This window comes from Gammaproteobacteria bacterium (assembly GCA_029862005.1).
GTDB lineage: Bacteria > Pseudomonadota > Gammaproteobacteria.
This window is the reverse complement of the sequence record JAOTYD010000025.1, coordinates 1-48,064: the sequence shown is the minus strand read 5'-3', so window position 1 is coordinate 48,064 and position 48,064 is coordinate 1. Positions and strand designations below refer to the sequence as shown.

Annotated in this window: 47 protein-coding genes; 31 read left to right on the top strand and 16 right to left on the bottom strand. The window is 51.4% G+C overall.

The window, feature by feature from the left end; all coding sequences use genetic code 11:
• Positions 1–156 precede the first annotated feature (156 nt).
• The 4 genes from OES20_14345 to OES20_14330 form a co-directional block, all read right to left on the bottom strand.
• On the bottom strand, positions 157–708 hold the full coding sequence (locus OES20_14345) for a hypothetical protein (GenBank protein ID MDH3635877.1): 552 nt from the start codon (positions 706–708) through the stop codon (positions 157–159).
• Positions 709–1,043: 335 nt separating this feature from the next.
• Entirely contained in the window at positions 1,044–1,391 is a 348-nt protein-coding gene (locus tag OES20_14340) for a HEAT repeat domain-containing protein (protein ID MDH3635876.1), read from the bottom strand.
• A gap of 192 nt (positions 1,392–1,583) precedes the next feature.
• Positions 1,584–2,000, bottom strand: a complete 417-nt coding sequence (locus OES20_14335) for a YeeE/YedE thiosulfate transporter family protein (protein MDH3635875.1) — start codon at positions 1,998–2,000, stop codon at positions 1,584–1,586.
• 10 nt (positions 2,001–2,010) lie between these two features.
• Positions 2,011–2,571 (bottom strand): YeeE/YedE family protein, encoded by a 561-nt coding sequence (locus OES20_14330; GenBank protein MDH3635874.1) that lies wholly within the window; start codon positions 2,569–2,571, stop codon positions 2,011–2,013.
• A 603-nt stretch (positions 2,572–3,174) separates the two neighbouring features.
• On the opposite strand from OES20_14330, the gene OES20_14325 reads away from it, so the two are divergent.
• From OES20_14325 to OES20_14295, 7 genes are all read left to right on the top strand, one after another.
• Positions 3,175–4,713: a phosphatidylserine/phosphatidylglycerophosphate/cardiolipin synthase family protein gene (locus OES20_14325; GenBank protein MDH3635873.1), complete on the top strand. Its 1,539-nt coding sequence runs from the start codon at positions 3,175–3,177 to the stop codon at positions 4,711–4,713.
• Positions 4,714–4,770: 57 nt separating this feature from the next.
• Positions 4,771–5,526 (top strand): helix-turn-helix transcriptional regulator, encoded by a 756-nt coding sequence (locus OES20_14320; GenBank protein MDH3635872.1) that lies wholly within the window; start codon positions 4,771–4,773, stop codon positions 5,524–5,526.
• A 43-nt stretch (positions 5,527–5,569) separates the two neighbouring features.
• Entirely contained in the window at positions 5,570–6,313 is a 744-nt protein-coding gene (locus tag OES20_14315) for an endonuclease/exonuclease/phosphatase family protein (GenBank protein ID MDH3635871.1), read from the top strand.
• Between the two features lie 8 nt (positions 6,314–6,321).
• Complete coding sequence (locus tag OES20_14310) at positions 6,322–7,434, top strand: phosphatidylserine/phosphatidylglycerophosphate/cardiolipin synthase family protein (protein ID MDH3635870.1); 1,113 nt, start codon at positions 6,322–6,324, stop codon at positions 7,432–7,434.
• A gap of 198 nt (positions 7,435–7,632) precedes the next feature.
• A complete protein-coding gene (locus tag OES20_14305) occupies positions 7,633–9,030 on the top strand; it encodes a sodium-dependent transporter (protein MDH3635869.1) in 1,398 nt (465 codons plus the stop codon).
• Between the two features lies 1 nt (position 9,031).
• On the top strand, positions 9,032–9,466 hold the full coding sequence (locus OES20_14300) for a type II toxin-antitoxin system RatA family toxin (GenBank protein MDH3635868.1): 435 nt from the start codon (positions 9,032–9,034) through the stop codon (positions 9,464–9,466).
• Positions 9,456–9,776 (top strand): RnfH family protein, encoded by a 321-nt coding sequence (locus OES20_14295; GenBank protein ID MDH3635867.1) that lies wholly within the window; start codon positions 9,456–9,458, stop codon positions 9,774–9,776. The genes OES20_14300 and OES20_14295 overlap by 11 nt, the downstream gene beginning before the upstream one ends.
• On the opposite strand, the gene OES20_14290 is transcribed toward OES20_14295, so the two are convergent.
• On the bottom strand, positions 9,763–10,011 hold the full coding sequence (locus OES20_14290) for an outer membrane protein assembly factor BamE (protein ID MDH3635866.1): 249 nt from the start codon (positions 10,009–10,011) through the stop codon (positions 9,763–9,765). The genes OES20_14295 and OES20_14290 overlap by 14 nt on opposite strands.
• Before the next feature lie 150 nt (positions 10,012–10,161).
• On the opposite strand from OES20_14290, the gene fur reads away from it, so the two are divergent.
• Entirely contained in the window at positions 10,162–10,569 is a 408-nt protein-coding gene (gene fur, locus OES20_14285; protein MDH3635865.1) for a ferric iron uptake transcriptional regulator, read from the top strand.
• A gap of 73 nt (positions 10,570–10,642) precedes the next feature.
• On the opposite strand, the gene recN is transcribed toward fur, so the two are convergent.
• Together recN and OES20_14275 are read right to left on the bottom strand one after the other, a co-directional pair.
• Complete coding sequence (recN, locus tag OES20_14280) at positions 10,643–12,307, bottom strand: DNA repair protein RecN (GenBank protein MDH3635864.1); 1,665 nt, start codon at positions 12,305–12,307, stop codon at positions 10,643–10,645.
• A 40-nt stretch (positions 12,308–12,347) separates the two neighbouring features.
• Positions 12,348–13,217 (bottom strand): NAD(+) kinase, encoded by an 870-nt coding sequence (locus tag OES20_14275; GenBank protein ID MDH3635863.1) that lies wholly within the window; start codon positions 13,215–13,217, stop codon positions 12,348–12,350.
• 113 nt (positions 13,218–13,330) lie between these two features.
• Between OES20_14275 and hrcA the strand changes: the two genes are divergently transcribed.
• The 6 genes from hrcA to OES20_14245 all read left to right on the top strand — a co-directional run bounded on the left by hrcA (position 13,331) and on the right by OES20_14245 (position 20,628).
• Entirely contained in the window at positions 13,331–14,371 is a 1,041-nt protein-coding gene (gene hrcA, locus OES20_14270; protein ID MDH3635862.1) for a heat-inducible transcriptional repressor HrcA, read from the top strand.
• 88 nt (positions 14,372–14,459) lie between these two features.
• Positions 14,460–15,044, top strand: a complete 585-nt coding sequence (gene grpE, locus OES20_14265) for a nucleotide exchange factor GrpE (protein ID MDH3635861.1) — start codon at positions 14,460–14,462, stop codon at positions 15,042–15,044.
• A 93-nt stretch (positions 15,045–15,137) separates the two neighbouring features.
• Positions 15,138–17,072 (top strand): molecular chaperone DnaK, encoded by a 1,935-nt coding sequence (gene dnaK / locus OES20_14260; protein ID MDH3635860.1) that lies wholly within the window; start codon positions 15,138–15,140, stop codon positions 17,070–17,072.
• A 72-nt stretch (positions 17,073–17,144) separates the two neighbouring features.
• Positions 17,145–18,263 (top strand): molecular chaperone DnaJ, encoded by a 1,119-nt coding sequence (gene dnaJ, locus OES20_14255; GenBank protein ID MDH3635859.1) that lies wholly within the window; start codon positions 17,145–17,147, stop codon positions 18,261–18,263.
• A gap of 24 nt (positions 18,264–18,287) precedes the next feature.
• Positions 18,288–19,085 (top strand): 4-hydroxy-tetrahydrodipicolinate reductase, encoded by a 798-nt coding sequence (gene dapB, locus OES20_14250; GenBank protein ID MDH3635858.1) that lies wholly within the window; start codon positions 18,288–18,290, stop codon positions 19,083–19,085.
• 28 nt (positions 19,086–19,113) lie between these two features.
• Positions 19,114–20,628 (top strand): HisA/HisF-related TIM barrel protein, encoded by a 1,515-nt coding sequence (locus OES20_14245; GenBank protein ID MDH3635857.1) that lies wholly within the window; start codon positions 19,114–19,116, stop codon positions 20,626–20,628.
• Between the two features lie 23 nt (positions 20,629–20,651).
• Here OES20_14245 and gorA read toward each other — a convergent pair whose 3' ends face one another.
• Entirely contained in the window at positions 20,652–22,007 is a 1,356-nt protein-coding gene (gorA, locus tag OES20_14240) for a glutathione-disulfide reductase (protein ID MDH3635856.1), read from the bottom strand.
• 101 nt (positions 22,008–22,108) lie between these two features.
• Here gorA and OES20_14235 point away from each other — a divergent pair, with 101 nt between their 5' ends.
• Complete coding sequence (locus OES20_14235; protein ID MDH3635855.1) at positions 22,109–22,579, top strand: DM13 domain-containing protein; 471 nt, start codon at positions 22,109–22,111, stop codon at positions 22,577–22,579.
• 27 nt (positions 22,580–22,606) lie between these two features.
• On the opposite strand, the gene OES20_14230 is transcribed toward OES20_14235, so the two are convergent.
• The gene (locus OES20_14230) at positions 22,607–22,945 is read right to left on the bottom strand and encodes an MGMT family protein (GenBank protein MDH3635854.1); all 339 of its coding nucleotides are present in this window, start codon (positions 22,943–22,945) and stop codon (positions 22,607–22,609) included.
• 274 nt (positions 22,946–23,219) lie between these two features.
• Positions 23,220–26,582 (bottom strand): NAD-glutamate dehydrogenase, encoded by a 3,363-nt coding sequence (locus OES20_14225; protein ID MDH3635853.1) that lies wholly within the window; start codon positions 26,580–26,582, stop codon positions 23,220–23,222.
• Positions 26,583–26,697: 115 nt separating this feature from the next.
• On the opposite strand from OES20_14225, the gene putA reads away from it, so the two are divergent.
• Entirely contained in the window at positions 26,698–30,336 is a 3,639-nt protein-coding gene (gene putA / locus OES20_14220) for a bifunctional proline dehydrogenase/L-glutamate gamma-semialdehyde dehydrogenase PutA (GenBank protein ID MDH3635852.1), read from the top strand.
• Here the strand turns inward: putA and OES20_14215 are convergent.
• Positions 30,333–30,902 carry a zinc ribbon-containing protein gene (locus OES20_14215; protein MDH3635851.1) on the bottom strand — a complete coding sequence of 190 codons (570 nt, stop codon included), beginning with the start codon at positions 30,900–30,902 and terminating at the stop codon, positions 30,333–30,335. The genes putA and OES20_14215 overlap by 4 nt on opposite strands.
• Here OES20_14215 and OES20_14210 point away from each other — a divergent pair.
• Genes OES20_14210 through OES20_14200 form a run of 3 tightly spaced genes read left to right on the top strand, consistent with a single transcriptional unit; the run spans position 30,896 to position 32,992 of the window.
• Positions 30,896–31,387, top strand: a complete 492-nt coding sequence (locus OES20_14210) for a DUF4442 domain-containing protein (GenBank protein ID MDH3635850.1) — start codon at positions 30,896–30,898, stop codon at positions 31,385–31,387. The two genes, OES20_14215 and OES20_14210, sit on opposite strands and share 7 nt — an antisense overlap.
• On the top strand, positions 31,384–32,373 hold the full coding sequence (locus tag OES20_14205; protein ID MDH3635849.1) for a nitronate monooxygenase: 990 nt from the start codon (positions 31,384–31,386) through the stop codon (positions 32,371–32,373). The genes OES20_14210 and OES20_14205 overlap by 4 nt, the downstream gene beginning before the upstream one ends.
• Complete coding sequence (locus OES20_14200) at positions 32,363–32,992, top strand: DsbA family protein (protein MDH3635848.1); 630 nt, start codon at positions 32,363–32,365, stop codon at positions 32,990–32,992. Before OES20_14205 ends, OES20_14200 begins: the two co-directional genes overlap by 11 nt.
• Here the strand turns inward: OES20_14200 and OES20_14195 are convergent.
• The 3 genes from OES20_14195 to queG all read right to left on the bottom strand — a co-directional run bounded on the left by OES20_14195 (position 32,989) and on the right by queG (position 35,920).
• Positions 32,989–33,819 carry an HDOD domain-containing protein gene (locus OES20_14195; GenBank protein ID MDH3635847.1) on the bottom strand — a complete coding sequence of 277 codons (831 nt, stop codon included), beginning with the start codon at positions 33,817–33,819 and terminating at the stop codon, positions 32,989–32,991. The two genes, OES20_14200 and OES20_14195, sit on opposite strands and share 4 nt — an antisense overlap.
• Positions 33,820–33,890: 71 nt before the next feature.
• Complete coding sequence (locus OES20_14190; protein ID MDH3635846.1) at positions 33,891–34,877, bottom strand: folate-binding protein; 987 nt, start codon at positions 34,875–34,877, stop codon at positions 33,891–33,893.
• Entirely contained in the window at positions 34,874–35,920 is a 1,047-nt protein-coding gene (gene queG, locus OES20_14185; protein MDH3635845.1) for a tRNA epoxyqueuosine(34) reductase QueG, read from the bottom strand. Before queG ends, OES20_14190 begins: the two co-directional genes overlap by 4 nt.
• A 97-nt stretch (positions 35,921–36,017) precedes the next feature.
• On the opposite strand from queG, the gene crcB reads away from it, so the two are divergent.
• The 4 genes from crcB to OES20_14165 are packed head-to-tail and all read left to right on the top strand — an operon-like array spanning position 36,018 to position 38,745.
• Complete coding sequence (gene crcB, locus OES20_14180; protein ID MDH3635844.1) at positions 36,018–36,395, top strand: fluoride efflux transporter CrcB; 378 nt, start codon at positions 36,018–36,020, stop codon at positions 36,393–36,395.
• Between the two features lie 2 nt (positions 36,396–36,397).
• Positions 36,398–37,678, top strand: a complete 1,281-nt coding sequence (gene serS, locus OES20_14175) for a serine--tRNA ligase (protein MDH3635843.1) — start codon at positions 36,398–36,400, stop codon at positions 37,676–37,678.
• A gap of 31 nt (positions 37,679–37,709) precedes the next feature.
• A complete protein-coding gene (locus tag OES20_14170; GenBank protein ID MDH3635842.1) occupies positions 37,710–38,240 on the top strand; it encodes a DUF4124 domain-containing protein in 531 nt (176 codons plus the stop codon).
• 16 nt (positions 38,241–38,256) lie between these two features.
• Complete coding sequence (locus OES20_14165; protein ID MDH3635841.1) at positions 38,257–38,745, top strand: OmpH family outer membrane protein; 489 nt, start codon at positions 38,257–38,259, stop codon at positions 38,743–38,745.
• A 45-nt stretch (positions 38,746–38,790) separates the two neighbouring features.
• On the opposite strand, the gene OES20_14160 is transcribed toward OES20_14165, so the two are convergent.
• On the bottom strand, positions 38,791–41,253 hold the full coding sequence (locus OES20_14160) for an Rne/Rng family ribonuclease (GenBank protein MDH3635840.1): 2,463 nt from the start codon (positions 41,251–41,253) through the stop codon (positions 38,791–38,793).
• A 362-nt stretch (positions 41,254–41,615) separates the two neighbouring features.
• On the opposite strand from OES20_14160, the gene OES20_14155 reads away from it, so the two are divergent.
• The gene (locus OES20_14155) at positions 41,616–42,590 is read left to right on the top strand and encodes an RluA family pseudouridine synthase (GenBank protein ID MDH3635839.1); all 975 of its coding nucleotides are present in this window, start codon (positions 41,616–41,618) and stop codon (positions 42,588–42,590) included.
• Positions 42,591–42,603: 13 nt separating this feature from the next.
• Positions 42,604–43,578 (top strand): S49 family peptidase, encoded by a 975-nt coding sequence (locus OES20_14150; GenBank protein MDH3635838.1) that lies wholly within the window; start codon positions 42,604–42,606, stop codon positions 43,576–43,578.
• A 24-nt stretch (positions 43,579–43,602) separates the two neighbouring features.
• Here OES20_14150 and OES20_14145 read toward each other — a convergent pair whose 3' ends face one another.
• Positions 43,603–44,184, bottom strand: a complete 582-nt coding sequence (locus tag OES20_14145; protein MDH3635837.1) for a Maf family nucleotide pyrophosphatase — start codon at positions 44,182–44,184, stop codon at positions 43,603–43,605.
• Positions 44,185–44,394: 210 nt separating this feature from the next.
• On the opposite strand from OES20_14145, the gene OES20_14140 reads away from it, so the two are divergent.
• The 6 genes from OES20_14140 to OES20_14115 all read left to right on the top strand — a co-directional run.
• On the top strand, positions 44,395–44,874 hold the full coding sequence (locus OES20_14140; GenBank protein ID MDH3635836.1) for a YceD family protein: 480 nt from the start codon (positions 44,395–44,397) through the stop codon (positions 44,872–44,874).
• A gap of 19 nt (positions 44,875–44,893) precedes the next feature.
• Positions 44,894–45,088 carry a 50S ribosomal protein L32 gene (gene rpmF / locus OES20_14135; GenBank protein ID MDH3635835.1) on the top strand — a complete coding sequence of 65 codons (195 nt, stop codon included), beginning with the start codon at positions 44,894–44,896 and terminating at the stop codon, positions 45,086–45,088.
• A 67-nt stretch (positions 45,089–45,155) separates the two neighbouring features.
• A complete protein-coding gene (gene plsX, locus OES20_14130; GenBank protein ID MDH3635834.1) occupies positions 45,156–46,187 on the top strand; it encodes a phosphate acyltransferase PlsX in 1,032 nt (343 codons plus the stop codon).
• Positions 46,184–47,152 (top strand): ketoacyl-ACP synthase III, encoded by a 969-nt coding sequence (locus tag OES20_14125; GenBank protein MDH3635833.1) that lies wholly within the window; start codon positions 46,184–46,186, stop codon positions 47,150–47,152. Before plsX ends, OES20_14125 begins: the two co-directional genes overlap by 4 nt.
• A 72-nt stretch (positions 47,153–47,224) precedes the next feature.
• Positions 47,225–47,872, top strand: a complete 648-nt coding sequence (locus OES20_14120) for a response regulator (GenBank protein ID MDH3635832.1) — start codon at positions 47,225–47,227, stop codon at positions 47,870–47,872.
• A 57-nt stretch (positions 47,873–47,929) separates the two neighbouring features.
• Positions 47,930–48,064: uracil-DNA glycosylase (locus tag OES20_14115; GenBank protein ID MDH3635831.1), on the top strand; the 135-nt coding region annotated here is incomplete at its 3' end.

Below are 48,064 nucleotides of genomic sequence, written 5' to 3'. Positions count from 1 at the left end.
ATCATTATGTTGAGGAAAAGCAATAATTGCGTCATTGTTAAAGTGTAAAAATTTTTTACACTTTCCCCTTCTTAATGTAAAGAATCTTTACAGTGTCCGTTCCTGGCCGAAGATTGCCCCACGCTAGGGATTTATGAGAGTCCGCTTACGAGGTCGCTAGAACTGATAAATTGCCTGCTCCAGTAGTTTGAAAGCCTCGCGACCCGTCTTAAATTCGGACTGCGTCTCGAAACCTTCCCGAGCCTTATCCATGCTGAGAGATGGAGCATATTCAAATGCCTGAAATGAGCCAAATCCATCAATAAATGGCTGAAAACTCATCCGAAGAGCCCGAGTCAGCTCATAGTGTTCAGGATTCTTGCGCGCAAACAATTCTAGCTCTATGGCAGCATGGTCGATAATCCTGCGAATTTCCTGACTACTGCTTGGCGTTGGGGGGCCTACAACACTGTCTACTTTTTCCCATTTCTCGAAAAGATCGAGTAACTCAGTTTTTTCTGGGTCAGTCAGCTTATTTTTTGGAACCGCGATTAATTTTTCTGAGAGTTCGACCAAATACGTTTGGCGATCTTGTTCTACATTAAGTCGTGTTGCTTCGGTAGGGCTGCCATCAAATGTTGAATAACCTCCAATTTCTGAAGCGCAACCCGTCAGAAGAAAAAAAATGACTACGAGTACAAGTCTCGGTTTACCTGATCCTCGCTGCACAATTCCCCCGATTTCAAAGCAGTGAAGTGGCAAGAAAGATTAAACACCATTGAGCTGTAAGTCTAGTAATCTGCGGTTATTTACTAAACATTAGAGTACAGATAACTTGAACCCCAATTAGATGCTTCATAGAGATTCTTGGGTGTCTGCTAATGGCCGAAGATTGCCTCCCACCACAACTTTATGAGCGTCCGCTAACGGGAAAACAGACGCTCAGAAATAATTATTCAGCGACGGGAACCGACCCCAACTCGGACTCTCATGCCCGTGCTCAAACCCTCACTTTGCGGGCACTTTGGCCAGGCTGCATGCGTTTGTTAGGTTGCTCCGTTGGATTACAAAAAATCCTCATCTGGATTCTCTTTCTTAAAACATTCTGCGATTTTCATCGCTTCCGAATTTTCGAAGTAAAGTAATGAACTGTAAGCCCAGCTTCGGACTTCGCTGTGATGACTTTTTAACTCCGCTTCTATTAAAGGTATTACTTTGGGATTCTTCGAGTTTCCAACTAGCTCAACAAACTTCGATCTCATATCTGGATCGGTTTCTCGAAGCATCAGTTGTACTAATTCGTCTATGTATTTATCCAGGTAACCCTGGAGCCAATGATAACCATCCTCGTATGTCAATGAATCAGAGCTTCTAAGCATCTCGATACATTCATCAAACTCCAGCGAGTTCATTTGTGTGCCCAGTGACCCTCTCCCCGAAAAGGATACCAATCTGAGTAAAAGATTTCTCGTAAGTTTGCTCCTCCGGTAAACTATTTCAGCGTCTCAATTTGGCCGAAGATTGCCTTCCACCCAGGTTTATTGAGGGTCTCCTTTGAAGAAAGCTGACGCTTAAAATCCAACAGAAAGACAATGAGCCTGGTATCAGTGAGGCAGTTTGTTTCTCACCAAACCATACAACCACGTTCCATGTAAAGCCCCAAGTAATACAATAAAAGCACCGATCGATCCCGCTCCAACAAGTGCAAAAATTGGCCCAGGACATAAACCAATCATCCCCCAGCCAAGACCAAAAATTAATCCTCCCAGCGGAAATCGAGCCTTTCCTTCCGCTTTTTGCGGAATCGTGATGATGGAACCTTCAATCGACTTGATCGACGTAAATCGCTTGATCAACTCAACGCCGACAAATGCGGTTAGAACCGCCGTAATAATCACCCCATACATTTTGAATGACTGGAAATGAAACATTTCCATTATTCGATACCATGAAGCAGCCTCGGATTTGATTAGGGCAAAGCCAAATACGATACCGAGCATTAAATAGGGGATGTATCTCATATTGGACCTCTCAGACGATGAAAGGCGTAATGAAATGTGAAGAAAGCATGCCACCACCGAAAATGCCGATGGCTGCGGTTAGCGATTTTAACTGTAGCGTGGCGAGACCGGTAATAGCGTGCCCCGAGGTACACCCGGAAGCGTAACGGGTTCCAAACCCTACCAGAATGCCACCGATCGCGAGTACGACGAGGTTTCGCAAACCCAAGTCATAAACCTCAGGAGGGTAGAGACCCTCACTGTGAGAGACGCCCCAGCCGGCCATCGTATCCACAGCGGCTGCAGAAAGTTGTACCGGTCCAGGATCAGGAAGTATCACGCCGGCGAAAAATCCACCTAACGCAACACCCAACACAAACGCAATACTCCATCCATATTTCTTCCAGTCGTACCGAAAGAACTGAACGTTTACTTTTTCTGGCTGGGTTATCGCAACGATATGTTCGAGATTTTGCGATATTCCAAACGATTTGCTACCGATGAACAACATTATCGGGACTAGGGAACCAATAATTGGTCCAGCCACATACCAGGGCCAAGGACTACTCAACAGCTCGACTAGATAATTCACGGGAAGACAGCAAATCGTAATTAGAGAATCGCAGTTTAGTTTCACCCTCGGTGATGATAAATATCTATTTATTCGGATGACCTGCCTGAAAGAGATAGAAGATAGATAGCTCTCGGTGCTTTAATTATTCGCAAGTTCGCGATATGAGTGTCTGTTCCTGGCCGTATCGTGAAGCTCATCGAACGAGACTGAGCGTCTCCTTTGGAGAAATCAGATCCCCCGCCAGCAATACTAGGCCTCGGTAACCGTCCCGAAGGAGACACCCGATTGTCTTTTGCACAGCCTGGTAGCACAATTGCAGATTAGGGGTAAAACACTGCTGGTGGATCCGGTGATCCGACCCTTCTCTACACTAAAGTCCCTGTACGGCGTTACCCTGAAACCAGCAGCATAGCGGCCGATATGATTGTACTGCTGTCCGATCCCCTGGCAACCGGCTATCCAAAGTAACAAGTCGCTCTATTTGATCCATTCAGTAGCATCTATCGATACTTTGTCAAAATAAGTGGCAAATTGAAACTATTAGCTACATTCTCTGCAGGATATCAGCAGCGTAGGCGGTGCATCAGGTACCCGAACGCTGGTAATGAAGGAGGGACTGATATGTTGCAATTTCCCGCTTCAATTAGCGTGCTTTGCCGTTGTACAACGATTGCGATTGTCAGTAGCCTGTCGATGGCCTGTTCATCCATGAGCCTAACCGCTTCGGGATCCTCCCAGGACGATAACGAACCGGCTGAATCGAAGATGCACCTGGGATCATTCGGGGAGCCTGATCGACTCGGCAATCCGACCCGTGGATCTTCGGGTTTAGAGAGCGGGGCGGGATTGGTGGGTAAAACACTGCTGGTGGATCCGGTGATCCGACCCTTCTCTACACTAAAGTCCCTGTACGGCGTTACCCTGAAGTCCACTGCTGGTTTCCTCGAAAGAAGGTTTATCGAAAGCGTACGTTTGCCGCTAATCGAGCGCCATCCCGTTCCCGGGTTAGCGGATGCGACGGCCATGGACCTCGTGGCCTGGGAACGCCATCTGGATGAGCTGACGTCCCGCAAATCGTCTTCTGGGCGTATTCGTTTCCTGGTTGACGGCGAGGAGTATTTTTCACGGCTTAGCGCTTCGATCGACGCGGCAGAAAAATCTATTGATATTCGTACTTATATTTTCGACAACGACGACGTGGCTTTACATATGGCAAACATGTTGCGGGCCAGATCCGGCGAGGTTGAAGTCAAAATTCTGGTCGATGGTTTGGCCGACCTGTTTGCTACCCGACTCGACTCGGCAAGTATGCCAGAGAATACGGACCTGCCAGCATCGATGTCTCGTTACCTGGCCCACGGCAGCAAGGTTAAATTTCGCAAGCAATCGAATCCGTGGTTCACGGGAGACCACGCCAAGATAACCGTTATCGACCAGTCCCTGGCCTTCGTTGGAGGCATGAATATCGGCAGGGAGTATCGCTATGACTGGCACGATTTAATGATGGAAGTCGAGGGACCAGTCGTTAGTCAATTGCAGTACGAATTCGACCAGGCCTGGGCGAAATCCGGCTGGATGGGTGATTTTGCCTGGTTGGCAACTGCCTTGAAGGGTCGTGAAATCGACGAATCACCAACGGGATACCCGATCCGCATACTGTCGACCACGATACATGATTCAGAAATTTACCGCGCCCAGGTTGCTGCCATCCGCCACGCCCGCAAACGCATCTACATCGAGAACGCCTATTTTTCCGATGATAAAATATTGTTTGAACTGGCCAGGGCGCGTCGCCGGGGCGTGGACGTGAGGGTAATACTGTCCTCGCAGGGCGACAGTGGCATGATCGATCTCAGTAATCAGAAGGCAATCAACATCATGTTGCGCAACGGAATCCGGGTATACAGCTACCCTGGAATGACCCATGTGAAAGCTGCAGTTTACGATGGCTGGGCCTGCCTGGGTTCAGCCAACTTCGACAAGCTCAGTTTGCAGGTCAACCAGGAGATCAATCTCGGGACTTCCGATCCCACGGCTGTCGCCAGTCTCTTGGAGCGCATTTTTTACCCGGATTTCGCGATTTCTTCCGAGTTATACGAACCGTTACCGATTACCAATCGTCACCACTTTGCTGAGTTTCTCGCCGACGAATTCCTCTAAGGGTTTATTTTAAGGTGGTATTATATTCCGGGCATATTAGCAATCGGAATCGAATCCATGTCGCAGACGAAATCTCTAATTGAAACCTTGAAGCAGGAGTTACGAAAGCAACGCGTTACCTACAAGCGTGTTGCAGAAGTACTCGAACTTTCGGAGACCAGCGTTAAGCGACTGTTTTCTGAAGAAGCTTTTTCAATCAGGCGCCTCGAAAAAATTTGCGAATTGCTGCAGCTTGATATCAGTGATCTGGTGCACCTGATGGAAAAAAATATCGAGCTAACGACACAACTTGCCCTGGATCAGGAAAAAGAACTGGTTTCTGATATAAAAATGCTACTGGTAGCACTATTATTAATGAACAAACTGCGGCTGGACGAAATACTGGACACTTACGATATCTCCGAACCCGAGGGTATAAAATTACTGGCACGGCTGGACCGCATGAAAATGATAGAGCTACAACCCGGTAACCGCGTAAAGTTGATGATTTCACAAAATTTTGAATGGATTCCCGGCGGGCCAATTCAGCGGTTCTTTGAAGACAGGGTCCAGCCGGAATTCCTGAACTCGTCTTTCAATGGAGCAGGCGAATTTCGCGTTTTCATGTCGGGGATGATATCGAGAAACGCTAACAGCGAGCTGATAAAAAAGATTCACCAGCTGGCCCAGGAAATGAGTGACATGAACCAGGCATCAGAATCGTTACCGCTGGAGCAGCGTTTCGGCACCAGTTTGATGATGGCAATCCGACCCTGGGAAATCAGTGTATTTGCAGATCTTCGCCGCTCCCGCGACACACGTGTTTTCCGATAATGAAACTACCAGAAATCCAGGTAGCCAATCGGTAGGCCGATCGATGATAAAGATATTAACCTATAACATCCACAAGGGATTCGATCGATACAACCGCGATTTTGTATTGCACAGAATCAAGGACCACCTGCAAAATGCCGAGGTTGACGTGGTGCTGCTGCAGGAGATACAGGGACGCCACCTGCATCACGAGAGCCAGATTTCGGCATGGCCGGATGTCAGTCAGTTTGAATACCTGGCAGATAATATATGGCCCCATTTCGCCTATGGTAAAAATGCAATTTACCGCAAGGGTCATCACGGAAATGCAATCTTGAGCAAGTTCAAAATTGCCGAGTGGAGCAATTTGAATCTTTCCCGTTTCAAGAGCGCCAGTCGTAGTCTGTTACATGGCACCATCGAATTACCTGACAGCAATGGACCGCTGCACCTGTTATGTGTTCACCTGGACCTGATCGGATTTGAACGCAAACGCCAGCTCCGAGAACTGAAGCGCTACATGGACTCCAGTATCAATGCCGCCGACCCGATCATCCTTGGTGGCGATTTTAACGACTGGCATGGCGGACTCGGCAGAACAGTGGAATCGCGGTTGGGTCTGCAAGAGGCGTTTCGCGAAAAGACCGGTAATTACGCCAAAACCTTCCCCTCCCATTGGCCCATGTTTCGTATGGACAGAATATACTATCGCGGAATCAATTTACTCGATTCGCACTGCATGGAACGGCAACCCTGGAATGAGCTATCGGATCATTTGCCACTCTATGCGTCTTTCGCACCTCAATAACACCGCAAGTGCAACCCGGTAAGAGATTATTCTTCAAACCTGACGAATATTTCGACAATCTCATTCGGGATATCAATCGGGCTCAAGTCGAGATCATTCTCGAGACATACATTTTCAAGCTGGACAATATTGGCAACCGAGTATTATCTGCACTGAATGACGCCGCTGTCCGTGGCGTCAGGTTGCAGCTGTTGATTGATGGGGTTGGATCCTATCGTGATTCGAGCCAGATCGCAGAAAACCTGGGATCGGAAAATAGCGAGGTTCGTGTATTTCACCCGCTTCCCTGGGATTTTCCGGTTTATCGAAGGGCGTTGAAAGCAGAACGCTGGTACTCACAGGTTTTCTACTTTATAGCCTCGATGAATCACCGCGATCACCGTAAACTCTGTCTGATTGACCGTAAAACCGCCTGGCTGGGAAGCTACAATATTACGGCCGATCATGAAAATCTTTCATCTCCGGTAGAAGATGATTACTGGCATGATACCGGGCTGCGGGTGACCGGGTCCGTCGTGCAATTGCTGGCTGCAAATTTTAACCATGTGTGGCACCGCAAGACCGGCAGTATCAGTCAACGATCGCGACATTTTATGGCACGTGATGAAATAAGACGTCGGCGCGAGCCAAGGCTGCACCTGCAGCAGGAGCTCGGGCTATGCTGTCAACGAATATGGGTCACCAACGCCTACTTCAATCCTTCAAACCAGATCCTCAAGATTTTGAAAAGCAAGGCAGAGTCCGGTCTTTCGGTCCAGTTAATCGTACCGAAGCGGTCGGATAGTGTTTTCTTCCCCCTGTTATCACGCAGTTTTTACACGGATCTGCTACAGAGTAATATTCGCGTTTTTGAATATGGCAATCGGGTGTTGCATTCTAAGACTATACTTATTGACAAACAGGTATTGATCGGCAGTACCAACTTGAATTATCGCAGCCTGTTTCATGACCTTGAGCTTGACCTGTTGCTGGACAATGCCCGGCTGGTCGAACAGATGCAGGAAAGATTTTGTAATGATATTGCAGACAGCGTCGAAATTACGCTGGACCAATGGCAACAGCACCCATGGCTTCTCAGACTCCTGGGATGGCTATCCAGGTTTCTGCGTTATTGGATGTAGTATGCCGGCGCGATATCGGGTGGCCCTCTTCAATCCGTATCATGCTGAGCGGCACACTGGCGTAAAAATGTAAAATAACTGGAATAAGTCACCTTAACTATACTCACTAAATTATTGAATTTATTATATTTAATTGTGGAGATGCTGGTAAAAAAATCGATACCGGAATAATTAACGACTCGATACCCAGAGCAAGATATGAGTACCATTGAAAACGGATTTATCTGGCGTTCACGGTCTGCATTTGTCATTGTAGCCGCCGGTGCAACGCTGAGCCTGAATGATCTGCTGACTTTCCCGGTGCTTGCAGGTCAAAACGGTGGTGGTGCTTTCCTGTTACTGTACATACTGTTTCTGTTTGTGCTGGGCCTGCCACTATTAATGACGGAAATGATGTTGGGACGGCTGACCCGTACCGACCCTGCCGCTAGTCTTGGAACGCTATCCGAACAATACAAGGCCTCGGTATACTGGAAACTCGCAGGCCTCAGCTCGATGCTCGCCGCCTTTCTGATCGTTGCCACGTTTAGCGTTATCGCAGGTTGGTCGCTTGCCTACTCGGTCAAATCGATGGTCGGTTTATTCCATGGCGTTACCCTGGAGTCCGCTAAATCCCTGTTCGATGGATTCATTATCGACGGTGAACGTATGACCCTCTGGCATACACTATTCATCATCGGCCTGGTTTTGATATGCGCGCAACCCATCAGGCAGGGCATCGAGCGTATAACACTGATTCTGGTCCCGCTTATGATTTTGCTACTGGTTTCCGGGCTCATGCTTGGTTTTATGTCATCGGGGTTGATCCCCAGTATCCATTACACGCTATATGCCGATTTTTCAGCGATGGATTCGAATACACCTATACTGGCGCTGCAGCGTGCGTTCTACACGCTGGCGCTCGGTATCGGTGTGATGATGGCCTATGGCCGCTACCTGCCCGCAGGTGTTTCGATTGGTTACTCGGCGGCCCTGGTCATTATGGTTGATTTGCTTTTTTCAATATTCACCGGCCTGTCGATAAACGCACTGATGTTATCGGCTGGGCAGCAGCCGGGAATAGACAGCCAGTTTGCCTTCAGGGTAATGCCCGTGATTATGGATCAATTCTCCTACGGAGGTCTCTTCAGTACCCTGTTCTTCGTGCTATTAACCATTGCCGCTCTGACCACGTCTATTGCATTGCTCGAGGCACCGATCACCTATTTGCAACGTATACGTTCGATTACTCGTTTGCGGGCAACGTTGATACTGGGCGTTGGAATCTGGTTGTTCGGCCTGGGTGTCGTACTGGCGCACAGCGTCTGGAACGGGGAGGGTTTTTCATTGGCATTATTTTTTGGCGATGACGCAATCCGGTTAGTAAACAATGCTGGATTTCACGACGTGTTGGTGTTTGTATCAAGCCATTTGATCCAGCCGTTTGTCGCCTTGTTTATTTGCCTGTTCGTCGCCTGGAAAATTCCGCGTGAGGTAAGCCACAAGGAATTCGCACTAGTTCGACACTACAGTTTTGAAATCTGGAACTATCTGGTGCGATACATTGTTCCAGTGCTGTTGCTGGTCGTCATACTGGCAGCTTTTGGAATTATTTGAAGTGCCCAAGATAAATCGCAGTGCCTTGATGCCATATCCTGCTGATTTTATGTATGCGATCGTGAATAATGTCGATAACTACCCTGAGTTCCTACCCTGGTGTAGCGATGTCAAAGTTCATCGGGTAGATGATCGCTCGATGGAGGCTTCGATCCTGATGCGGGGTGTCGGAATGAATCACTGGTTGAAAACCCGCAACTCGATGGAACCCGGTAAATCAATTGAAATGGAACTGGTCGAAGGTCCGCTACGTGAACTCCACGGGTTCTGGTGTTTTACCCCGATTGATCCAGAGGGCTGCAAAATCGAGTTGACACTCGAGTTCAAAATGAAACATGGCCTCGCATCTACGCTGGTTGGTCCCGCTTTCTCGCGTATCGCAAACACGATGGTCGAATCCTTTTGCGATCGAGCCAGGGCGCAGCATGACCGCTAAAACCTCGATTGAAGTCGCCTACGCTACCCCTGAAAAGCAGGTTATTCTCGAACTCGAGATCGAGGCGGGTACCACTGTTCGTGCAGCCGTCAAGCAGTCTGGTATTGATAAGCATTTTCTCGAGATTGACCTGGATAACTGCGAACTGGGGATTTTCAGCAAGGTCGTTGCCCCCGACTACGAACCGGGTGATGGCGATCGCATCGAGATCTACAGACCACTTATTGCCGATCCCAAGGAAATAAGAAGGCAAAGAGCGGCAATGGGCTTAAAAACGAAAAAAGGCGGTGGTGCGATCAACCCGGATTAAGGTTACCCTCGATTTTTGACAACAGGTCATTGCTGAAGGTCAAGGTCATCCGTTTTTTCTCGATTTCGCCATCGTCCCCGGTTTTCAGATAGTAAATATAATGCCATTGATCAGGTTGGTACAGGTCAACGATAGCGGGCGTACCCAGCAAGAATTTAACCTGGTTGCGCGACATGCCGATTTCCAGCTGCTGAACCAGGCTGGCGTCGATCCGGTTACCCTGCGGGATATCCATTCGATACACACAGCCGGAGAATGCTACAATGACGCATCCTCCAATCAGGATTCTTCGAAAAAGTCTAAATTTCATACTGCTGATTGCCGCGAAGGAAGGCGCGATAATACTGCCCCAACCGACATGCTGCAAATACTGTGAGAGCTTTCTATGGAAACAGCCGATATTAAAAATGCAGGTTTAAAGGTTACCTTGCCGCGGATGAAAATTCTCGAATTGCTGGAAAACTCGGCTGATCGACATTTGAAGGCCGAGGACATCTATAAAATGCTACTGGACTCTGGCGAAGAAATAGCACTGGCAACCGTTTATCGAGTCCTGACCCAGTTTGAAACCGCGGGCCTGGTAACCCGTCACCACTTTGATGGTGGTCACGCGGTATTTGAAATCAACGACGGCGAGCACCACGATCACCTGGTTGATATTTCAACCGGCAAGGTCGTAGAGTTTTATGACGAAATTATCGAGCAGCGTCAAAAGGAAATTGCCGACAGGTACGATTTCAAGATAACCGAGCACACCATGGTGCTGTACGGACACTTTCATAAAAATAAGTAAATTGAAAATTTAACCGTCGACGACCGACAGGCTTGAACGAAGGTACCCGGGCACTTTACAACTCCGAATCGCCTCATTCCTGCAGCGCCAGCATTTCACTCGCATGTGCCCGGGTCTGCTCGGTAATGGTCACGCCGCCAAGCATTCGCGCTACTTCCTCAAGTCGTTCTTCGGGGTTCAATGAAAACACCCGGGTCGCAGTTTCGTTTTGTTCGTTAATTTTCGATACCCGGTAATGGTGATGGGCCTGGGATGCAACCTGGGGCAGGTGAGTGACGCAGAATACCTGCCGGTCTCGACCCAGCAAGCGCAGCTTCTTGCCAACTATTTCAGCGACACCTCCGCCCACACCACTATCGACTTCATCGAAAATCAGGGTCGAAATTTTTGAGGACTCGCTCATAATCACCTGTATCGCGAGGCTGATGCGGGAGAGCTCGCCCCCGGAGGCTACCCTGGACAGCGGCCTCGGCGTCTGGCCCGGGTTAGCGCTGACCAGGTAACGAACGCCGTCGAAGCCATGCTTGCCGGGCTCCTGGTGGGGTTCGATGTCAATGATGAATTTGCCGCCCTCCATACCCAGTTGCTGCATAACCTGCGTTACCTGTTCGGAGATACCTACAGCGGTCTGCTGCCGCCTTAACGATAATTCTCCGGCGCTGAACAAATAGTCTTCACGAGCCTTGACCAGCTCGGCCTCAATTTTTTCTGCATCGAAACCGTCGCCCTGCAACAACTCGAGCTCGCGGTTCAGATCGGAACACAACGCCGGCAGCGCGGCGATCTCGACACGATGCTTGCGCGCCAGGTTCTGGATACTGGCTATGCGCTCATTAATCGCTTCCAGGCGTGTCGTGTCGAGTTCGATGCCGGCGCGGTAATTTCGCAGTTCCGAGCTGGCCTCCTGGACCTGGATCAAGGCCGCGCTTATCAATTCATGGATTTCCAACAGCACTTTGTCATTTTCCACAAGCTCGCCCAGTCGCTGCTCACAAAGACTGAGTACGGACTGGATATTCTGCTCATCGTTTTCGTAAAGCAGCCCGAGAATCTGACTCGTTTGTTCGATAATCGTATCGGCGTTCGACAGCCGTCGATACTCGACCTGTAATGCCTCATACTCGTCTTTTGTCAAAGCCAACTGGTTCAACTCCGAGCAATATAAACCCAACAAATCGATACGTTGTTCGCGCTCTCGTGAACCGGACTGGGCTTGTTGTAAACGCTGCTCCAGGGATCTATATATTTCAAATTTCTCACGTACTTCGTCGAGCAGGTTGCGTTCGCCGATAAAAGCATCGAGTAATTGACGTTGCACCGAGGGTACCTGCAGGGATTGATGTTCATGTTGACCGTGAATATCGATCAGCATGTCGCAGAGTGTCCTCAACTGCGCCAGTGTTGCGCTGAATCCGTTGATGAAAGCCTTGCTGCGTCCATTGGCATGAAGCACGCGCCTTATCATGCATTCTCCGTCGGCGTTCATTTCGTTGTTGGCAAGCCAGTTGTCCACCGCCGGCGCGTCATCTAGGTTGAAACTGACGCTTATTTGGGCTCGCTCGCAATCCTGGCGAATAGAATCAGCCTCGGCTCGATCGCCTGCAACCAGCTTGATTGCATCGAGCAAAATCGATTTTCCCGCTCCGGTTTCGCCGGTGAGCGCGCTCATTCCGGAATCGAATTCGAGCTGCAATGAATCAATGATTGCAAAGTTCTCGATTTGAATCGATTCGAGCATCAATCGGGTTCCTGGTCTGCTCTGACGGATCGACAGCGCACTAGTAGTTCGCACTCCAGTAGAGCTTGCCCCGCAGAACCTGAAAATAATCATAATCCTCGGGATGCAGCAACCTTAGCGGTTTGGGATAGCGTGTTATGAGTACGCGGTTATCCTGGTTTACGATCGTGGTCGAATGACCGTCGTAGCTGACCTTTGCCTGCAACGAATCCTGCCCCAGGCGAACTTCGATGGATTGATCTGCGGGCAACACGATGGGACGATTACTGAGCGTATGCGGACATATCGGCACAATTGCCAGCGTGTTGAGAGAGGGGTGCATAATCGGGCCACCGCCGGAAAGGGCATAGGCGGTAGAACCGGTCGGAGTGGTTACGATAACCCCATCGGAACGCTGGATATGGATCAGGGCGCCACCGCTTGAAATTTCATACTCGATCATGCTGGATGATTCGTAGCTGTGCAGAATGATGTCGTTGAGGGCGTAATTCCTGGCAATCAGCTTGTCGTGATCATAAAAATGCCCCTGGATCAGGAATCGTTCGTCTACACTGTAACGACCCTGCATGACGGCATCCAGATAAGATTCGAAGTGCTCAAACGAGACGTCTGCAAGAAATCCAAGCCGCCCCAGGTTAATTCCCAATAGCGGGGTGTCAACGTCGGCAAGCGCCCTTGCGGCGGTTAGCAGGGTGCCGTCGCCACCCAGCGTAATCACCAGGTCCGCTTCCTCCACCAGTTGCTCCAGAGAAACGTTGGATACCCCGGACACGGGTTGGTCGAAATCGAGGCAATGAACGACAACGCTGGCGTGGCGCGACAATACCGCGACGACCTGCTGTATCTTCTCCTGCCGGTCCTGCATGTCGCTGCGCACCACGAGGCCAACTGATTTGAAGTTTGAAGACATTTTTTAAACGACTGTCCAGGTTCCTTGATTTAACGGGCATTAGTATATAGCTTGTGTTTCACTGTATTAAATTTGCAGCTAAACTAGCGCCTGGCAACAATATATCAGACCCGATGATCGAAAAATACGAACTTGATGAACGCGCCCAGGTTTTATTGCGGGAATTAATCAACTCGTATACGCGTGATGCACAACCTGTTGGCTCAAAGAACCTGGCGGAACTGTCGGGACTCGACGTCAGTTCTGCCACGATTCGCAATATCATGGCAAAACTCGAGGATATGGGCCTGGTGAATTCCCCTCACACCTCGGCCGGTCGAATTCCTACTGATGCCGGCTACCGGTTTTTTATCGACAGTCTGCTCGAAGTTGGCGATCTCGCCAGCACTTCGCAGCAGGTTATTTCGGAAACCTTTAGCACCAATAAAACATCGAGTGACCTGATACACAGCGCAACTGATATCCTGTCGCGGATTACCCACCTGGCCGGGATTGTCAGCCTGACACATACCGCGCCGGCTGAAGTGCGGCATATCGAGTTCATGACATTGAGCGAACGTCGAGTTCTGGTGATCCTTGTCATCAACAAGGACAATGTGCACAACAAGGTGATTCATGTGGATCGGGATTACAGCGACCTCGAACTGCAACAGGCAGCACAGACCCTGAGTCACTACCTGATAGGGCGTAGTTTTGAAAGCGCCCGTGAGAAATTGCTGGAAGACCTCTCCGAACTGAGAACCAGCGTCGATTCCATCCTCGAACCGGTGCTCGACGCGATGCAGGAAATCTGTAGTCTGAATGCGCATGATGATCTGCTGACAAGCGGTGAATCTAACCTGCTTCAATACGCGGAACTCTCTGATATCAATAAGTTACGAGATCTATTTGAAGTGTTTAATGAGAAAACGGATTTACTGAAACTGCTCGATGGCTGCACCTCGGCAGATGGTGTTGAAATCTTTATCGGCAGCGAATCGGGATACTCGGTCTTAAGCGATTGCAGCGTGGTTGGCGCTCCCTACGAAATCAAAGGTGAAGTTGTCGGCGTGCTTGGCGTCATCGGTCCAACTCGTATTGCCTACGAGCAGGTAATACCCATTGTCGATGTCACGGCAAGATTATTAACTTCGGCCTTGAATACTCGGAAATAATCCTTAAATTAAACGCCATTTAATTACCGCTGAATTTCAGCCGGTCAAATTCACCCTAACCAGCGAACCAGTTAAACCGGAGCAGTCAATGTCGTCACAACAATCCGAAGCCCATCCTGACGAGGAACATCCTATCGCCACCGAAGCCGAGGAACAGGCTCATCTCGAAGATGTTGTTCCTGAAGCGGCTGAAGATGAAATCGAGGCCGATGAGCCTGTCGAGACACAGCTGGCAAAAGCACAGGAAACGATTAAGGATTACTGGGATCAGATGATGCGATTGCGTGCTGAGATCGACAATAACCGCAAGCGCGCCGAACGCGATGTCGAGAATGCCCACAAGTATGCCTTGAAAAATTTCGTCGAAAACCTGTTGCCCGTGATTGACAGTATGGAGATGGGTCAGACGGCTGCCGTGGCCGACAATGCAACCCTGGAGAGCATTCGCGAGGGAACCGCCCTGACCATGAACATGCTGGTCCAGGTACTCGAAAAAAACGGGCTCGAGCACATTGATCCGATGGGGGAGATTTTTGATCCCGAGAGACACCAGGCTATCAGCATGGTTGATGCCAAGGGTGTCAAATCGAATACGGTTGTCGAAGTCATGCAGAAAGGCTTCCTGTTAAACGAACGGCTGGTTCGACCAGCCATGGTCGTGGTTGCCAAGTAAATTAAGAAAAAATCGCGAAATATACTTGAAAGCGTCAGAAATAACCCTACATCGAGTGTAAGTTTCACTAGACAAATTTTTCGGAGTATTTAAATGGGCAGAATTATAGGCATAGACCTCGGTACCACGAACTCTTGCGTGGCGGTAATGGAGGGCGGCAAGCCCAAGGTTATTGAAAATGCCGAAGGCGATCGTACCACTCCCTCAATCGTGGCCTTTGGCGCTGAAGACGAGGTGCTGGTGGGGCAGCCGGCAAAGCGCCAGGCAGTAACAAACCCGGCTAACACGCTGTACGCGGTAAAACGCCTGATCGGGCGCCGTTTCGACGAGAAAGAGGTGCAAAAGGATATTGACCTGGTGCCCTATACCATTCTAAAGGCAGACAATGGCGACGCCTGGGTCGAGGCCAAGGGTAAGAAAATGGCGCCGCCTGAAATCTCGGCGCGCGTGCTGCAGAAAATGAAAAAGACCGCGGAAGAGTATCTCGGTGAAGAAGTCACCGAAGCCGTTATCACGGTTCCGGCCTATTTCAACGATTCGCAACGCCAGGCAACCAAGGACGCAGGTAAAATTGCAGGCCTCGAAGTCAAGCGAATTATCAATGAACCCACTGCCGCGGCGCTCGCTTACGGCATGGACAAAGCTACTGGCGATAAAAAGATCGCGGTGTATGACCTGGGTGGCGGTACCTTCGATATTTCAATCATCGAAGTCGCCGAGATCGATGGTGAACACCAGTTCGAAGTGCTGTCGACCAATGGCGATACCTTCCTCGGTGGTGAGGATTTCGACATGCGCCTGATCGACCATCTCGCCGACACTTTCAAGAAGGAACAGGGTATGGACCTGCGTGGTGATCCGCTCGCAATGCAGCGCCTCAAGGAGGCTGCCGAAAAGGCAAAAATCGAGTTGTCATCGAGCCAGCAAACCGATGTAAACCTGCCTTATATCACTGCAGATGCGTCAGGACCGAAACACCTCAATTTAAAAATCACTCGAGCCAAGCTCGAATCACTGGTCGACGACCTGATTGCACGCACCATCGATCCACTCAAGCTGGCGCTGGATGACGCGGGTGTATCGGTATCAGACATCAACGATATTATCCTGGTGGGTGGTCAAACCCGTATGCCCAAGGTCCAGGAAGTGGTTACAAACTTCTTTGGTCGCGATCCGCGTCGCGATGTAAATCCGGACGAGGCCGTAGCCTGTGGTGCTGCAATCCAGGGTGGCGTGCTGGGTGGCGATGTCAAGAATGTATTACTGCTTGACGTCACTCCGCTATCACTGGGTATCGAGACCCTCGGTGGTGTCATGACCAAGTTGATCGAGAAAAATACAACCATTCCGACCAAGGCGGCACAGACTTTTTCAACCGCGGAAGATAACCAGACCGCGGTAACGGTGCACGTGCTTCAGGGTGAGCGCGAGGTGGCCACGGCGAATAAGTCTCTGGGCCGCTTCGACCTGTCGGACATTCCGCCGGCGCAACGTGGTGTACCACAGATCGAGGTAACCTTCGATATCGATGCCAACGGTATCCTCAATGTCTCAGCCAAAGACAAGGCAACCGGTAAGGAACAAAAGATCGTCATCAAGGCCTCCAGCGGCCTTTCCGATGATGAAGTCGATGCGATGATCAAGGATGCCGAGGCGCATGCTGACGAAGATCGCAAGCATCGAGAAACCGTCGAAACACGCAACCAGGCTGACGCGATGATCCACGCGGCAGAGAAAACGCTCAAGGACCTGGGTGACCAGGTCGAGGACGAAGACAAGAGTAAGATCGAATCTGCAATCGAAGATCTGAAAAAGGCCCTGGAAGGTTCGGATAAGGACGATATCGATGCCAAAACGCAGGCACTCGCCGAGGCATCCAGCAAGTTGGCTGAAAAGGCCTATTCTGCCGCTGGCGCCGCGGAAGGCGGTCCGGATCCAGTCGATGCGAATGCATCGGCACAGGCAGATGCGAGCGATGATGTTGTCGATGCCGAATTCGAAGAAGTAAAAGAAGACGACAAAAAGTAACGGTTTTTTCTGATCGTTATAAACCTGGCGTGATTTATCGCGCCAGGTTTTGTTATTTGTAGAAACGAGTCAATGTCACAACGCGATTATTACGAAGTTCTAGAAGTTTCAAAAAACGCCTCGGATGCCGAGATAAAAAAGGCTTTTCGTCGTCTCGCGATGAAATATCATCCCGATCGTAATCCCGATGATGAGACAGCCGAACAGAATTTCAAGGAAGCCAAGGAAGCTTTCGATGTACTGTCAAATCCCAACAAGCGCGCGGCCTATGACCAGTTCGGACACGCCGGTGTCGATCAATCAGTAGGCGGGGGCGGCTTCAGTGGAGGCGGCTTCGGTGACGCGTTCAGCGATATATTCGGCGATATTTTTGGCGGCGGAGGCCGTTCGCGGGTACGCAAGGGCGCCGACCTGCAATATAACCTCGAACTGAGCCTGGAGGATGCCGTCAGTGGCACGACGGTAAAAATCCGCGTGCCCACATTGAAACACTGCACGACCTGTTCAGGCAGTGGTGCAAAACCCGGCACCTCCCCGGAAACCTGCAACACCTGTGGTGGGCACGGCCAGGTACGAATGCAACAGGGATTTTTTTCGGTACAGCAAACCTGTCCCAACTGCCGGGGTAAGGGCACGACAATTAGTGATCCCTGCAATACCTGCCACGGTGCCGGGCGGGTTAAAGAACATAAATCACTCTCGGTAGAAGTACCTGCCGGGGTTGATAATGGTGACCGTATACGATTATCAGGTGAAGGCGAAGCGGGCGAAGCAGGGGCACCAACGGGCGACCTGTTTGTCCAGATACATGTCAAACCGCATCCGATTTTTGAACGTGATAACGCCGACCTTTACTGCGAGGTACCGATCAGTTTCGTGACGGCTGCACTGGGCGGTGAGCTCGAGGTTCCCAGTCTTGCAGGCAGATTGAACCTGAAAATACCGGCCGGTACGCAGACCCACAAGTTGTTTCGGATGCGCGGAAAGGGAGTTAAGCCGGTTCGAGGTGGTCCGGTTGGTGATTTAATCTGCCGCATTGTTGTCGAAACACCTGTAAAATTGAACGCCGAGCAAAAAGAACTGCTGCAACAATTTGCAGAATCCATGGGAAAAGCGGGGAAAAAGCACAATCCGAACGAAAATTCCTGGATCGATAATATGAAAAAGTTCTTCGAAGACATGAAATCTTGAGACTTTAAACCCGGGAGGCCACCAGTGACTCGAATCGCAATTGCGGGCGCGGCAGGACGCATGGGCAAAAACCTGGTCATCGCCTGTAGCGAGACCGAGGATATGACCTTAACCCAGGCGTTGGAGCGAGACCAAAGCCCCTCGCTCGGCATGGACTGTGGTTTACTGGCGGGTCTCGAACCCAACAAGGTGTTAATTGCTAGCGAGCTCGACGCCGGCCTGTTTGATATCCTGGTCGACTTTACGCATCCAACCGCTACCACGCATCATGTCGACTTCTGTTCCACCCATGGCAAGAAAATGGTGATCGGCACTACGGGTTGCGATGCAGCGCTCGAACAGAAGCTGCATCAAGCAGGACAGAAGATTGCCATCATATACGCACCGAACATGAGCGTCGGAGTAAACCTTTGCCTTAAACTGCTGCAAACCGCAGCCGCAGTCCTCGGCGACAGCGTCGATATTGAAATCATCGAGGCACATCATCGCCACAAGGTTGATGCACCCTCGGGAACCGCTTTAAAAATGGGCCAGGTGGTCGCCGAAACCCTGGGCCGCGACCTGGATGGTTGCGCCGTTTTTGGTCGCGAGGGGCAGGTAGGTGCCAGGGATCGTAAAACCATCGGATTTGAAACCATCCGTGCAGGCGATATTGTCGGCGAACACACGGTATTGTTTGCCGCCGAAGGTGAACGGGTCGAGATAACGCACAAGGCTTCCAGTCGCATGACTTTTGCCCATGGCGCGATGCGCGCCTGCCGCTGGATAGGGCAGCGACAATCGGGTCTTTACAGCATGCAGGATGTTCTCGATATAATCTGAATTCACATTAATTAGTTTATATAACTATATGAATTTAAAGCGGTTTACTATTTTCCCAGCCATACATATACGTAATGGTGAAGTGGTGCGCTTTACCCAGGGCGATACCGAGAATCCGGTCGTCTTCAATACCGACCCGGTTGCCTGTGCGCAACAGTGGATTGACCAGGGTGCCAGCTGGCTACAGGTCGTTAACCTTGATGCCGCCTTCGACGAAGAGGCCAGTCATAACTGGGAGTTAATCGAGCAAATCACTGCCCTCGACATCAATATCCAGTTTGGCGGCGGAATTCGCAATATCGACGATGTTCACTGGGCGATGAAGTCGGGGATCAAGCGCGTCATTATTGGCACTTCCGCCGTTGAAAATCCACAAATGATGGCCCAGTCAGTCGCGGCCTATGGCAGTGATGCAATCGTGCTTGGCATCGACGCCGATGCCAGCGGTGAAGTCCACATCCACGGCTGGCGTGCGCCCGGGAGCGTACAGGCAACAACGCTCGCGATTCAAATGCGTCAGCTCGGCGTAACCACCGCAATTCATACCAGCATTCATCGGGATGGTTCGATGACCGGCGTTGATCTGGAGGCATCGATCGACCTCGCGACGATGAGTGGTTTGCGAATTATTGTCGGCGGTGGAATTGGCTCAATGACGGACGTGCGCGAGTGCTTTAACAACGATGGCATTGATGGCGTAATTATTGGCAAGGCGCTTTATACCGGCAACGTTGACCTCAACAAAGCGCTACGCGTATGTAGCCGTAAAGATTCCTTCGAGGCCGGTCTGTCGCGATGGAAGGCTGATCAAAGCATGCCGTGGAATCGCTTTGGTTATGAACTGATCGAACATAACCTTAAAAAGCACATCCCGGTCGATTCAAGACCCTTGCGTATTCTTGACGCTGGCGGTGGCAACGGATTCGACAGCCTCGCGCTGGCACGCATGAATCATCAAATCGATATTGTCGATATCTCCCGGCAGATGCTCGACGATGCGCGCGCCAATGCTGCTTTGGCCGGCGTTACCGATCGATTGAATACCCATGCAATGGATATCCTTACCATTGGTAACAAGTTTCCCGAAAATGAGTTCGATATCGTCTTGTGTCATAACGTCATTCAGTTTATTGACGAGGTGCAACCTTTACTGGAGGTTCTGCGGCAGGTGCTGAAACCCGGCGGTTTCATGTCATTGATTACCACCAACCAGTACTCGTTACCCTACCAGGCGGCTTTTCTGGAACACGACCTTGACAAGGCCTACGAACTGCTGGACCAGGCCGATCAGTACAACTCGATATTTGATATCAATGTCCATGAATACCGTCCCGATGAAGTCATCGAGTGGCTCTCCAGCATGGGATTAGGTCTCGAAAAACACTACGGGATTCGTTGCCTTTACAACTACTGGGGTACCAATGAACTAAAGGAGGACTCCATCGTGTATGAAAAACTGAAACAGCTCGAATTGGAATTTACCGAGCGCAGCCCCTACAAGCTGACAGCCAGACAGTTTCAAATTATCGCTCGAAAATCCTGATCGATCGTCAGCTGCAATGATTGCTAGCGCATTGTCACCAGTTCCTCTGAACTGGTGGGGTGAATTGCGACGGTGTCGTCAAAGTCTCGCTTGCTGGCACCCATGCGGATTGCCACGGCAAACCCCTGCAGCATTTCATCGACCGCTGGCCCTATCATGTGACAACCGATGATCTTTTCTTCCTCGTCAAGGCACACCAGTTTCATCGCGGTAGGAACGTCGTGTCCACTGATCGAGTTATACATCGCCGTGAAACGGGTCTGGTAGACTTTGACCCGGTCTCCGTATTCCGCGCGTGCTGCTTCCTCGGTCACGCCTACCGTGCCAATCGGCGGATGACTGAAAACCACCGTGGGAATCAACTCGTAATCCAGATGGCGCTCGGCCTGGTTATCGTACAGGCGATCCGCCAGGCGTCTACCCGCGGCAACCGCAACAGGCGTCAACGGCGCTCGCCCGGTAACGTCACCCAGCGCGAAAATATGGGGCTGATTGGTGCACTGGTACATATCGGTCGAGATAAATCCCTTCTGGTTTATCTCGACACCGGCATTCTCGAGTTTTAACGTCTCAAGCTCAGGTACCCGGCCAATGGCATAGATGACCTGCTCCACATCTTCAAGCCCGACACCATGGTTGTCATCGACCCTCATCTGACCGGAGTCGGCACGTGTTATGCGGGTGATTTCGCAGTTGGTTCGAAGCTCGATACCGGATTTGGCAAGCTCTTCCAGCAAGGTTGTTTTTATCAGGCTATCAAACTCGCCCAGTACATGATGTTTGCGCAAATACAGGGTCACATGGCTTCCCAGCGAGTTCAGGACACCGGCCAGTTCTACCGCGATATATCCTGAGCCCGCTATCGCGACCCGGTTTGGTTGGTGATCGAGTTCGAAAAATCCATCCGAGGTAATCACATGTTCACCGCCGGGTATGTCCGCAACCCGGGGACGAGTGCCGGTGGCAATGGCGATATGTCGTGCCGAATAATGTCTGCCATTGACAGTGACCGTGTTGGCATCGATAAAACTGGCCTCGCCCTCGATTTCGTCGATGCCGAGTTCCTTCATGTACCCGTGATACCACTGATTGATTCCGCTGATATATCGCTCCCGCTTTTCAATCAGCCTGGCCCAGTCAAAGCCGTTTTTGGTCAGGTCGTAACCGTAGCCCGTGGCATCGTCGATCATGTGTGAAAGGTTCGCCGCGAACCACATGATTTTCTTTGGTACGCAACCCACGTTGACACAGGTACCGCCGATATCGCCTCTTTCAACGACGGCACAGCGTTGTCCGTAGCTGGCGGCACGTTCAACAATGGATAAGCCACCGCTTCCGGCGCCAAGTGTAATCAGGTCGTAATCGAACTCATGTGACATGTTATTCTCCAGGTTTAACGGCGCGCACTGTAACAGTTTTCCGGTAGATTTTTTAACCCCTTGCAGACATAATCCGACGAAACCTCGGGCGTTCGACTGAAATGTTCAAACTGATAAGATTCCTGATTACCCATGGAATTGCGCTGGCAATCGGCTTTGCGCTTGGTATCTACCTGCTGCCGATCCTGGTGGCACCGCAGGGACCAAGCGATGCCGAGGTGGCATCTTCATCCACGCAGGCGATGTTCAGCGCCCGCTTTCGAAAAGACCTGCCGGGCAGCGATTTTCTGCATTGGGGCGAAGGACAGGTTTCAATCTCGGCGAAGCAGGTCAGTTTCAAGGGTTCGCTGGCACCGGGACCCGCTTATCGGCTTTACCTGACCCGTGACCTGGTCCTGAACGAACAGGAGTTCATGCTGGTAAAGGACAGTTCTGTCAACATCGGGGAAATCAAGACTTTTAAAAATTTTATCCTGCCGATGCCGGAAAATGTCAATCCATCAGATTACGGCGCGGTTGTTGTCTGGTGCGAATCATTCGATGAATTTATTACGGCGGCAAAATACCAGTAACCCGTCATTTACAGGTTTAATTTACAACTAGTCTTGCGGGCCCCAGAGCATCCGGTCCAGGCTGTCATCGGAGTCAGGTTCAATTATTTTCAAACCATCGAAGTGTACGCCCTCCTGTTTCAATAATTGTGCCTGCTCCCGGTAACTGCTGGATCCGACTTCAAATGCCAGCGTGCGATTCGAACGCACCACCCGAAACCAGGGCAAGGGCTCCGGTGACCGACCGAGCGCAGCGCTTACCATCCGGGAATAACGAGGGAATCCTGCGGCCCTGGCTACTTCCCCGTAGCCCATAACGTGTCCGGGTGGAATCGCTGCAACGACCCGCCATATCTGGTGATCAAACTTTTCCCTGAAACGGCTCATGGCGCGAGTTTACTATCGGATGCTGTGGCTGAAAAGAAAGTGAGGTCTTAAGTAGAGGTTCGATTTATTATCTATCAGTTTGGCTATTTATTTTCACTAAACAGGCCCGGAGAAACGGTGACAGGATAAAAAATCAACAATAAGTGTTATATTGAGTCCAATAATTTACTTTAAGTAGTTTTCTTAAGTATATGTAATATAAAATAATTTAAAAAACTTCTATCTTCAATTTAGATACTCCAACGTATTACACCCATCGTCCGCAGAACCGGGATCAACTCGTTTCATCCTGCAACACGGGTTGCCTCTTACCGAGCTGTACCAGCCGGCGTACCTCTGAAACCGAGACGCTAATGGTTGGGAAATCGCAGCTTCGCATCGCGCTGAATTCATTGAGAATACTGTCATAACGCTGCAATGCGTCGGTATTCTGTTGCTCCCAGATAGCCATCGCCTTATTGACGTGACGCTTGTTTCCGACCATCTGTAAAATCAATTCGGTCAGATTATGCTGATTGGCGTGTAAGTCATTACGTAAATTGAGGATCGCGAGATGATTCCAGTGCGTGCGAACGATCGTTGTAGATATTGCATCCCTGATCCAGTGCAACTGCAGGCGTTCCGATAACGCATAAAACATTCGCGCCACGTTTTCGGTTTCGGTTTGCAGCTTGGTTTTGATTTCGATGATATCAAAAGCGGAAGCCAGCGTTGTTTTATCCACCAGCTCGTGTGCCAGTGCTTTAGGCAGCCTGTATTTGACAAAACGACGCTTGTTAGCCAGATAATTCTTGCGTGACTGGCCAACGATGACGCTCGAAATGACGTCTCGCAGAATAACCGTGTCGGCCTTGTAACTTTCGATTACTTCGTTGACGTCGAAATCCGAAGGCTGATTACGCAGTAACCAGCTTATCGAACGCTCCAGCAATCCACTGACATCCTGGAAACAATCATACCTGTCCTTTTCGTGGACGACATTGTCGAGCTTCTCCAGCTTTCTCCAGGTATCGTACAGGTCGAAAACTTCGACGCAGACCACGTAGGCCTTGGCGATATCTTCAATCGTAGCACCGGTCTCTTCGCGAATACGGGAACCAAAACCGATACCGATGTTGTTGGCAATCTGGTTACTCAGTATTGTCGCAATAATTTCCTTGCGCAGTGGATGTTTGCGAATTTCATCGGCGAATCGTTTCCGGATCAGGCGTGGGAAGTAGCCTAACAGGAGGGGATCATAACAGTCTTCCGTCAGCGAGGATGCTCCGAGCAGGGCGTTCTTATAGGTTAACTTGCTATAGGAGAGTAATATCGATAGCTCGGGACGCGTCAATCCCCGGTTCTTGGCAATACGATCGGTAATCTGCTTATCACTGGGAAGATGTTCCAGCCGACGGTTTAATATCTTCTCGGCCTCGAGGTGACGCATGAAGCGCGCGTGCTGATACATATTAAGCGCTGCATGCTGCTCGATGCTGTCGATGATCTGCGTCTGGCGATAGTTGTTAAACAGGCATTTCTGCGCAACTTCATCGGTCATTTCAACCAGCAACTGGTTGCGTTGTTCACTGCTCAAACGCCCGGATTTGACCAACTGTGACAACAGGATCTTGATATTGACTTCCTTGTCCGAACAATTGACGCCCGCCGAGTTGTCGATTGAATCGGTATAGATAAGGCCACCCGCCTGCGCATACTCGATGCGACCACGCTGGGTAACCCCGAGGTTACCACCCTCACCGATGGCCCTGGCTCGCACCTGTCTACCATTGATGCGAATCGCATCGTTACTCTTGTCGGAGACATCGCTATCGGATTCGGTGGCCGCCTTGATGTAAGTGCCAATCCCACCATTCCAGATCAGGTCTACATGGGCCTTGAGAATATATACGATCAGTTCGTTCGGGGTCAGGTGATCTTGCTTGCACCCGATGAGTTGCTTGATCTCGGCACTGAGATTGATGCGCTTTGCCGAGCGTAGAAAAATGCCGCCACCCTTACTGATCAGTTCCTTGTTGTAGTCATGCCAGCTTGAACGATGCATGCCGAATAGCCGTTCCCGTTCCTTATAACTCTTCCTGACATCGGGATTGGGATCAATAAATATGTGCATATGGTTAAACGCCGCTACCAGCTTGATACAGGGCGACAGCAGCATGCCGTTACCAAACACGTCTCCCGACATGTCACCGATACCGACAATGGTGAACGGTTCTCGCTGAATATCCCGGCCGAGGACACGAAAATGGCGCTTTACCGATTCCCAGGCACCGCGCGCGGTGATGCCCATCTTCTTGTGGTCGTAACCTTGTGAACCACCCGACGCAAACGCGTCATCCAGCCAGAAACCGTGTTGGTGGGAGATACTATTGGCAACATCTGAAAATGCCGCCGTGCCCTTATCGGCCGCAACCACCAGGTAGGGATCAGCGTCATCGTGAACCCGGGTGCGCTCGGGTTGCCTGATTTCATCATCGATCCGGTTATCTGTCAGTTCTAACAGGGCATTAATATACAGCGAGTAACAGGCCTGCACCTCACCATAAACTTCCCCAGCGGGTAAATGGGCGACCTGTTTGGTGATAAATCCACCCTTTGAGCCCGCCGGGACGATAACCGCATTTTTCACCATTTGTGCCTTCATCAAACCCAGCACCTCGGTGCGGTAGTCTTCGCGTCGGTCCGACCAGCGTATCCCGCCACGTGCAACACGCCCGCCACGTAAATGGATTCCCTCGAACCGCGGGGCATAAACATAGATCTCGACCAGCGGGCTCGGTTTTGGCAGCTGCTCGATTCGAAGCGAATCAAGTTTGAAGCTCAGGTGCCCGGAATCACCCGGGATTTTCTGAAAATAGTTAGTGCGTACCGTCGCATCAACCAGGTTGAGCATGCGCTTGTAGATAAGGTCGTGATCCAGGGATTCGATATCATTCAGCTTAGATTCGATTTCAGCGAATAACTCGAGATGCGAACCGCTGTCGATTTTATCCGGATCGAACTTGCGCATGAAGCTCCTGACCAGCAGCAAGGTGATATCGGGATAGCTATTCAACGTCTCGATAATGTATTCGCGGCTGTGCGGAAACCGGATTTGTTGCAGGTACGCGGTGTAGGCTCGTAATATCTGGATATTCCTGGCCTTGATACAGGCCGTGAACAATAAATGGTTAAAATCGTCGTTTTCGCTTTGCGATCGCCAGATACTGTCGAACAGTTCCATGAAGTAGCGTGGTATTTTTTCAGGATCGACGTCGCAGATATTATCGCCGCGTTCGAGCGTAAAATGATTAATCCAGTAGTTTCGATTACCGAGCTTTATACGATAGGGTCGACCAATCAGTACCAGCAGACCCATGGACTCGAATATCGGCATCGATTGCGACAGGGGAATAGTGTCTTTCAGCGTGTATAGCTTGATCGAGTAATTCCTGGGATCCCTGGAGATTTTCACCAGCCTGGCCTGTGCCCGGTTGCGAATATTTATCGTTGCCAGAACGGGCAGGTCGACCATCGCATCGTCTACCGAGAAATCACCCTGGTAGTTTTCTGAAAATGTTTGTTCACTGATTTTCAGCTTGCCCAGTCCGGCTTTCTCATCGACACGTTTGAATAGTCGTTTGTACCACCTGTTCATTACCGCAGCCCTTTTGATGTTATTGTTGGCATTGTAAACCTTTTATCGGAACCGGTTTGACTCTATATTAGAGTCCGGCGTCGAGAAATTTTATCTACTACCACGGAAAATATACATGCCTGCTGACCAGTCTGTCATCCCACCCATTTCAGCCGACAAGCTACGTTGCAAGATCCGTGAAAATTACCTCGGGAGCGAAGATGAAATAATTACTGACCTGGTTGCAGAGGCTGGCTTCGAAGCGGCAGAACGCAAGGCCATCAGCGAAATGGCTGCAGACTTGATAACGAAGGTCCGCGCGGACAGCAGTCCCAGCATGATGGAAAACTTTCTCGCTGAATATGGCTTGTCAACGCGGGAAGGGGTGGCCCTGATGTGTCTCGCCGAGGCACTGTTGCGAGTGCCCGACGCACAGACCATTGACGAGTTGATCGAGGATAAAATTTCTCCGGGCAACTGGGGTGAACACCTGGGTCATTCGGGGTCGCCGCTGGTCAATGCCTCTACCTGGGCGCTGATGCTTACCGGTAAAATTGTCGCCCCTGAAGATGAACAGGGTATACGCTTAACCTTGCATGGCCTGATAAAACGTCTTGGTGAACCCCTGGTACGCACGGCGGTAGCCCAGGCGATGAAAGAACTTGGCAGACATTTTGTGCTCGGTACCAACATCAACAAGGCGAGAAAACGAGCCAGGGAACTCGAGCAACAGGGATACACCTATTCATACGACATGCTCGGTGAAGCCGCCCGCACCGAGGCGGATGCACGCCACTACCACCTGGCCTACTCGGACGCGATCACGGCCCTGGCAAAAGATTGCAGACATCAAAGCACCCGTGACAACCCGGGCATATCGGTCAAGCTCTCGGCACTGCACCCGCGTTATGAAATAGGCCAGTATCTCCGGGTTATCAATGAACTGGTGCCAAGGGTTGAATCCCTGGCCATGCTCGCCTGTTCGGCCAACATGGGTTTCAATATCGACGCGGAAGAGGCAGATCGACTCGATATTTCGCTCGATGTCATCGAGGCCGTCCTAACCAATCCCGCGTTGCAGGACTGGCAGGGTTTCGGGGTTGTCGTGCAGGCATTTGGTAAACGCGCCGTGCCAATGCTGGACTGGCTCTATGCCCTGGCCAAACGCCTCGATCGCAAGATCATGGTCCGGCTGGTAAAAGGCGCCTACTGGGATACCGAAATCAAGCGCGCGCAGGTACTCGGACTTTCCGATTACCCGGTATTCACGCGCAAGGTAAATACCGATATTTCCTACCTTGCCTGCGCCAGGAAACTGTTGACCATGACCGATCGAATCTATCCGCAGTTTGCGACGCACAATGCACATTCGGTGGCCGCGGTGTTAAACCTTGCGGGGGGTCAGCACGATTACGAGTTTCAGAGACTGCACGGCATGGGCGAGTCATTGCACGAACACGTGCATCAAAAGCATGGTGCACACTGCCGTATCTACGCACCGGTGGGCGAACACCAGGATTTACTGGCCTACCTGGTTCGTCGACTGCTCGAGAACGGCGCCAACAGTTCGTTTGTCAACCAGATTGTCGATACCAGCATTTCCCCGGAATCCATAGCAAGCGATCCGATCGATCAGATATCGAAGCTAGAACAACTGTCGAATCCCGGGATCTGTTTGCCCGCGGCGCTTTACGGCAGCGCGCGCCTTAATTCCCGGGGCTGGGACATTACCGACCTGAATTGCCTGCACGAAATTAACCAGTCACGTGAAACCCTGAGTACAACAACCTGGCAGGCGGAACCGCTGACGAGTGCGCCAATAACACAAGAGAAAGTCGCACGGGAGGTTTTCAATCCTGCAGATCCCGAAGACCGGGTTGGAGAAGTCATCGATGCGAGCCTCGAAACAGTCGATCGGTCAATTCAGAGCGCGCTCGAAAGTTTTGACGAGTGGTCAGGTTCCACCAGGGAGGATCGCGCCCGGTGTCTGCAACGTGTCGCCGACCTGTACGAGCAAAACGCACCTGAACTCTTCGCCTTGCTGGCACGGGAGGCCGGTAAATCCTGGCTCGATGCCGTGGGTGAGGTGCGCGAGGCGGTCGATTTCGCGCGCTACTACGCGGCGCAACTCGAGTCGCTGGATAGCTCCCTGGTTGCGCGTGGCGTTATGGTTTGTATTTCACCGTGGAATTTCCCATTGGCGATCTTCAGTGGCCAGGTGTTTGCCGCGCTGGCTGCCGGAAACTGCGTTATTGCCAAGCCCGCCGAGCAGACCAGCCTGATTGCAGCGTTTGCAGGAAAACTGATACACCAGGCCGGAATTCCACCCGCGGCCTTTCAGCTGCTGCCGGGCACAGGTGCAATCGTCGGGGCAGCGCTTAGCGCCGATGCTCGCATCGCCGGTATCTGTTTTACGGGTTCGACGGCAACCGCGACGCACATTAATCGCAGCATGGCCCAGCATTTACCGGTGACGGCACCCCTGATCGCCGAGACCGGTGGTTTGAACGCGATGATTGTCGACTCGACCGCGTTGCCCGAGCAGGTGATCCGCGACGTCCTTGCGTCGGCCTTCCAGAGCGCTGGGCAGCGCTGCTCGGCATTGCGCATGCTTTACCTGCAGGAGGATATCGCGGATAAAGTCCTGGAAATGCTATTTGGCGCATTGGACGAGCTGGAGGTCGGGAATCCATGGTACCTGGCGACGGATATCGGGCCGGTAATTGACGAGGCTGCAAAGCAAAAAATTGAATCACATTGCCGCTCCATGGCGCAACAGGGAAGGGTACTCAAATCGATAGCGGTACCGGAAGAAGGCCTGTTCGTAGCCCCGACTGTGATCCAGCTGGATGGTATAGAGCAACTCGAGGAAGAAATCTTTGGGCCTGTGTTGCATGTCGCTCGCTTTGCGGCCAGCGATATAGATAAGGTAGTCAGCACCATAAATGAACAGGGTTATGGATTGACCTTTGGTATTCATACCCGGGTAGATTCGCGAGTCGAGCAAATCGTCAGGCGCATAAAAGCCGGTAATGTATATGTGAACCGTAACCAGATTGGAGCCGTGGTAGGCACCCAGCCGTTTGGTGGTGAAGGCCTCTCCGGAACCGGCCCTAAAGCCGGGGGTCCCTGGTATCTACAACGTTTCGTTGCCGAGACAAGTCTGCCAAACAGCAGCACCGATGAGGCGTCGGTCGACGCTGCAAGCTTGCAGAAACTGGTTTCGAAAATATCCAGCTTCAATGTCCCGGATTCGAATCCTGACCTCGGCCAATTACGACGGCTAGCCCGTGACGAGGGACTTCCGCAAGAGGTTAAATCGATTATCGAAATTTACACGATGCCAGGGCCAACAGGCGAGACCAATCAGTTATCGATGCATCCTCGCGGGGTCGTACTGTGCCTGGGACCAACACGCGGCGATGCGTTGCTGCAGGCAGTCGCGGCACTGGCACAGCAGAACGCAATCGTCATCGTGGCCGAACAGGCCACTCAACTGGCACAACGCCTGCAGCAGTTCGGAATGGCAGTGGGAATCGATGGATCGGTCGAAGCCGCGACGCTGAGAATGCTAGACGGTATCGATGCCGTAATGTCGCGGGCCCGGGCTGAGCAACTGCGCGCTTACCGAATCGCCCTGGCGGACAGAAACGGTAAGCTGATTCCGCTGATTTGTGGTGTTGATGAGCTTGACCGTCTCATCGTCGAGCGTCACCTGTGTATTGATACGACCGCTGCCGGCGGTAATGCCAGCCTGATCGCTGCAGGCAGCTAGCTGACAACCCGAAAGAATTCTTCCTGGTCGCATTCCGGGCAGCGCGGAATCTGGCCGGTCTGGGGTAGGGTAATGTTATTGTCACAGTTCCTGCAACACAACGTACCGGCGCTGCAGATTTCACCGCTTCGATAAATGCTTGCCTGGTGATCCTCATTTTCAAAAGCCCGGAAATCGAGCCAGGTTTTATCCGCCGCACGCGCAATCATTTCAATGAAACGATCTTCGACCACCGTTAAATCGAAGCTCAACCAATCCTTGAGTTCCTTGCCCTGCTGGTTCAGGGTTTTGTTGGCTTTCTGCATGTCGCGTTTCAGCGTGTCACCCAGGCTTTCTGCTTCCTCCTGGGTCAGGGCAAACAGTTCGCGCGCCAGTACCTGCGAATTGTGTACCATTTCCTCAACCGTCGGGGCGATGGCTTCTTCGGCTTCATGAATTGCTGCACTGACGTTTTCCACCATGTGGTCGAAAGCGGCAATCAGTTTTTCCCGGTCCTTATTTTCCATGGGTTCATTAATAGCGCATAATATCAGGCCGCACAAGTAAGCCTCCCGTTTCGATGACACAGATCAAATCCAGCGCAAATCAGGCGACGGTTCTCAAGTGGTGGTCCCGTCTCGAAGGACTGCCATTCGGCCGTCGTTTATTCAGCCTTGCACTCGGTTGGGTAGCGCCCTATAGCGGCACGATCAGTGCTTATGTCGAAGAGATACGGCCAGGCTACGCCCGGGTGAGCCTGAGGGACAAGCGCAGGGTTCGCAATCATCTGCATTCATTACACGCGATTGCTCTGGTCAATCTCGGTGAGATTGCAACCGGCCTGGCAGTACTGTCGACCATTTCTGCTAACATGCGTGGTATCGTGCTCGATATCCACGCGGAGTACATCAAAAAGTCACGCGGCAAGATAACCGCCATTGCCGAGTTTCAGTTACCCGAGTCGCTGGCAGACAATACCCCGTGCCAGGTCGAGGCAATACTGCGGGATCAAAGTGGAGAGACCGTCACACGGGTGCGAGCGACCTGGTTAATTGGAAACGAGACGACATGAGCCGAGATCTATCCTCAGCAGCAGCCGCATTTTGTCAGCAAGTCGGCATCCGTTACCCGGTAATTGGTGGCGCCATGTATCCCTGTAGCAATCCTGAATTGACAGCCGCTGTCTCGGAAGCCGGCGGTATCGGTATTTTACAGCCGATATCTTTGACATACGTTCACGGCCATGAATACCGCGAGGGCATCCGATTGATGCAGGAGCTAACGGATAAACCCATCGGCATGAATGCGCTAATCGAGAAATCATCAAAGAAATATCATCAGCGCATGTCGGAATGGATAGATATCGCACTCGAAGAGGGCATACGATTTTTTGTGACTTCCCTTGGAAAGCCGGGCTGGGTGGCCGAACGGGTGCATGCCGCGGGAGGTCTTGTTTATCACGATGTTACCGAGTTGAAATGGGCGAAAATCGGCCTCGATAATGGCGTCGACGGATTGATTTGCGTGAACAATCGTGCCGGCGGTCACGCGGGCCCGCAATCGATGCAGCAGATCTACGAGGAACTGCATGGGCTCGGCATTCCACTGGTATGTGCAGGTGGCATTGGCGAGTCGCGGGATTTCTGGGAGGCGCTGGATACGGGTTATTCTGCCTGTCAGCTCGGCACACGCTTTATCGCGAGTACTGAATGTCGTGCCAGCGATGCCTATAAGCAGGCGGTGCTCTCTGCCGTGGAGTCAGACATTGTATTATCGGAACGGGTAACCGGAATCCCGGTGTCGGTCATCAACACCGATTTTATCAAACGCAGTGGAACCGGCCTCGGCTGGTTTTCCCGCTGGATGCTGTCAGGTAACAAAACCAAGCACTGGATGCGTATGTTCTATGGTTTAAAGTCGATCTGGCAGTTGAAACACTCTTCGCTGGATGAAAAAGGTGAGAAAGACTACTGGCAGGCGGGTAAAAGCGTGGCCGGAATCGACACCATTGAAACCTGTGAAACCATCATGCGACAGTTAATCGGAGATGAGGCATAACGTCATGCAGGAAACCCTGATCTACGTACATGACCCGATGTGCAGCTGGTGCTGGGGCTTCGAACCCACGCGCCGGGTAATATTTGACGCCGTCGCCGGACACATGCACATTCGTCGCATCGTCGGTGGCCTGGCACCCGATTCGGACGAACCGATGCCTGCGGCAATGGCCACGATGCTGCAGCAAACCTGGCACCGAATCGAGCAAACCATCCCCGGCACTCGCTTTAACCACGGATTCTGGAGCGAGTGTTCACCAAGGCGCTCGACCTATCCCGCCAATCGTGCAGTTATCGCGGCCCGCGAACAGGGCGACGAGTATGACGAGGCGATGACCGGACGAATTCAACAGGCCTATTACCTGCAGGCTAAAAATCCATCGGATAACAGCACTCTGATTGAACTGGCGGCAGATATCGGTCTCGACGTTGAGCGATTTGCGCAAAGCCTGGTATCCGAGTCAACCCAGCAGGCATTGCTGGTTGAAATTCAGAGCGCACGGTCAATGGGGATAAACAACTTTCCGAGCCTCGCGCTAGTAAAAGCCGGAGTACTTCAACACATTGGACTGAACTACCGTGATCCGGAGGCGATGTTAAGCCAGATCGATGCTGCTTAGCGAATGGCGACCTTGATTTCTTCGACCTCGATGACACCGCCACTGATATCGATTTCATCGATATCAGTGCTCATACCCAGGCGCTCGAACGCGGAAACCTGGCTCAGGTCTGTACCCTTCAGGGGATGAGTATCGTCCCCGAGGGTCTGCAGCAGCGCGACCTGTACGACATCGACATAGTCTGCCTTGCCTTTGTCTCCATTACGCTGAAGAATCAGGTGCTCGGCGGGTACTTTAATCAGCGCATTGCTGAAATTCCACCGCTTTAAGATCTGGCTACCGACCATGGGATACAGGTCAAACAACAATTGTTCGAGCGCCTCTGCATTGTTCAGTAAAGCAGGATCGCTTTCAGCCTTTACCAGGATCGGGGAGAGGCCGATCGAGTGGGTTAATCCCGCCAGCAGGGCGCTATCCGCTTCCAGTGATGACGAACTCTTGGCGATCATTGCGCTCAGGGCCGCAACATCGGTGCTCAGCTTCCAGGCTTTACGCAGGTGAAAATCAACCACCGGGTGGGTGGCCTGGAACAGTTGTTTCATGACCAGGCTGGTTGTAAGTGTACGTACCGTATCCAGGCCCATGCGCATGGTAGCAGCCTGGACGGTCTCGGCTGGACTGATGCCTCGATAAAGCGCCGAGTTGCCGACCTGGACAATACGCGCCGAAAGCGCTGCATCTGTTTCGATGATCTTGGCAACATCGTTTATCGAAGCCTTGTCGTCTTCGGCTGTTTCGCGAACCTTGAGCGCGACTTCGGGTAAAGTAGGTAGAGGTAAACGATCGTTTTCCAGATCGTCAATAATGGATTCCGCGGTGATGCTCATCGTTTCTCGGAGGCTTGAATCAGGTACTCTCGAGTATAGAAGTCAATTTTGATTTCACAGCCGGATAAATGCTAAATCTCGAGCACGTAAGGCAAATCGACGTTATCGATTCTGGATCCAGGCTGTTTCAACAGCTGCAGGCTGCCGGACTCCGCTTTTGAAATTTGTGCGATGTAAAGACAATGACAATTTCCATCCAGGTCGAACTCGGCATCGACGACCTTGCCGCTGCCGTCAGCAACGGTCTTGCCCGGCGTGACCAGGTCATCACCTGGAGCCGGCAGCGTATCAGTCTCGATGCGAGCCAGGAACATGCGCCGTTTGAGTTTTCCGAGATACTGCATGCGCGCGACAATTTCCTGGCCGGGATAGCAGCCTTTATCGAAACTGACACCGCCCAGAGCACCGAGATTCGTCATTTGTAGCACAAATTCCCCGGCCGTTGCAGGGTAAATCACTGGAATCCCCGCCTTGATCTCGGACAGATGCCAGGACGAGTATCCGGCAACCTGTAAACTCCCGGCCAGGCTTTCCCAGAAATCAATTGCCTCATCGGCAGACAGGAACATCAGCAGGAATCGACGCTGGGACCCGAGCGGCTCAAGCTGCAATGTAATCATACTCTCGGTTTGCATTACGGTACCCGGCCCGCCCGGTGTCGATGTTTTCCCGACATTTTCCGGGTTTCCTGTTTGCACCGCAAAACGGGCAAAATAATTGCTGGCATCGGCCAGCGTCACCTGTGACTGTACGATGTATTTGTAGAGATGCTCGAGTAACGGTACCACTATTGACGCGGTCGTCAGCAGCAGGTAACCGTTGCTGACCCGAATTACTCGAAATACTCCCAGCATCCTGCCCTTGGGTGTCGAATAGGAACTCAACTGGTAACGGGATTCATCAATCAGGTTGATATCGTTGCTGAGCTGGTTTTGCAGGAAGTCAGTCGCATCCGCACCACTGACCATGATCAATCCGATTTCGTCAACGGCGCAGATGAAATCGTTAGCGGCTTGCGCGCTACTCTGCTTACTTTCGAATTCTTGCCACTGCTTCATTGCGATTTGCCCTGCTGTTGTTGAATCGCCCAGTCAAGGTGGTGCTGTAAGAAACCACTGTGTTGAGCATAATCCTGCTTTAGTATCGATTCTATATGTGGGTCCCGGGCGGCGTTTCCAAGCGCAATCACTATATTACGCAACCAGCATTGGTAGCCGATACGTCGAATTGCCGAACCTTCCATTTTATGCATGAAGTCGGCCTCTGACCAACGATAACAATCCATCAGGGAAATATGGTCGAGCCCGTGGCGTGGCTGAAAATCGATTTCGCCGGTATATTTTGCAAAGCGATTCCAGGGACACACCAGCTGGCAATCATCGCAACCATATATTCGATTACCAATCGCCTGGCGAAATTCCACCGGGATTTCAGAACGATGCTCGATGGTCAGATAGGAAATACAGCGTCTTGCATCTACCCAGTAGGGCTCAACTATCGCCGCGGTCGGACAGACGTCAATGCAACTGGTGCAGCGGCCGCAATGATTGTCGATCGGATCATCGATTTCGAGCACCATATCAGTATAGATTTCACCCAGAAAAAACCAGGAACCATGCTCGCGATGCAGGATATTGCTGTGTTTTCCCTGCCAACCGATCCCAGCCTTGGTCGCGAGTGCTTTCTCGAGAACCGGGGCGCTGTCGGTAAACACGCGATACCCCATACTGCCATGGGCCTGTTTTATTCGGTCGGCAAATTTCTGCAGGCGCTTGCGCATCAGCTTGTGGTAATCACGACCGAGTGCATATCGGGAAACGTATGCCAGGTAAGGGTGATCAAGCAGGTCGAGCGGGTTTCGCGCCTCATCGACCAGGTAGTCGAGACGGACACAGATCACCGACAATGTATCCGCGACCAATTCGGATGGGTGCAGGCGCTTGTGTACGTTACGTGCCATATAGCCCATCTCACCGTGATAGTTACGCGCAATCCATTCTGCATAGTGTCGATGATGCGGATCGAGATGGGCATCGGTAATACCGACCTGCTGGAATCCCAGTTCAAGCCCGATCTTTTTGATAGATTCTGATTTGGTCAAAGAAATAATAAAAATGGCCTGGACGCTTTATTCGTGCCGTTGCGGGTGCATCTTTCCAGATGGCTGGTACAATATCGTATTTTAATTCAAACCTGAAATGTCTATCTACCTCGCAATCGCTGCGGGCGGTTCGCTCGGTGCCGTCTCTCGTTACTGGATGTCGGCATCGACCTACCAATGGCTCGGACAGGGATTCCCGTATGGGACGCTGATGGTTAACCTGCTGGGATCGCTGGTAATGGGGTTTTTATCGGTACTGCTGGTGCATCGTTTTCACGTCAGCGAAGAAATCAGAATCGGTCTGCTGGCCGGATTCCTCGGTTCGTTCACGACTTTTTCGACCTTCGCCATGGACACGCTGCAGCTCGCGGGAAACGAGGCGATGTTTAAAGCCATCATCTATGTTCTATTTAGCGTGATACTGTGTATTCTCGGCGCCTGGGCGGGCCTTTTCGTTGCAAAACAAATAATCTAGAAATGCTTGATTCAAAATTACTACGTACCGATCTCGACCGCGTCGTCGAAAAACTGAAAGTAAAGAATTTTACTTTTGACGTGGCTGCCTTCAGCGAACTCGAGGAACGCCGCAAATCCCTGCAGGTGTCCACTCAAAATCTGCAGAGTGAACGCAACAGCCGCTCCAAAGCGATCGGCGAAGCAAAATCGAAAGGTGATGACATCCAGCCCCTGCTCGATGAAGTGGCAGAACTGGGCGACCAGTTAAAGGCAGCTGAAACAGAATTAAGCACGCTGCAGAATGAGCTCGATAGCCTGTTACTGGGTATTCCAAATCTACCCCACGATTCCGTACCAGCGGGAGATAGCGAGGCCGATAATACCGAAATACTGCAGTGGGGTGAGCAACCGCAATTTGATTTTGAACCCAAAGACCATATTGAACTGGGTCAAGCCATGGGTGGTATGGACTTCGAACGGGCGGCCAAACTTGCGGGCTCGAGATTCGTGACCATGACAGGGCCTCTGGTCACGCTGCACCGCGCCCTGATACAGTTTATGATAAACCAGCATGTACTCGAACACGGTTACGTCGAAGCGTACGCGCCCTACCTGGTTAACGAGCAAACACTGATCGGCACCGGCCAGCTACCCAAGTTCAAGGAAGACCTGTTCCATATTGATGCTGAAAATCACAACCTCTACCTGATACCAACGGCCGAGGTGCCGGTGACGAATTTTGTCGCCGACAGTATCGTGGAGCCAAAAGAGCTACCGCTAAAATTTGTTGCCCATACACCGTGTTTCCGCTCCGAGGCAGGCTCTTATGGTAAAGATACGCGCGGTATGATCCGCCAGCACCAGTTCGAGAAAGTAGAATTGGTGCAGATTGTAGAACCCGAAAAATCGATGGATGCCCTCGAAGAGTTAACCGGGCATGCCGAAACGATCCTGAAATTACTGGGGCTTGCCTATCGCAAGGTTATCCTCTGTGGTGGCGACCTGGGTTTTGCGTCGACCAAGACTTACGATCTGGAAGTCTGGCTACCCGGTCAGGATGCTTATCGCGAAATTTCTTCGTGCAGCAATATGACTGATTTCCAGGCACGCCGAATGAAAGCACGCTGGCGCAATCCGGAAACTGGCAAACCCGAACTGGTCCATACCCTGAATGGATCCGGACTCGCAGTGGGCCGGACCCTGATTGCCATCATGGAAAACTACCAGCAAGCCGACGGCAGTGTCAGGATTCCAGAGATACTGCTGCCTTATATGCACGGCATAACTGAAATTCGAGGTTAAAAAGCTATACTCTTCGCATTACTTTACGGATTTGGAAATCCAGATGAAGCTATTCACGAAGATTATGATTGCAGTATTATTCATCGCGCTGCTGTTGCCCTTTACGATTCTAAAGGACGATAACGGAGATACCATGGTGAGTTTTTCGGATTTAAGTTTTCCGGATCTGTCGATGCCGAACTTCTCGATGCCTGATTTGCCTAAATTCTCAGGCAATTCAATCCAGGCTGGTTCAGATGAAGATCTTGACGGCAAGGATGTATTTTATAAATGGTACGATGCCGATGGAAATGTCCAGTTTACAACTGAGCCACCCCCTGATGGCGTCGAGTTTACACTCAAGGGTTTCGATCCCAATGCAAACGTGATTCAGTCGGTAAAACTTCCACCCGAAGAAAACGAGACGGAAGAAACAGGCTCAACCGCTAAAAAAACTGATAATCCAGGAGACATCGGCAATCCGTATTCTCCGGATACCATCAAGAAGCTATTCGAGGACACCAAGAATATCGAGAAACTGCTCCAGCAAAGGTTGCAAGATCAGGAATCAACGATTAACTAATAAGAGACATCTATACATGAAAATTACAGCATTTCTTTTACTGACGCTGGTCAGCGTCGGCCTGAACGCAGCCGGAAAAACGGCATTCATCAACTCCAAGGTACTGCTTGAACAGTCGCCGCAAGCGATAGAGGCCAATGCCGAATTGCAGAGCCAGTTTGGCGACCGCGAGCAGAGCCTGCGAAAACTTGCACAGGAAATCCAGCAAATGGAAAAAACCTATAAAACCGATAGTGCGGTAATGAGTGACGAACAGAAAAAAAAGGCCGAGGACAACATAATCCAGAACAAGCGGCGTTTTCAATTTGAACAACAGTCGCTGAAAGAAGACTTGCAGGCAAAGCAAAGAGAATTATTACAGAAGGTGCAGGTTTCGATAAAAACGGTTATCCAGGATTATGGCAACAAGAATGGGTACGACTTCATATTTACTGACGCAAGCATTGCCTACGCCAGCGATGCAGTCAATATCACCGACGAAATCCTCAAGGAACTCAAGAAATAGTTAACGCCTCACCCCGGCCACGGCCAGCAAGGGTGAGTTGTCGTTTTACGAATCCTGCCCGACAGCCGTTGAACTGGATGGAGCGGCATTGTGTGCCGAGGAATCCACGCCAGACTTTGACTCCGAGGTTTCAACCCCTGAGGTCGGCTTGCTTTCCGCTTTCTGTTCGGATGCTGCAGAGTCTGCTTTTTCCCCATTTCGGGCAGTATGGGATTTCGTTGTGCCGGTAGCCGCTTTTTTTGTGGTTGCAGGCTTAGCGTCCGTTGTCTTTTCGGATTGCCCGGGCAGACTCGAATCGGTTGCCTCAGCCTTTTTAGGTTTGCGACTGCTTTTGGCAGGTGCTTTTCGAGCCTTGGTCTTGCCCGCTTCGACCTTTCCAGTTTCCTCGGATTTAGCAGTCTGATTTTGATTTCCATCCACGTCAGGCTTTTGTCGCGGGTGACGATTGCCATCTTGTTCCGAGCGGGTTTGTGACTGATGCTTGCCGTCCGCGACAGGAGTTTTTTCAGATGACGCCTGCTGATCCTTTTGACGAGCCCGATTGCCTCGATTTCCACCGCGATTTCCACTGCGTGAGCGACCCGTGCGTGGCTGGTTAGTGCGTTTGGCTTCTGCGGCTGCGGATTTTTCGGTTTCACTTTGATCCTTGGCTTTCTCGCCTGCACCCTTGTTTGTTGCCGATGCATTACTACGCTGCCGATTTTGTCCACCGCGGTACTTACCCCGGCGACCCCGATTTCCGCTCTGAGCCGGACGGGTAGCAGTTTTTGCCGGCGTTTCTTCGACAGGCTCCGCGGGTTTATCACCACTACCAGTCAGCAGATTGACAATCTTGCCAAGAAAGCCGCTCTCGCCAGAGGAAGTTTTAACAGGGGGAGGCGCTGCGGGTCTTGGCGTAGGGGGCGTTATACTTTGTACGGCTGCAGCTTCCGGGGTGGAGATATTACTGCTCGCCATCTCGACGAGGTCGACCGGTTGTTCGGGCGTGGTCATCTCGTAAGACTTTTTATAGTTTGATTCGTGACGATGCGTGTCGTTATCCTTGACGCGTTCGATTTCGTAATGCGGCGTCTCAAGTCTTGGATCCGGAATAACCACGATATGCACTTCGCGTCGCTGCTCGAGACTATCAATCTTTTCACGCTTCTCATTGAGCAGATAGGTCGCACATTCGACCGGCATCTTGGCAAGAATCTTACCGGTGTTATCCTTGAGGGACTCCTCTTCCAGCAGGCGTAATACAGCCAGCGAAAGCGATTCGACATCACGTATCGTGCCCTGACCACTGCACCGGGGGCAGACGATCTGGCTCGACTCCTCCAGTGAGGGTCTCAGTCTTTGACGTGACATTTCAAGCAATCCAAAGCGCGAAATGCGCCCAATCTGTACACGTGCACGATCATCGTAGACCGCGTTGCGTAACCGGCTTTCTACCTCGCGCTGATTACGATTCTGCATCATATCGATGAAATCAATCACGATAAGGCCTCCCAGATCACGAATTCTCAGTTGGCGTGCGATTTCATCGGCCGCCTCGAGATTGGTCTGCTTCGCGGTTTCTTCAATATCGCCGCCCCGGGTGGCACGGGCAGAGTTAACGTCAATCGAAATTAAAGCCTCGGTATGATCGACTACGATAGCGCCGCCAGATGGTAATCTGACTTCCCTGGCAAAAGCGGATTCGATCTGGTTCTCGATTTGGAAACGGTTGAACAGCGGCAACTTGTCTTCGAACAGTTTGAGCTTGTTAATCGAACCTGGCATTACCATTGACATGAAATCGTGGGCCTGTTGATAGGCCTGCCTGGAGTCGATGAGTATTTCTCCGATATCGTTTCGGTAGTGATCGCGTAAAGCCCGAATGACGATATCTGACTCCTGGTAAATCAGAAACGGCGCAGATTTTTCTCCAGCTGCCTTTTCGATTGCAGTCCAGACCTGGGTCAGATAATCAAGATCCCACTGCATTTCCTCGGTGGAGCGACCAACGCCGGCAGTCCGTACGATGACGCCCATGCCCTCCGGCATTGTCAATTCTGAAAGCGTTTTTTTAAGCTCGTCACGGTCTTCGCCCTCGATTCGCCGGGATACTCCGCCGGCGCGTGGGTTTTGCGGCATTGCAACCAGGAACCTGCCGGCCAGACTGATAAAACTAGTTAACGCGGCGCCCTTGTTGCCGCGCTCTTCTTTTTCGACCTGGACGATGATCTCCTGGTCTACTTTGAGCGCGTCTTTAAGAATGGGTTTGCCGTTATTGTCCCGCGGTGCATCGCCATAGTATTGCTTGGCGATTTCCTTGAATGGAAGAAACCCGTGACGTTCGGCGCCGTAATTAACGAAAGCAGCCTCGAGGCTGGGTTCGACCCGGGCTATTTTACCCTTGTATATATTTGACTTCTTCTGGTCTCGAGAGGGTACTTCGATATCGAGGTCGTAAAGTTGTTGGCCATTGACCATCGCCACCCTGAGCTCTTCGGCCTGGGTGGCATTTATTAAGATTCTTTTCATTGATATTGTTGCCTTGCTTGAATAGCCAGCTGCTGCGATTTGTTTGTTCTGACAGCTGTGTTTCCTTTTTTATCTGTGCGGGCAATAGGCCCATGCACACCGGTCCCTGTAAACCGATTGTGATGAGGAAATTATTGATCAGAACAAAACTGTGTATGAGGCAGTGCATTGGCCTTTGTGTGACTGAGAGCCCTGAACCCAGACACTTATACGGCGCCGGCTCCGGACTAATTCATTTGGGAAACAGGCCCTGGGGCCTTTGCTTCCCTTGAAAAAACTGATTTGGTAGTGTTTTGCCTGGAATTTAGGCAGTACAATGCTACGGCAGGGAATATAACACAGTTTCTGCCAACTGCCATCCATTGAGTTCAGATAAACCACAAAAAAGTCCCGTCAGCCTGATCGAGATCTCTGCCGCTCAACTTGGACAAAGGCTCGACAACTTCCTGTTCAAACAGCTCAACAACGTTCCCCGTACCCGCATTTATCGAATCATCAGGAAAGGTGAGGTACGGGTTAACAAGAAGCGTTGCAAACCGGAATACAAACTGAAGATTGGCGATCAGGTCAGAATTCCACCGTTACTTCTGGCAACCGGTTCACGCGACAAGCTACAGCCGTCGAAGCGATTGGTCGAAAATCTGGAACGCAACATACTTTTTGAGAATGGGCATATTATCATTATCGATAAACCCGCCGGGTTCGCTGTCCACGCCGGTTCAGGGGTGGACTACGGCGTCATCGACGCGATGCGCCTGCTGCGACCCGACGACGCCATCGAGCTGGTGCACAGGCTCGATCGTGATACCAGTGGTTGCCTGCTACTGAGTAAACATCGACAGGCGCTGCTAGACGTTCAAGCGGCGCTGCGCGACGGAACACTCAACAAGAAATATTGCGCTATAGTCAAGGGTCGATGGCCCCAGGAAATTCGCGAGATTAAACTCGCGCTGAAGAAAATAGTCCTTCCCAACGGGGAGCGGCGGATGCAGGTTGACAGCAATGGGAAAAAGGCCTTGAGTCGAATCAAGCTATTACAGACCGGTAACAGTTTCAGTTTAATCCAGGTGGAACTTGTAACCGGCCGTACGCATCAAATCCGGGTGCATTGCCAGTCCCAGGGACACGAAATCGCGGGTGATGATAAATATGGTGATATTGAATTTAACCGCGCCATGCGCCGGCGTAAAATTAATCGTCTGATGCTGCATGCAGCAAGCCTCGAACTGCCCCACAGCAAATTTACACCCGAACTGGTGGTCAACGCTCCATTACCCACAGAATTCGAGCAGCTCATCGGCGCTGCAGACAATGGCTTAACCACGCACAACTATTGAAACAGGAAGCACGATGACAGAAAACGAAACGCACAGCGATAATTCCGGTCCAGGTAATGACAAGCAGGCCCAGAAAATTATTGACCGCCTGGTATTTGCGGCGATAAAAGAGCAAACCCGGGCACGTCGCTGGCGAGTCGGTTTCATGCTGTTTTTCATCGTCTATCTAAGCGTCGTAACAATCATGTTCTTTGCCGATACCAGCGACAGGTCGTTGGCGGTTGATGGGAAAAAGCATACCGCGCTGGTCAAGCTTTCCGGGGTCATCGCCAGTGGGGAAGCGGCCGGTTCCGAAAACATGATTGCCGGGCTCAAAGCGGCTTTTAAACACGATGATACCGCCGGAATCGTCCTGGAAATCAATTCGCCGGGCGGTTCTCCGGTTCAGGCCGCTTATATTTTCGATGAAATCATGCGCCTGAAACAGAAACACGAATCGATACCCGTGTACGCGGTAGTCGCTGATATTGCTGCTTCGGGTGGATATTTCGTCGCCGCGGCAGCCGATAAAATTTATGCCAATCAATCGAGCCTGGTGGGATCGATCGGTGTGCGCATGGATGCATTTGGATTTGTCGAACTGATGAAAAAAATCGGTGTCGAGAGAAGGCTTTTGACTGCGGGAGAAAACAAGGGTCTGTTCGATCCATTCCTGCCAGAGCAAAGTGAACAGAAGGCCCATTTGCAATCGATGCTCGATGAGGTACATGGCCACTTTATCGCGGCAGTCAAGCGCGGCAGGGGAGACCGCCTCGTTGTCAATGAGGATATCTTCAGCGGCTTGATATGGAGCGGTGAAAAGGCGCTCGGCCTGGGTCTTGTGGATGCCTACGGCACCACGCAGAGTATTGCGCGGGAACTTGAAGCGGAACAGATTGTTGATTTCACGCCCAAGGCCAACCTGCTGGAACGAATTGCAGCCCGCATCGGCAGCAGTGCAGGACGCAAAATCAGCGAGTACTTACTGGGCAATATGGCCATTAACTAGCGGGTCAGGATTTCGTTAACCGCGCTAGACGACCGCTACTCCGGCGCGTTCCAGTATCTCTGTCAATGCAATCAGGGGCAATCCAATCAGCGCCGTCGGATCATCACCATGCATTTTTTTGAACAGGCAGACACCATAGCCTTCTGCCTTGAAACTGCCGGCGCACTGGTAGGGTTGCTCGACGTGGAGATAATGCTCCAGCTGCCGATCACTTAAGCTACGGAATTCAACTTCGAACAGGACATCCTCTATCGCATTGAATCCAGATGACAGCTGCAGTACGCAGACGCCGGTATGAAAAATCACGCTTTTTCCCTGTGCCTCCTGCAACTGTAGCAGGGCGTTTTCGTGCGATCCCGGTTTACCCAGTATTTTTGTACCCAGCAGCGCACACTGATCAGAACCAATGACAATCGCATCCGGATGATCTGCCGCTACCTGCCTTGCCTTCGATTCTGCCAGTCGACAAACGTAATTGCGGGCATCCTCAGCTGGCTTGAGAGTCTCGTCGATATCGGGAGAAAGGCAGACGAAATCGAGCTGTAATCGATCTAGCAGCTGCTTGCGAAAAGGGGAGCCGCTGGCCAGTATTATCTGAGTTTGCACTGGGTATAGTTCCTGTAAAAATCCGGACAGACCGGGGCCTGCGTCTGGAAGAGTCTGGTAACGGTGGCGCAGTATATTACAAGCACGAATTGAATACATTATCCGCCTGTATTTTCACCGCGAATTGAATAGACAATGTTATCCACAAACATGTAGAATCGCCGCCTTATGCGGGACAAGTTGCGTAGGCGCTATCAGGTTCAAAAGGAAGTGACCCGAAACGGCTGTTTCCAGGGAGAAATATCGCTATCAGAAACCGGGCGTCTGGTCGAACTGCTCCATGGCGGAGAATCTGACCAGGCGGACCGCGAGATAGCCATTCGATTCGAGTTCTTACGCAACGAGTACGGTATTCCAATGATTACGGGCGGGCTGGAAACCAGTCTTGAGCTGGAATGCCAGCGATGTCTCAAGGCAATGGAATGGCCGTTGAAACTCGATTTCAAACTCTTGATTCACGCCAGCGATGATATTGTCAGCCAAAGCGACGAAGATACGGTATATAGTCATGATGGATATATCGACATTATCGAGATAATTGAAGATGAGCTGATACTGGCAATACCCCTGGTAGCTGCGCATGAGAACAGGTCTTGCAATAAAAACTGGCAGCCTGCTGGAAAGAAATCCGGGACTCCCGCAAGAGAAAATCCGTTTGCAGTTTTGCAGCAACTGAAAACGACCGATTAAGAAAACTGGAGATATACTGATGGCTGTTCAGAAAAGTCGCAAAACCCCGTCCAGACGGGGTATGAGACGCTCCCACGATGCACTGGGAAGCGCAACCCTGGCGGTTGAACCCACAACCGGCGAGATCCACCGTCGACACCATATCAGTGCCGATGGTTACTACAAGGGCCGCCAGGTAATCGCGGATAAAATCGTCGAAGACGATGACGAGTAGAAACGGCGAGTTCAATCACTGAGTACGGGCGGCGACAACCGCCCGTATTTGTTTCCAACAGGGCTAAATGGAACCAAAAATTATCGCGCTTGACGCCATGGGCGGCGACCACGGCCCCAGCGTAACCGTGGCTGCGGCGCGATTGGCACTGAATGAGATTCCCGACCTTGAACTGGTTCTCGTCGGCAATCAGGAGTCACTCGCGCTGGAACTCGAGACGCACGGTCTAAGTAACGATAATCGGGTCGAGATCTACCACGCCTCCCAGGTTGTCGACATGGATGAACTGCCCGCCATCGCGCTTAAAAAGAAGAAAGATTCTTCGATGCGGGTAGCAATCGACCTGGTCAAGGAGGGCAGGGTGCAAGCCTGTGTCAGTGCGGGTAATACCGGTGCCCTGATGGCTACCAGCAAGTTTGTCTTAAAAACCATACGGGGAATAAGTCGACCTGCAATCTGCACCACCTTGCCGGGCATCAATGGACACACCCATATGCTGGACCTCGGTGCTAACCTGGAATGCAGCCCCGAAAATCTTGCCGAATTCGCGTTGATGGGGTCGGTACTGGCGCAATCGGTTGAGGGAATCAAGGATCCTTCGGTCGGGCTATTGAACATCGGTTCAGAATCAGTCAAAGGCAGCGAGTCAGTGAAGAGGGCCAGCCAGCTAATCTCCGAAAGCAGGCTAAACTATTATGGATTTGTTGAAGGTGATGACATTTACAAGGGTACCGTTAACGTAATTGTAACCGATGGATTTGTCGGTAACGTCTCGCTTAAGACCGCGGAGGGTCTGGCGGCTTTTATCAATTACGTGCTGGCCGATGAGTTTAAGCGCAACTGGCTAACAAAACTGGCTGGCGTTTGCGCGTTACCCGTATTGTCTTCCGTTCGACGCAAACTTGACCCGCGCCGTTATAATGGCGCCAGCCTGCTAGGGCTGAATGGTATTGTTATCAAAAGCCATGGCAGCGCCGACACGAGTTCGTTCATGAATGCCATCAAGATCGCCAGTCTCGAGATCGAGAATAAGGTTCCGCAACGAATCTCCAGTGCGATCGAGAGCTACCTGGAACAGGTCGGGGAAGCCGTCTCGTGATCTATTCCCGTATTACCGGCACCGGCAGTTACCTGCCAGAAAACGTTATGACGAACCATGACCTGGAAAAAATCGTGGAAACGTCCGACCAGTGGATTCGTGAGCGAACCGGTATCGAACAGCGCCATATTGCGGCGGAAAATGAAACCACGGTTGATCTCGCCGAAAAAGCCTCGAGACTCGCGATCGAGTCAGCAGGAATTGATCCCGCTGAAATCGACCTGATCGTGCTGGCGACCTCTACTCCCGACAAGATCTTTCCAAGCTCGGCCTGTATCCTGCAGGCGCGCCTGGACCTGCACGGTTGTCCGGCATTCGATATCCAGGCAGTCTGTACCGGATTCATCTACGCCCTGGCGGTTGCCGACAAGTTTATAAAAACCGGCAGTGCGAGCAAAGTGCTGGTGGTTGGCGCGGAAGTGTTTTCAAGGATTCTTAACTGGCAGGATCGCTCGACCTGCGTACTGTTTGGCGATGGCGCAGGTGCCGTGATCCTCGAGTCGAGCGAAGAAACTGGAATTTTATCAACACATATACATGCCGATGGCAAATATGAGGACCTGTTGTGGGTGCCACACGGTATTGGGGACGGTTTCGACGAGGTGAAACAGGGCAGAGGCTTTGTCGAAATGCGAGGTAACGAGGTGTTTAAAATGGCTGTCAACACGCTGGGCCGCATCGTCGACGAAACCCTGGCCGCTAATCGCATGGTTAAATCGGATATCGACTGGCTGGTGCCACATCAGGCAAACATCCGGATTATTAACGCGACCGCTAAAAAGCTGAAAATGTCGATGGACCAGGTTGTCGTAACCGTTAACAAGCATGGCAATACATCGGCCGCATCGGTGCCGCTGGCGCTTGATGTTGCAGTGCGCGATGGTCGTATCAAGGCAAACGAACTCGTGTTACTGGAAGCATTTGGCGGCGGCTTTACCTGGGGATCAGTATTATTGCGTTACTAGGTATCTTGACACTGGACTACATGCAGTAGGAAAGCTGTGATATGATGATCTCAGATTACCTGGTTACAAATAATGATAAGCGTTTTACTCACCGACGACCATGCGCTGGTGCGTACCGGGATTCGGCGCCTGCTGGAAGACAGCAATCAAGTCAGTATCGTCGGTGAAGCCGACTGTGGTGAAGAAGGCGTCAGGCTCGCCCAGCAGCTAAACCCGGATGTCATATTAATGGATGTCAGTATGCCGGGTATCGGTGGCGTCGAGGCATGTCGTCGTATCTTGCAGCGTGACCCCGGCCAAAAAATAATCGTGCTAACTGTCCATAACGAGCAAACGTTTCCTAAACGCATGCTCGAAATCGGCGCCAAGGGTTACCTCACCAAAGACTGCGGTGTCGAAGAAATGCTGATTGCAATAAACCAGGTCAATAATGGCGGCGCTTATATAGCGCCGAGTATCGCACAGCAGTTGGCCTTATCCCTGTTACCCGGGAACGAACACAATCCCGTCGACCGTCTGTCGAGACGCGAATTCCAGGTAATGCTGATGATTTCCCACGGTTTAACCAATGCCGAGATTTCCGAAAAACTGTGTCTTAGCCCCAAGACCATCAGCACCTACCGTCTGCGCCTGCTGGAAAAACTGGGCGCGCACAATGAGGTCGATTTGATTAAGATAGCGGTACAGCAGGGGATGGTCGAGTTCGCAAACTCGGACTGATCGGCAGTGAGCATCCTGCAAGACTGCCAACAGTGTCCGCGTCTTACGGCTTACCGGATTGAACAGAAGCATAGATTTCCCGAATACCGCTGTTTGCCGGTTTCAGCATTTGGCGATCCCAGTGCGCAGCTGCTGATAGTCGGTCTCGCGCCGGGATTACACGGGGCTAACGCGACCGGGAGGCCTTTCACG

What these genes read in the sequence shown, in the direction of transcription:
- dnaJ (MDH3635859.1), top strand. Translation starts at nt 17,145, where the DNA reads ATGTCACAACGCGATTATTACGAAGTTCTAGAAGTTTCAAAAAACGCC.
- OES20_14195 (MDH3635847.1), bottom strand. Translation starts at nt 33,819, where the DNA reads ATGAGCATCACCGCGGAATCCATTATTGACGATCTGGAAAACGATCGT.
- rpmF (MDH3635835.1), top strand. Translation starts at nt 44,894, where the DNA reads ATGGCTGTTCAGAAAAGTCGCAAAACCCCGTCCAGACGGGGTATGAGA.
- OES20_14305 (MDH3635869.1), top strand. Translation starts at nt 7,633, where the DNA reads ATGAGTACCATTGAAAACGGATTTATCTGGCGTTCACGGTCTGCATTT.
- fur (MDH3635865.1), top strand. Translation starts at nt 10,162, where the DNA reads ATGGAAACAGCCGATATTAAAAATGCAGGTTTAAAGGTTACCTTGCCG.
- OES20_14205 (MDH3635849.1), top strand. Translation starts at nt 31,384, where the DNA reads ATGAGCCGAGATCTATCCTCAGCAGCAGCCGCATTTTGTCAGCAAGTC.
- OES20_14225 (MDH3635853.1), bottom strand. Translation starts at nt 26,582, where the DNA reads ATGAACAGGTGGTACAAACGACTATTCAAACGTGTCGATGAGAAAGCC.
- OES20_14150 (MDH3635838.1), top strand. Translation starts at nt 42,604, where the DNA reads ATGACAGAAAACGAAACGCACAGCGATAATTCCGGTCCAGGTAATGAC.
- plsX (MDH3635834.1), top strand. Translation starts at nt 45,156, where the DNA reads ATGGAACCAAAAATTATCGCGCTTGACGCCATGGGCGGCGACCACGGC.
- OES20_14320 (MDH3635872.1), top strand. Translation starts at nt 4,771, where the DNA reads ATGTCGCAGACGAAATCTCTAATTGAAACCTTGAAGCAGGAGTTACGA.
- OES20_14290 (MDH3635866.1), bottom strand. Translation starts at nt 10,011, where the DNA reads ATGGATATCCCGCAGGGTAACCGGATCGACGCCAGCCTGGTTCAGCAG.
- OES20_14120 (MDH3635832.1), top strand. Translation starts at nt 47,225, where the DNA reads ATGATAAGCGTTTTACTCACCGACGACCATGCGCTGGTGCGTACCGGG.
- dnaK (MDH3635860.1), top strand. Translation starts at nt 15,138, where the DNA reads ATGGGCAGAATTATAGGCATAGACCTCGGTACCACGAACTCTTGCGTG.
- OES20_14275 (MDH3635863.1), bottom strand. Translation starts at nt 13,217, where the DNA reads ATGTCTTCAAACTTCAAATCAGTTGGCCTCGTGGTGCGCAGCGACATG.
- OES20_14295 (MDH3635867.1), top strand. Translation starts at nt 9,456, where the DNA reads ATGACCGCTAAAACCTCGATTGAAGTCGCCTACGCTACCCCTGAAAAG.
- hrcA (MDH3635862.1), top strand. Translation starts at nt 13,331, where the DNA reads ATGATCGAAAAATACGAACTTGATGAACGCGCCCAGGTTTTATTGCGG.
- OES20_14165 (MDH3635841.1), top strand. Translation starts at nt 38,257, where the DNA reads ATGAAAATTACAGCATTTCTTTTACTGACGCTGGTCAGCGTCGGCCTG.
- OES20_14245 (MDH3635857.1), top strand. Translation starts at nt 19,114, where the DNA reads ATGAATTTAAAGCGGTTTACTATTTTCCCAGCCATACATATACGTAAT.
- putA (MDH3635852.1), top strand. Translation starts at nt 26,698, where the DNA reads ATGCCTGCTGACCAGTCTGTCATCCCACCCATTTCAGCCGACAAGCTA.
- serS (MDH3635843.1), top strand. Translation starts at nt 36,398, where the DNA reads ATGCTTGATTCAAAATTACTACGTACCGATCTCGACCGCGTCGTCGAA.
- OES20_14235 (MDH3635855.1), top strand. Translation starts at nt 22,109, where the DNA reads ATGTTCAAACTGATAAGATTCCTGATTACCCATGGAATTGCGCTGGCA.
- grpE (MDH3635861.1), top strand. Translation starts at nt 14,460, where the DNA reads ATGTCGTCACAACAATCCGAAGCCCATCCTGACGAGGAACATCCTATC.
- gorA (MDH3635856.1), bottom strand. Translation starts at nt 22,007, where the DNA reads ATGTCACATGAGTTCGATTACGACCTGATTACACTTGGCGCCGGAAGC.
- OES20_14230 (MDH3635854.1), bottom strand. Translation starts at nt 22,945, where the DNA reads ATGAGCCGTTTCAGGGAAAAGTTTGATCACCAGATATGGCGGGTCGTT.
- OES20_14325 (MDH3635873.1), top strand. Translation starts at nt 3,175, where the DNA reads ATGTTGCAATTTCCCGCTTCAATTAGCGTGCTTTGCCGTTGTACAACG.
- crcB (MDH3635844.1), top strand. Translation starts at nt 36,018, where the DNA reads ATGTCTATCTACCTCGCAATCGCTGCGGGCGGTTCGCTCGGTGCCGTC.
- recN (MDH3635864.1), bottom strand. Translation starts at nt 12,307, where the DNA reads ATGCTCGAATCGATTCAAATCGAGAACTTTGCAATCATTGATTCATTG.
- OES20_14315 (MDH3635871.1), top strand. Translation starts at nt 5,570, where the DNA reads ATGATAAAGATATTAACCTATAACATCCACAAGGGATTCGATCGATAC.
- OES20_14335 (MDH3635875.1), bottom strand. Translation starts at nt 2,000, where the DNA reads ATGAGATACATCCCCTATTTAATGCTCGGTATCGTATTTGGCTTTGCC.
- OES20_14340 (MDH3635876.1), bottom strand. Translation starts at nt 1,391, where the DNA reads ATGAACTCGCTGGAGTTTGATGAATGTATCGAGATGCTTAGAAGCTCT.
- OES20_14190 (MDH3635846.1), bottom strand. Translation starts at nt 34,877, where the DNA reads ATGAAGCAGTGGCAAGAATTCGAAAGTAAGCAGAGTAGCGCGCAAGCC.
- OES20_14210 (MDH3635850.1), top strand. Translation starts at nt 30,896, where the DNA reads ATGACACAGATCAAATCCAGCGCAAATCAGGCGACGGTTCTCAAGTGG.
- OES20_14200 (MDH3635848.1), top strand. Translation starts at nt 32,363, where the DNA reads ATGAGGCATAACGTCATGCAGGAAACCCTGATCTACGTACATGACCCG.
- OES20_14160 (MDH3635840.1), bottom strand. Translation starts at nt 41,253, where the DNA reads ATGAAAAGAATCTTAATAAATGCCACCCAGGCCGAAGAGCTCAGGGTG.